At 63.5% G+C, this 54777-nt stretch carries 58 protein-coding genes and 1 tRNA gene (1 of these 59 only partly in view); 33 read left to right on the forward strand and 26 right to left on the reverse strand.

Features of this window, described 5'->3' with window-relative positions:
- Window positions 1-437: 437 nt before the first annotated feature.
- The gene (msrQ, locus tag B6V73_RS09925) at window positions 438-1043 is read right to left on the reverse strand and encodes a protein-methionine-sulfoxide reductase heme-binding subunit MsrQ (RefSeq protein WP_088725159.1); all 606 of its coding nucleotides are present in this window, start codon (window positions 1041-1043) and stop codon (window positions 438-440) included.
- A complete protein-coding gene (gene msrP, locus B6V73_RS09930) occupies window positions 1043-1972 on the reverse strand; it encodes a protein-methionine-sulfoxide reductase catalytic subunit MsrP (RefSeq protein WP_088725160.1) in 930 nt (309 codons plus the stop codon). Before msrP ends, msrQ begins: the two co-directional genes overlap by 1 nt.
- A 166-nt stretch (window positions 1973-2138) precedes the next feature.
- Here msrP and B6V73_RS09935 point away from each other — a divergent pair, with 166 nt between their 5' ends.
- Window positions 2139-2591: a DUF302 domain-containing protein gene (locus B6V73_RS09935; protein ID WP_088725161.1), complete on the forward strand. Its 453-nt coding sequence runs from the start codon at window positions 2139-2141 to the stop codon at window positions 2589-2591.
- Window positions 2592-2636: 45 nt separating this feature from the next.
- On the opposite strand, the gene B6V73_RS09940 is transcribed toward B6V73_RS09935, so the two are convergent.
- Complete coding sequence (locus B6V73_RS09940) at window positions 2637-3086, reverse strand: ion channel (RefSeq protein WP_075775445.1); 450 nt, start codon at window positions 3084-3086, stop codon at window positions 2637-2639.
- A 104-nt stretch (window positions 3087-3190) separates the two neighbouring features.
- Between B6V73_RS09940 and smpB the strand changes: the two genes are divergently transcribed.
- The 6 genes from smpB (at window position 3191) to B6V73_RS09970 (ending at window position 9069) form a co-directional block, all read left to right on the forward strand.
- Window positions 3191-3664 carry an SsrA-binding protein SmpB gene (smpB, locus tag B6V73_RS09945; RefSeq protein WP_075775444.1) on the forward strand — a complete coding sequence of 158 codons (474 nt, stop codon included), beginning with the start codon at window positions 3191-3193 and terminating at the stop codon, window positions 3662-3664.
- An 83-nt stretch (window positions 3665-3747) separates the two neighbouring features.
- Window positions 3748-4605 carry a 3-mercaptopyruvate sulfurtransferase gene (sseA, locus tag B6V73_RS09950; RefSeq protein WP_088725162.1) on the forward strand — a complete coding sequence of 286 codons (858 nt, stop codon included), beginning with the start codon at window positions 3748-3750 and terminating at the stop codon, window positions 4603-4605.
- Window positions 4605-5786 carry an amino acid aminotransferase gene (locus tag B6V73_RS09955; protein ID WP_088725163.1) on the forward strand — a complete coding sequence of 394 codons (1182 nt, stop codon included), beginning with the start codon at window positions 4605-4607 and terminating at the stop codon, window positions 5784-5786. Before sseA ends, B6V73_RS09955 begins: the two co-directional genes overlap by 1 nt.
- Window positions 5787-5927: 141 nt before the next feature.
- Window positions 5928-6380: a MarR family transcriptional regulator gene (locus B6V73_RS09960; protein WP_075775442.1), complete on the forward strand. Its 453-nt coding sequence runs from the start codon at window positions 5928-5930 to the stop codon at window positions 6378-6380.
- Window positions 6373-7503 carry an HlyD family secretion protein gene (locus B6V73_RS09965; protein ID WP_075775441.1) on the forward strand — a complete coding sequence of 377 codons (1131 nt, stop codon included), beginning with the start codon at window positions 6373-6375 and terminating at the stop codon, window positions 7501-7503. Before B6V73_RS09960 ends, B6V73_RS09965 begins: the two co-directional genes overlap by 8 nt.
- 3 nt (window positions 7504-7506) lie before the next feature.
- On the forward strand, window positions 7507-9069 hold the full coding sequence (locus B6V73_RS09970; protein ID WP_088719785.1) for a DHA2 family efflux MFS transporter permease subunit: 1563 nt from the start codon (window positions 7507-7509) through the stop codon (window positions 9067-9069).
- 71 nt (window positions 9070-9140) lie between these two features.
- Here the strand turns inward: B6V73_RS09970 and B6V73_RS09975 are convergent, their stop codons facing one another.
- On the reverse strand, window positions 9141-10478 hold the full coding sequence (locus tag B6V73_RS09975; protein ID WP_088719786.1) for an ammonium transporter: 1338 nt from the start codon (window positions 10476-10478) through the stop codon (window positions 9141-9143).
- 24 nt (window positions 10479-10502) lie between these two features.
- A complete protein-coding gene (locus tag B6V73_RS09980) occupies window positions 10503-10841 on the reverse strand; it encodes a P-II family nitrogen regulator (RefSeq protein ID WP_075775438.1) in 339 nt (112 codons plus the stop codon).
- 270 nt (window positions 10842-11111) lie between these two features.
- On the opposite strand from B6V73_RS09980, the gene B6V73_RS09985 reads away from it, so the two are divergent.
- Window positions 11112-13316 (forward strand): transglycosylase domain-containing protein, encoded by a 2205-nt coding sequence (locus tag B6V73_RS09985; RefSeq protein ID WP_088725164.1) that lies wholly within the window; start codon window positions 11112-11114, stop codon window positions 13314-13316.
- A 92-nt stretch (window positions 13317-13408) separates the two neighbouring features.
- Here the strand turns inward: B6V73_RS09985 and B6V73_RS09990 are convergent, their stop codons facing one another.
- Together B6V73_RS09990 and B6V73_RS09995 are read right to left on the reverse strand one after the other, a co-directional pair.
- The gene (locus B6V73_RS09990) at window positions 13409-14032 is read right to left on the reverse strand and encodes an ABC transporter substrate-binding protein (protein WP_088725165.1); all 624 of its coding nucleotides are present in this window, start codon (window positions 14030-14032) and stop codon (window positions 13409-13411) included.
- The gene (locus B6V73_RS09995) at window positions 13995-14759 is read right to left on the reverse strand and encodes a VacJ family lipoprotein (protein WP_075775467.1); all 765 of its coding nucleotides are present in this window, start codon (window positions 14757-14759) and stop codon (window positions 13995-13997) included. The genes B6V73_RS09990 and B6V73_RS09995 overlap by 38 nt, the downstream gene beginning before the upstream one ends.
- 226 nt (window positions 14760-14985) lie before the next feature.
- On the opposite strand from B6V73_RS09995, the gene B6V73_RS10000 reads away from it, so the two are divergent.
- Together B6V73_RS10000 and B6V73_RS10005 are read left to right on the forward strand one after the other, a co-directional pair.
- Window positions 14986-16749, forward strand: coding sequence for a type I secretion system permease/ATPase (locus tag B6V73_RS10000; protein ID WP_240504123.1), 1764 nt, complete (start codon window positions 14986-14988; stop codon window positions 16747-16749).
- Complete coding sequence (locus tag B6V73_RS10005) at window positions 16746-18080, forward strand: HlyD family type I secretion periplasmic adaptor subunit (protein WP_168174885.1); 1335 nt, start codon at window positions 16746-16748, stop codon at window positions 18078-18080. The genes B6V73_RS10000 and B6V73_RS10005 overlap by 4 nt, the downstream gene beginning before the upstream one ends.
- Window positions 18081-18098: 18 nt before the next feature.
- Here B6V73_RS10005 and B6V73_RS10010 read toward each other — a convergent pair whose 3' ends face one another.
- Window positions 18099-19277, reverse strand: a complete 1179-nt coding sequence (locus B6V73_RS10010) for a lytic murein transglycosylase (RefSeq protein WP_088725167.1) — start codon at window positions 19275-19277, stop codon at window positions 18099-18101.
- Window positions 19278-19448: 171 nt separating this feature from the next.
- Here B6V73_RS10010 and B6V73_RS10015 point away from each other — a divergent pair, with 171 nt between their 5' ends.
- A complete protein-coding gene (locus B6V73_RS10015) occupies window positions 19449-19820 on the forward strand; it encodes a hypothetical protein (protein ID WP_075775432.1) in 372 nt (123 codons plus the stop codon).
- Between the two features lie 46 nt (window positions 19821-19866).
- Here the strand turns inward: B6V73_RS10015 and B6V73_RS10020 are convergent, their stop codons facing one another.
- Window positions 19867-21042 carry a MalY/PatB family protein gene (locus B6V73_RS10020; protein ID WP_088723086.1) on the reverse strand — a complete coding sequence of 392 codons (1176 nt, stop codon included), beginning with the start codon at window positions 21040-21042 and terminating at the stop codon, window positions 19867-19869.
- A 129-nt stretch (window positions 21043-21171) separates the two neighbouring features.
- Here B6V73_RS10020 and def (B6V73_RS10025) point away from each other — a divergent pair, with 129 nt between their 5' ends.
- The 8 genes from def (B6V73_RS10025) to B6V73_RS10055 all read left to right on the forward strand — a co-directional run bounded on the left by def (B6V73_RS10025) (window position 21172) and on the right by B6V73_RS10055 (window position 25386).
- Window positions 21172-21717, forward strand: a complete 546-nt coding sequence (gene def, locus B6V73_RS10025) for a peptide deformylase (RefSeq protein ID WP_075775430.1) — start codon at window positions 21172-21174, stop codon at window positions 21715-21717.
- Complete coding sequence (def, locus tag B6V73_RS10030) at window positions 21717-22217, forward strand: peptide deformylase (RefSeq protein ID WP_075775429.1); 501 nt, start codon at window positions 21717-21719, stop codon at window positions 22215-22217. Before def (B6V73_RS10025) ends, def (B6V73_RS10030) begins: the two co-directional genes overlap by 1 nt.
- Before the next feature lie 3 nt (window positions 22218-22220).
- Window positions 22221-23117 (forward strand): methionyl-tRNA formyltransferase, encoded by an 897-nt coding sequence (gene fmt / locus B6V73_RS10035; protein ID WP_088725168.1) that lies wholly within the window; start codon window positions 22221-22223, stop codon window positions 23115-23117.
- Window positions 23118-23212: 95 nt separating this feature from the next.
- Entirely contained in the window at window positions 23213-23371 is a 159-nt protein-coding gene (locus B6V73_RS20780) for a hypothetical protein (RefSeq protein WP_157771525.1), read from the forward strand.
- A gap of 21 nt (window positions 23372-23392) precedes the next feature.
- Complete coding sequence (locus B6V73_RS10040) at window positions 23393-24274, forward strand: SPFH domain-containing protein (protein ID WP_075775427.1); 882 nt, start codon at window positions 23393-23395, stop codon at window positions 24272-24274.
- Window positions 24271-24549, forward strand: coding sequence for a hypothetical protein (locus tag B6V73_RS10045; RefSeq protein WP_077701024.1), 279 nt, complete (start codon window positions 24271-24273; stop codon window positions 24547-24549). Before B6V73_RS10040 ends, B6V73_RS10045 begins: the two co-directional genes overlap by 4 nt.
- 116 nt (window positions 24550-24665) lie before the next feature.
- Window positions 24666-24989, forward strand: a complete 324-nt coding sequence (locus tag B6V73_RS10050) for a hypothetical protein (RefSeq protein WP_088725169.1) — start codon at window positions 24666-24668, stop codon at window positions 24987-24989.
- Between the two features lie 157 nt (window positions 24990-25146).
- On the forward strand, window positions 25147-25386 hold the full coding sequence (locus B6V73_RS10055; RefSeq protein ID WP_088725170.1) for a hypothetical protein: 240 nt from the start codon (window positions 25147-25149) through the stop codon (window positions 25384-25386).
- 12 nt (window positions 25387-25398) lie between these two features.
- On the opposite strand, the gene pyrF is transcribed toward B6V73_RS10055, so the two are convergent.
- Both pyrF and B6V73_RS10065 read right to left on the reverse strand, forming a co-directional pair.
- Window positions 25399-26100, reverse strand: coding sequence for an orotidine-5'-phosphate decarboxylase (gene pyrF / locus B6V73_RS10060; protein WP_075775466.1), 702 nt, complete (start codon window positions 26098-26100; stop codon window positions 25399-25401).
- 80 nt (window positions 26101-26180) lie between these two features.
- Entirely contained in the window at window positions 26181-26390 is a 210-nt protein-coding gene (locus B6V73_RS10065) for a hypothetical protein (RefSeq protein WP_075775423.1), read from the reverse strand.
- Between the two features lie 212 nt (window positions 26391-26602).
- On the opposite strand from B6V73_RS10065, the gene clpB reads away from it, so the two are divergent.
- Complete coding sequence (gene clpB / locus B6V73_RS10070; protein ID WP_075775422.1) at window positions 26603-29224, forward strand: ATP-dependent chaperone ClpB; 2622 nt, start codon at window positions 26603-26605, stop codon at window positions 29222-29224.
- A 159-nt stretch (window positions 29225-29383) separates the two neighbouring features.
- On the forward strand, window positions 29384-30646 hold the full coding sequence (locus B6V73_RS10075) for a DNA polymerase IV (RefSeq protein WP_075775421.1): 1263 nt from the start codon (window positions 29384-29386) through the stop codon (window positions 30644-30646).
- A gap of 1 nt (window position 30647) precedes the next feature.
- Here the strand turns inward: B6V73_RS10075 and B6V73_RS10080 are convergent, their stop codons facing one another.
- The gene (locus B6V73_RS10080; protein WP_088725171.1) at window positions 30648-31514 is read right to left on the reverse strand and encodes an N-formylglutamate amidohydrolase; all 867 of its coding nucleotides are present in this window, start codon (window positions 31512-31514) and stop codon (window positions 30648-30650) included.
- Window positions 31515-31694: 180 nt separating this feature from the next.
- Here B6V73_RS10080 and B6V73_RS10085 point away from each other — a divergent pair.
- Window positions 31695-31769: transfer RNA gene (locus B6V73_RS10085), tRNA-Val, on the forward strand.
- Between the two features lie 81 nt (window positions 31770-31850).
- Window positions 31851-31976, forward strand: coding sequence for a type B 50S ribosomal protein L36 (ykgO, locus tag B6V73_RS10090; RefSeq protein ID WP_038074920.1), 126 nt, complete (start codon window positions 31851-31853; stop codon window positions 31974-31976).
- A gap of 95 nt (window positions 31977-32071) precedes the next feature.
- Here the strand turns inward: ykgO and B6V73_RS10095 are convergent, their stop codons facing one another.
- The 9 genes from B6V73_RS10095 to B6V73_RS10135 form a co-directional block, all read right to left on the reverse strand.
- Window positions 32072-33721, reverse strand: a complete 1650-nt coding sequence (locus B6V73_RS10095) for a peptidoglycan-binding protein (RefSeq protein ID WP_075775419.1) — start codon at window positions 33719-33721, stop codon at window positions 32072-32074.
- A 54-nt stretch (window positions 33722-33775) separates the two neighbouring features.
- Window positions 33776-34996 (reverse strand): AMP-binding protein, encoded by a 1221-nt coding sequence (locus tag B6V73_RS10100; RefSeq protein ID WP_088723095.1) that lies wholly within the window; start codon window positions 34994-34996, stop codon window positions 33776-33778.
- An 89-nt stretch (window positions 34997-35085) separates the two neighbouring features.
- Window positions 35086-35910 (reverse strand): ABC transporter ATP-binding protein, encoded by an 825-nt coding sequence (locus B6V73_RS10105; protein ID WP_075775417.1) that lies wholly within the window; start codon window positions 35908-35910, stop codon window positions 35086-35088.
- Window positions 35911-35968: 58 nt separating this feature from the next.
- Complete coding sequence (locus B6V73_RS10110) at window positions 35969-37255, reverse strand: ABC transporter substrate-binding protein (protein ID WP_075775416.1); 1287 nt, start codon at window positions 37253-37255, stop codon at window positions 35969-35971.
- 73 nt (window positions 37256-37328) lie between these two features.
- A complete protein-coding gene (locus tag B6V73_RS10115; RefSeq protein ID WP_075775415.1) occupies window positions 37329-38405 on the reverse strand; it encodes a branched-chain amino acid ABC transporter permease in 1077 nt (358 codons plus the stop codon).
- A gap of 40 nt (window positions 38406-38445) precedes the next feature.
- Window positions 38446-38628, reverse strand: a complete 183-nt coding sequence (locus B6V73_RS10120) for a hypothetical protein (RefSeq protein ID WP_075775414.1) — start codon at window positions 38626-38628, stop codon at window positions 38446-38448.
- A 148-nt stretch (window positions 38629-38776) separates the two neighbouring features.
- On the reverse strand, window positions 38777-39766 hold the full coding sequence (locus tag B6V73_RS10125; protein ID WP_075775413.1) for a branched-chain amino acid ABC transporter permease: 990 nt from the start codon (window positions 39764-39766) through the stop codon (window positions 38777-38779).
- A gap of 38 nt (window positions 39767-39804) precedes the next feature.
- Window positions 39805-40626: an ABC transporter ATP-binding protein gene (locus B6V73_RS10130; protein WP_088719801.1), complete on the reverse strand. Its 822-nt coding sequence runs from the start codon at window positions 40624-40626 to the stop codon at window positions 39805-39807.
- The gene (locus B6V73_RS10135; RefSeq protein ID WP_088725172.1) at window positions 40623-42599 is read right to left on the reverse strand and encodes a long-chain fatty acid--CoA ligase; all 1977 of its coding nucleotides are present in this window, start codon (window positions 42597-42599) and stop codon (window positions 40623-40625) included. The genes B6V73_RS10130 and B6V73_RS10135 overlap by 4 nt, the downstream gene beginning before the upstream one ends.
- A gap of 211 nt (window positions 42600-42810) precedes the next feature.
- On the opposite strand from B6V73_RS10135, the gene B6V73_RS10140 reads away from it, so the two are divergent.
- From B6V73_RS10140 to B6V73_RS10150, 3 genes are all read left to right on the forward strand, one after another.
- Window positions 42811-44715 (forward strand): PAS-domain containing protein, encoded by a 1905-nt coding sequence (locus tag B6V73_RS10140; protein ID WP_088723097.1) that lies wholly within the window; start codon window positions 42811-42813, stop codon window positions 44713-44715.
- On the forward strand, window positions 44712-45422 hold the full coding sequence (locus B6V73_RS10145; protein WP_088725173.1) for a response regulator transcription factor: 711 nt from the start codon (window positions 44712-44714) through the stop codon (window positions 45420-45422). The genes B6V73_RS10140 and B6V73_RS10145 overlap by 4 nt, the downstream gene beginning before the upstream one ends.
- 104 nt (window positions 45423-45526) lie before the next feature.
- On the forward strand, window positions 45527-45772 hold the full coding sequence (locus tag B6V73_RS10150; RefSeq protein WP_075775408.1) for a WGR domain-containing protein: 246 nt from the start codon (window positions 45527-45529) through the stop codon (window positions 45770-45772).
- Between the two features lie 19 nt (window positions 45773-45791).
- On the opposite strand, the gene B6V73_RS10155 is transcribed toward B6V73_RS10150, so the two are convergent.
- The 4 genes from B6V73_RS10155 to folK all read right to left on the reverse strand — a co-directional run bounded on the left by B6V73_RS10155 (window position 45792) and on the right by folK (window position 49673).
- Entirely contained in the window at window positions 45792-46463 is a 672-nt protein-coding gene (locus B6V73_RS10155) for a DUF2062 domain-containing protein (protein WP_075775407.1), read from the reverse strand.
- A gap of 34 nt (window positions 46464-46497) precedes the next feature.
- Complete coding sequence (locus B6V73_RS10160) at window positions 46498-48630, reverse strand: bifunctional (p)ppGpp synthetase/guanosine-3',5'-bis(diphosphate) 3'-pyrophosphohydrolase (RefSeq protein ID WP_075775406.1); 2133 nt, start codon at window positions 48628-48630, stop codon at window positions 46498-46500.
- A gap of 27 nt (window positions 48631-48657) precedes the next feature.
- A complete protein-coding gene (rpoZ, locus tag B6V73_RS10165) occupies window positions 48658-49014 on the reverse strand; it encodes a DNA-directed RNA polymerase subunit omega (RefSeq protein ID WP_075775405.1) in 357 nt (118 codons plus the stop codon).
- A gap of 98 nt (window positions 49015-49112) precedes the next feature.
- Window positions 49113-49673, reverse strand: coding sequence for a 2-amino-4-hydroxy-6-hydroxymethyldihydropteridine diphosphokinase (gene folK / locus B6V73_RS10170; protein WP_088725174.1), 561 nt, complete (start codon window positions 49671-49673; stop codon window positions 49113-49115).
- Between the two features lie 150 nt (window positions 49674-49823).
- Here folK and B6V73_RS10175 point away from each other — a divergent pair, with 150 nt between their 5' ends.
- The 7 genes from B6V73_RS10175 (at window position 49824) to B6V73_RS10205 (ending at window position 54101) form a co-directional block, all read left to right on the forward strand.
- The gene (locus B6V73_RS10175) at window positions 49824-50387 is read left to right on the forward strand and encodes an NYN domain-containing protein (protein ID WP_075775403.1); all 564 of its coding nucleotides are present in this window, start codon (window positions 49824-49826) and stop codon (window positions 50385-50387) included.
- Window positions 50388-50498: 111 nt separating this feature from the next.
- The gene (locus B6V73_RS10180; RefSeq protein ID WP_088725175.1) at window positions 50499-50945 is read left to right on the forward strand and encodes a YqaA family protein; all 447 of its coding nucleotides are present in this window, start codon (window positions 50499-50501) and stop codon (window positions 50943-50945) included.
- 60 nt (window positions 50946-51005) lie between these two features.
- Complete coding sequence (gene ispH / locus B6V73_RS10185) at window positions 51006-51953, forward strand: 4-hydroxy-3-methylbut-2-enyl diphosphate reductase (RefSeq protein ID WP_075775401.1); 948 nt, start codon at window positions 51006-51008, stop codon at window positions 51951-51953.
- Window positions 51953-52381: a DUF3429 domain-containing protein gene (locus B6V73_RS10190; protein ID WP_077701026.1), complete on the forward strand. Its 429-nt coding sequence runs from the start codon at window positions 51953-51955 to the stop codon at window positions 52379-52381. Before ispH ends, B6V73_RS10190 begins: the two co-directional genes overlap by 1 nt.
- 4 nt (window positions 52382-52385) lie before the next feature.
- Entirely contained in the window at window positions 52386-52991 is a 606-nt protein-coding gene (locus B6V73_RS10195) for a glutathione S-transferase family protein (RefSeq protein ID WP_088725176.1), read from the forward strand.
- Complete coding sequence (gene rnhA / locus B6V73_RS10200; protein ID WP_075775464.1) at window positions 52984-53448, forward strand: ribonuclease HI; 465 nt, start codon at window positions 52984-52986, stop codon at window positions 53446-53448. The genes B6V73_RS10195 and rnhA overlap by 8 nt, the downstream gene beginning before the upstream one ends.
- Window positions 53445-54101, forward strand: a complete 657-nt coding sequence (locus B6V73_RS10205; protein ID WP_075775399.1) for a trimeric intracellular cation channel family protein — start codon at window positions 53445-53447, stop codon at window positions 54099-54101. Before rnhA ends, B6V73_RS10205 begins: the two co-directional genes overlap by 4 nt.
- A 10-nt stretch (window positions 54102-54111) precedes the next feature.
- On the opposite strand, the gene B6V73_RS10210 is transcribed toward B6V73_RS10205, so the two are convergent.
- A protein-coding gene (locus B6V73_RS10210) for an LrgB family protein (protein ID WP_088723101.1) crosses the window boundary here: on the reverse strand, window positions 54112-54777 show its 3' portion. The gene runs 51 nt beyond the window's last position; 666 of the gene's 717 nt are visible here — the last part of the coding sequence; the start codon falls outside the window, past its right edge — the gene reads right to left on this strand; its stop codon occupies window positions 54112-54114.

Genomic DNA, 54777 nt, shown 5'->3' on the forward strand with positions numbered 1-54777 from the left:
TATGCTCCGGTCCGCATCGATCATCGACCAAACCGCCCGCATATCTCTTCAGATATCTATCAATGTCAAAGAGCGCGGAGACAAAATCAACCGGCATCGCCTCAATCCCTTGGGGCGCTACCTGCCAACCGTATCTCCAAAATTTTCTTCGCCGTCAGTCCCTTGCGAGCCTTTCCGGCGCCCCGTTGCGGTGTGTTCCGCTTCGGTGAGGCGGTATTTACGGATCACACCGGGGAGTCGCAAGTGCCTTTTTCAAAAAACTTTCGCTTTTCTCCGACAAATCACTCAACACACTGAAATCGCTACGCTTTCTACACAACCGCAAATGCACCCAACTCACGCCAAAACAGCGCAGGGAAGAATCTTGCGCAAATCACCCACCCACGCGAAACCTCCTGCCAGGCATGCCCCAAGGGCACCCCGCAAACCAAACCGAGTCACCAGCGAAATGAACGAAATCGGACAGCCATGAGGACGGCGAACACCCCGAGCCAAAGCCAACCCTCATTCGAGATGACCTTCATCTGCCAGAGGTAGTGGATCACACCCAGCGCGACGGCCGGATAGACAAGCATGTGAATCCGCCGCCACGTCTTGCCCAGCTTCCGGACCGAAGCGTTGTTCGAAGTGATCGCCAGCGGGATCAGCAGCACGAAAGCGGAGATGCCGAAGAAGAGGTAGGGGCGCTTGATCAGATCGCGCGCCGCCTGCCCCCAGAGCATGCCCATATCCAGCACCGCCCAGGCGATCAGGTGCAGCGCCACGTAGAAGAAGGCCAGCAAGCCAATCGCACGGCGATACTTGATCAGGTTGAGACCGAGGAACCGGCGCGCGGGCGTGATCGCCAGCCCGCCGATCAGGAACCACAAGGCGATCTTGCCCAGACGATGCTCGATCCCTTTCACGGGATCGACACCGATGCCGCCGGTTAGTGTCAGCCAGACCACCCATGCCAGCGGGATCAGCCCGGCGAGATAGACCAACCAGCTGGGCACGCGACGCAGCGCGGTGTTGATCGGGGCGGAGAGCGTTGCGCTGATCATCAATAGTACTTCGCGAGGTCCATGCCCTTGTAGAGCTGCGCGACCTCTTCGCCGTAGCCGTTGAACATCAGCGTCTCCTGACGGCCTGCAAAGAGACCCGCGCCCACGCGCCGTTCGGTCGCCTGCGACCAACGCGGGTGATCCACCTTCGGGTTCACATTGGCATAGAAGCCGTATTCGCGCGGCTGCAACTTGTTCCAGGTCGTCGGCGGCTGCTTATCCGTGAGCGAAATCTTCACGATGCTCTTGATCGACTTGAACCCGTATTTCCACGGCACGATCAGACGGATCGGCGCGCCGTTCTGGTTTGGCATCTCTTCGTCATAGAGGCCGGTCGCCAGAATGGTCAGCGGGTTCATCGCCTCGTCGATGCGCAGCCCCTCGACGTAGGGCCAGTCGATGCCGCCCTGTTTCTGGCCCGGCATCTGCTCGGGACGGTAGAGCGTCTGGAAGGCTACGTATTTCGCGGACGGCTGCACGCCGACGCGGTTCAGCAGGTTCGAAAGCTCGAACCCGATCCAAGGCACGACCATCGACCATGCCTCGACGCAGCGGAAGCGGTAGATGCGCTGTTCGAGCGTCACGGGCTTGAGGATATCGTCGAGCGGATAGGAGCCGGGCTTGTCGACCATGCCGTCGATCTCGATCGACCACGGGTCTGTCACCAGCTGACCCGCATACTGCGCGGGGTCGGACTTGTCCCAGCCGAACTCGTAGAAATTGTTGTAGGAGGTGATCTCCTTGAGGGTGTTCGGCTTGGCGTCGGTCGAGAATTTCGACGGTTTCGCGTCGATGCTGGCAAAGCTCGGTCCGGCGATCGAACCAAGTGCCATTGCCCCGGCACCCGCCATGATCTGGCGGCGGTTCAGGAAGTCGGCCTTGGGAGTCACATCGGCCCAGCTCGGGTCGGTTGGTCTCGTCTTGCGCATGGAAATCTCCTCTCTGCCCCTACATATGGAGCGGTGCCCGTCGCTTACACTTCGGAACTTACAGCGACATTGTTACCTCTAGGCACGTATAAAAATACGCGCCACTATCGAGACTGGATCAACGGGCGCCGCCAAGGCGCCCGATCGGGAGACAAGGGAGAGAGAGATGAAACGCTTCATCGGCGCCGCACTCGCGGCGGTCATCACCGTGGGCGCGAGCGCGGCAACGGCTCAGGAAGCCCACACCTGGACCACCGAAGACACGTTCGACAACGTCACCTTCGCGGTGCAGAACGCGATCATCGGGGCGGGGCTCGTGGTCGATCACGTCAGCCATACCGGTGATATGCTGGAACGCACGAAAGACGCCGTGGGCGGCACCAAGACGCTGTTCACCGGCGCGGACGTCTTCTCCTTCTGCTCGGCGCAGACCTCGCGCGAGGTCATGGAGGCGGACATCACCAACTTTCAGTTCTGCCCCTACACGATCTTCGTCTACCAGACCCCCGAGGACACCGATCACGTGACCGTCGGCTTCCGCTCCTACGAGCAGGAATCAATGCAACCGGTGACCGATCTTCTGACCGGGATCGTCGAAGATGCGCTGATGCTCGACTGACCGATATATAGCCCGCGTGCGCCCTCGCGCGCGCGAGCGCTCCGCTCAACTCGCGCCTCGCTCGGCCCGCGCCTCCAGCTGGCTCTTGCGGACATGGCGGATCACCTCGACCAGCAGCGCGGTCAGAAGCCCCACGTTCAGCAGCCCGTTCGCCGCGGCCATCCCGCCAAGGATGCGCCATTGATGGGTCAGCAGAATGTCGCCATAGCCCAGCGTTGTGAAACTCACGAGCGAGAAATAGACCGACTGCTCCATCGTGTGGAACACGCCGAGGAGGCGGAAGCAGAAAGCCCAGAGCCAGACGCCGGCAGTGACCATCGCCAAGGCCCAGAGCGCGGCGACGACAACCATCAGCATCAGTTTCGGGCGGTGCGGCTCGCGCAGCATCCACCAGTGAAGCCGCGCGAATGTCGCCTCGATCGCCCAGGCGCTGAGCGCGGCGATGCACACGGTCAAGAGCATCATCACCGAACCGATCGCGATCTGAATGGTCATGGGCGTCTCCTCCTGCCCTAGCTATTTCGCGCCGCCGCACCCACGTCAAGCGCAGCGGTGCCGCACTGGACACAGCCGCTTGCCTGCCCTATCTCGATGCGACCATGGCAAAGCATTCAGACCCCAATTCCAAGCTGATCGCCGAGAACCGGCAGGCCCGTTATCACTACGCCGTCCAGGATACTCTGGAGGCGGGCATCGTGCTGCAAGGCTCAGAGGTGAAATCGATGCGCGTCGGGCAGACGAACATCGCGGAAAGCTATGCCTCCGTCGAGGATGGCGAATTGTGGCTGATCAACTCTTATATCGCGAGCCTGAACCAGGCCTCGCATTTCGGCCATGAGGAGCGCCGCAAGCGCAAACTGCTCGTGTCGAAGCGCGAACTTTCACGTCTTTGGAATGCGACCCAGCGCGAGGGAATGACCATCGTGCCGCTGAAGATGTACTTCAACGAGAAGGGCATCGCGAAGATCCTGATCGGTATCGCGAAGGGCAAGAAACAGGCCGATAAGCGCGAAACAGAGGCGAAACGCGACTGGAACCGCCAGAAACAGCGCCTTCTCAAGCAGAATTACTAGGGACACAGGGCGGATTTGCCCGCCCTGCCCTTGCGTCTTGCGCACCGCTGAGTCTAAGCAATCCCGACCGGCAAAAGAGGCGCATGACGATGGATGACCCGAAAACGCTCGTATCGACGGATTGGCTCGCAGCCCATCTGAAGGATCCCGACCTGCGCATTCTGGACGCGTCGTGGTTCCTGCCGCAGATGGAGCGAGATGCAAAGGCGACCTACGAGGCCAAGCATATCCCCGGCGCGCGTTTCTTCGACATCGACGAAATCTCCGACAACCGCTCGGACCTGCCGCATATGGCGCCGCCGCCCGAGAAATTCATCTCGCGGATGCGCGCGATGGGCGTGGGCGACGGCCATCAGGTCGTGATCTACGACCAGCACTCCGTCTTCTCCGCGCCGCGCGTCTGGTGGACCTTCCGCCTGATGGGCAAGACGGATGTGGCCGTGCTTGATGGCGGCCTGCCGAAATGGGAGGCCGAAGGCCGCCCGCTTGAAGACATGCCGCCGATGGTCCGCGACCGTCACATGACGGTGCAGCGCCAGTCCGGTCTGGTGAAGGACGTCACGCAGGTCGCTCATGCCAGCAAGCTTGGCGATCACGAGATCATCGACGCGCGTCCGAGCGATCGCTTCCTCGGCAACGGCACCGAGCCGCGCCCGGGACTGCGTTCGGGTCACATCCCCGGATCGCGCAACCTGCCCTTCGGCGAACTGCTGACCCCTGAGGGCACCTTCAAATCCCCCGACGAGATCAAGGCCCTGTTCGAGGCCGCCGGCGTCGACCTGTCGAAGCCCGCGATCACGACCTGCGGCTCCGGCGTAAGCGCCGCGATTCTCGCGCTCGCGCTCGAGATCATCGGCAAGTCGGACTGGTCGCTCTACGACGGGTCCTGGTCGGAATGGGGCATGTATAACGACCTCAAGGTCGCAACGGGAGAAGCATGATGCTGAACAATCTCAAGCCGCAGGCGCCGGACAAGATCCTCGCGCTGATGGAAGAATACCGCGCCGATGAGCGCGACCAGAAGGTCGATCTCGGCGTCGGCGTCTACAAGAACGCCGAAGGCGAAACCCCGATCATGCGCGCCATCCACAAGGCGGAAAAGCAGGTCTGGGAGAACGAGACTACCAAGAAATACGCGGGCCTCGCCGGCCAGCCGGAATTCCACGCGGCGATGGCCGAGATGGTTCTGGGCAAGGGCTACCCGACCGACCGTCTGGCCTGCCTGTCGACCGTGGGCGGCACCGGCGCCTGCCGCATGGGCTTCGAGCTCGCACGGATGGCGAATCCCGACACCAAGATCTGGGTCTCCGATCCGACCTGGCCGAACCACCTCTCTATCCTGAAATTCATGGATCAGGACTTCACCACCTATCGCTACTTCGATTCCGAGACCCGCTCGGTCGATTTCGACGCGATGATTGAAGACCTGAAGGGCGCCAAGGAAGGCGACATCGTGCTGCTGCACGGCTGCTGCCACAACCCGACCGGCGCGAACCTGACGCTCGAGCAATGGGGCAAGGTCGCCGATCTGCTTCAGGAAACCGGCGCCGTGCCGATGATTGACCTCGCCTATCAGGGCTTCGGGGACGGTCTGGAAGCGGATGCGGCAGGCACCCGCCTGATCGCCGAGCGTCTGCCGGAAGTGCTGATTGCGGCGTCGTGCTCGAAGAACTTCGGCATCTATCGCGAGCGCACCGGCTGCCTGATGGTTCTGGGCTCGGAAGAGATCAAGAAGACCGTGCAGGGCAACCTAGCCTATCTCAACCGTCAGACCTACTCCTTTCCGCCCTATCACGGGCAGGCGCTCGTCACCCGCGTGCTCACCGATCCCGAACTGCGCGCCGATTGGGAAGCCGAGCTGGAAGATGTCCGCACCGGCATGCTGGAACTGCGCCAGCAACTCGCGGACGAGCTGCGCAAGCTGTCGAACTCGGATCGCTTCGACTTCGTGGCAGAGCATCGCGGCATGTTCTCGCGCCTTGGCGCCACGCCCGAGCAGGTCGCCGCGATGAAGGAAGGCAACGCGATCTACATGGTCGGCGACTCGCGGATCAACATCGCGGGGCTGAACAAGAACAGCGTGCCGCTGCTGGCCCGCGCACTGATCGACGCAGGCGTCTAAGCACCTACCACAGAATAGAAATTCAAAACGGCGGCCCCTTCGGGTCGCCGTTTTTCGTAGCGGAATTTTCCGCCTTGCGCCCTTGAAATAATAAGCAGGCTCATAATATAGAGGCTTACTTTAATTTCAACGGAGCTCCGGATGCCCGATCAGAGCCTAGGTTTTCTCCTGCACGACGCGACGCGGTTGATCCGCCGTCGCTTCGAGGCACGCGCCAACGAATTCGGCCTGACCACCGCGCAGTGGCGGCTGCTCGTCTACCTCAAGAAGGAAGGCGCGCTGGCGCAGGCCCGGCTGGCCGAGCTGCTCGAGATCGAACCGATTTCGGTCTCGCGCCTCGTCGACCGCATGGAAGAAGCCGACTGGGTCTGCCGCAAAGCTGATCCGAATGATCGCCGCGTCAAGCTCGTGCACCCTTCGGTCAAGGCGCGCAACGCCTTTGAGGATGCGCGCTCGATCGCGGACGACATCTATGAACAGGCGCTGGCCGGGTTGAGCGATGACGAAATCGCGACCGCATTGAACACCCTGCGCCAGATCATCCGTAACCTCTCCGAAGACACCTCCTCCACGTCAGAGACACATCATGAGTGACCAGAACCCGACCGCCGAGAGCGCGGAAACCCAATCGAAACAGAAACAGAAGAAGGGGCCGAAATTCTGGCTCCTCATTCTCGTGCCCGCCCTGATCGTACTGGGTGGCGCGTGGTACTGGCTCAGCGCCGGTGGCTCGCAAAGCACCGCCAACGCCAATTATCAGATGGCGCGAATCCCGGTAGCCTCGCAGATCTCGGGCCGCGTGACCGAGGTGTTCGTGCATGACAACGAGCACGTCGAGAAAGGCGCGCCGCTGTTCCAGATCGACAAGAAACCCTACGAGCTGGCACTGGCCAAGGCGCAGGCCGCGCTCTCGCAAGCCCGCCTGCAGGTCGAGCAGCTGCGCGCCTCCTACAAGGCCGCGCTCGCCGACGAGAAACAGGCTGCCGACAACGCCGCCTATCAGGAGAAACAGCTCGCCCGTCAGGAGAAGCTGATCAAATCCGGCACCACCACGCAGCAGGCGCTCGACCAACAGCGCACGGCCACGCAAGCCGCGCAGAACACGCTGGCCGCCGCCAAGCAGAAGGTGGCCTCAGCCAAGGTCGCTCTCGACGGCAATCCCGAGATCCCGGTCGACGAACACCCCTCGGTGAAATCGGCGATCGTGGCGGTGAACGATGCCAAATACAATCTCTCGCAGACCGAGGTCGATGCGCCCACCGACGGCATCATCTATCAGGCCGCCTCCTTCAAGGCGGGCGAGATGGTCGGCGCGGGGACAAGCCTCTTCACGCTGGTCGACACCAGCGATGTCTGGGTGATCGCGAACTTCAAGGAAACCGCGCTGACCCACATGCAAGAAGGCCAGTCGGCCACCGTCGAATTCGACGCTTTCCCCGATCGCGAATATCACGCGACGGTCGAGGCCGTCGGCGCAGGCACCGGGGCGGAGTTCTCGATCCTTCCGGCGCAGAACGCGACCGGCAACTGGGTGAAAGTGACGCAACGCGTGCCGGTGCGCCTGCGGCTCGACGATGGCGCAAACCTCGATGGCCTGCGCGCGGGTCTCTCGGCCAGCGTCACCGTCGATACCGCCTCGCAACCGCGCTACAAGCGTATCCTCGACAAGGCCAACAGCTCGGCCGCCGTGGCGGGCACGACCGAACAGGGGCAGTAAGCCATGGCTGACGCCGCCGAAAAGGAACCCAAGGGAATCGACCCGCATAACGTCCCGCATCGCGCGCTGATCATGGCGTCGCTGATGCTGGCGGTGATCATGCAGGTGCTCGATACCACCATCGCGAACGTGGCCCTGCCCGACATGCGCGCCGATCTCGGCGCGTCGCGCGACACGATCAACTGGGTGCTGACCTCCTATATCGTGGCCGCGGCCATCGTGACGCCGCTGTCGGGCTGGCTCGCCAATCGCTTCGGGCGGCGCGAGATCTTCATGGTCGCGGTGATCGGCTTCGTGGTCTTCTCGATGCTCTGCGGGATCGCGTGGTCGCTCGACGTGATGGTGATCTTCCGCCTCATGCAGGGCGTGTTCGGTGCGGCCATCGTGCCGCTCGCGCAGAACTTCATGCTCGACATCAACCCGCGCGAGAAGCACGGGCAGGCGATGGCGATGTTCGGCGCGGGCATCATGCTCGGCCCGATCATCGGCCCGACGCTCGGCGGTTACCTGACCGAGGTGATCAACTGGCGCTGGGTATTCTACATCAACGTGCCGCTCGGCATGATCGCCATCGCGGGGTCGCTCTTCTTCCTGCCTGAAACGCCCAAGAAGAAGATCGGCTTCGACTTCTTCGGCTTCGCAGCGCTGGCGGTGGCGATCGGCGCGCTGCAGATGATGCTCGACCGGGGCTCCGATCTCGACTGGTTCGCCTCGCGCGAAATCTGGATCGAGGCGGCGCTAGCGATCAGCGGGTTCTGGGTCTTCATCGTCTGGATTCTCAGCGCGAAAAAGCCCTTCCTCGAACCGAAGATGTTCCTCGACCGCAACCTCTCGATGGGGCTGCTGTTCATCTTCGTGATCGGGATCATCCTGCTCGCCTCGCTGGCGCTACTGCCGCCGATGCTGTCGAATATCTTCGGCTATCCGACGCTGACGACGGGCTTGGTGATGTCCCCGCGCGGGGTCGGGGCGATGATCATGATGCTGCTGATCGGGCGGCTGGTGAAGGTCATCGACCTCCGCATCCTCGTGGTCGTCGGGCTGTCCTTCACTGCCTACTCGCTGCACATGATGTCGACCTTCTCGCCGCAGATGGGTCCGAAATGGATCATCGTCTCAGGCGTGATCCAGGGCTTCGGGCTGGGCTCGGTCTTCGTGCCGATCTCGACGCTGGCCTTTGCCACGCTCGACCCCAAGTACCGCGGCGACGGCACGGCGCTGTTCTCGCTGCTGCGCAATATCGGCTCGTCCATCGGGATTTCGATCGTGACCGCGCTGCTGACGCACAACATCGCGGTGAACCATGCCGAGATCGTCTCTGCGATCAATCCGCAGAACCTTTCGGGCGTGATGAACGGTGCAGGCAGCATCTCGAGAGAGGCCGCGCTCGAGGTACTCAACAACCTCGCGACGCAACAGGCGGCGATGATCTCTTACGTGGACGATTTCAAGTTCATGATGTGGGTCACGTTGGCGGCGATCCCGCTCGTCTTCTTCCTGCGCAAGCCGGATTACCAGAACAGAGGCGGACAGCAGACGCAACAAGGCGCTCCGGTCACCGAGTAAGCCGACATCAGACGCAATGGAAAAAGGCCCGGGATCGCTCCCGGGCCTTTCGCTTGTCTTGGATGCGGGTCTTAGTTGACGAACTCCGGATAGGCTTCCATGCCGAGTTCCGCCTTGTCGAGCCCCATCATCTCGTCCTCGGCCGGGGCGCGGATGCCCATGACGGCTTTGAGGATGAACCAGATGATTGCCGAGACCACGAAGACGAAGATGCCGACGATGATGATCGAGACGATCTGACCGTAGAAGGTGCCGTCGGGGTTGGTGATCGGAACCGCCAGCGTGCCCCAGATACCCGCGCCGAGGTGGACCGGGATGGCGCCCACGACGTCGTCGATCTTCAGCTTGTCGAGCATCGGAACCAGCAGGACCACGATGATACCGCCGATCGCGCCGATGATGGTCGCTGCACCGAGGCTCGGGGTCAGCGGCTCGGCCGTGATCGACACGAGGCCAGCCAGAGCGCCGTTGAGAACCATGGTCAGATCCGGCTTCTTGTAGAGGATCTGGGTCAGGATCAGCGCAGCGATCGCGCCACCGGCTGCTGCGGTGTTGGTATTGGCGAAGATGCGCGAGATATCGGCGACGTTGCCCACGGTGTTCATGTAGAGCTGCGAACCGCCGTTGAAGCCGAACCAGCCGAGCCACAGAATGAAGGTACCGAGCGTGGCGAGCGTCAGGTTCGAACCGGGCATCGCCTGGACCTTGCCGTCCTTGTACTTGCCGATGCGCGGGCCGAGGATCAGAGCACCAGCGAGAGCTGCCCAGCCACCGACCGAGTGCACGACGGTCGAGCCGGCGAAGTCGAGGAAGCCGAAATCGGCGTCAAGGAAGCCACCGCCCCATTTCCACGAAGCCTGGATCGGGTAGATGAAGCCCGTGAGGATCACGGTGAAGATCAGGAACGGCCACAGCTTGATGCGCTCGGCCAGCGTACCCGAAACGATCGACGCCGTGGTGGCGCAGAACATTAGCTGGAAGAAGAAGTCCGAACCGACCGAAGCGTAGGTCAGGTCGACCGAATCCGCGCCGACGCCGACAGGCTCGAGCGAGGTCGTCGAGAAAGCGCCGAGCACGCCGTTGATCGACCAGCCATCGCCCGGATACATCAGGTTGTAGCCGATCAGATAGTACATGATCGCCGCGATCGCGAAGAGCGCGATGTTCTTGAGCGACTGCATGGTCACGTTCTTCGAGCGCACGAGGCCAGCCTCGAGCATCGAGAAGCCCGCGCCCATCCACATCACCAGAAAACCGGTGACGAGGAACATGAAAGTGTTCAGGATGAAGCCGATCTCGTTGGCCGGCGGATCCATCGCCGCAGGCGCGGCGGCATCCTGGGCCAGCGCCGGCAGAGCCACCGCGGTCAGTGCGACCGCAAGGCCGGTGATTTTCGAAAGCTTGTTCATTTTCCTACTTTCCCCTGTCGCGTTTCAAAGCGCGTCGTCATTGGTTTCGCCGGTGCGCACGCGAACCGCCTGCCCGACATCGAGAACGAAGATCTTGCCGTCGCCGATCTTGTCGGTCTTCGCGGCTTTCATGATCGTGTCGACCACCTCGTCGGCGAGGCCGTCAGCGACCACGATCTCCAGTTTGACCTTCGGCACGAAGTTCACGGCGTATTCGGCGCCACGATAGATTTCCGTGTGACCCGACTGGGCACCGAAGCCTTTGATCTCGGTCACCATCATTCCGCGTACGCCGATGGTGGTGAGCGCCTCGCGCACCTCCTCCAGCTTGAACGGCTTGATTGCTGCAATGATGAGTTTCACCTGACATCCCTTCCTTGTTCAGCCCTTTCGATGCCCGCTTGGCGACATCGCACGGTGATAAGAGGCCCTCTGCGCCCCTTTCGCACAAGGAAACGAGGTTCCGTCCGACTGGCAGATTCAGCGGATTCAGGCCCTAATTTGCACAATTTGTGCGCGTTGCCTAATTTTTAGTCACATTGCAAATCTGAAACGTGATTTTTCGCGGGTCCACATCTCGGGTCGGCCCGTGTAGATTGCGCGAAATTAAAACGCAGGCAGCGGAACAGGCAGATGACTCAGAAAGGCGGAGGGCGCGGGCGCCTCGTGGCCGACAAGCGCTATTCCTCTTCGAAGCAGAAACCCAAGGCATCGAAACCCGCCAAGCCGCGCAAGACCGCGCGCCGTGGCGGCGGCGGCGGTGGCAAGCCTCCCCGGCGGCACGGACCGGTCACCGGCCTGATCATCGGCCTCGCGCGGCTGATCTGGCGCGTGATCTGGGGAATCGGCTGGCGACTCGCGATGATCGTCGCGCTCGTGGTGGGCGCGGCGACCCTGTATTTCTACTCGACCCTGCCAGACTACACGAAGCTGCTCGACGGCCGCACGCGCGGCTCGGTCACTATGCTCGACGATCAGGGCAAGGTCTTCGCCTGGCGCGGCGAAACCTTCGGCGGGCAGATCGACGCGAAGAACGTCTCCCCCTATCTGCGCGACGCCGTGGTCGCGACCGAGGACCGCCGCTTCTACCATCATTTCGGCATCTCGCCGCGCGGCATCGCCTCGGCGATGGCCATCAACATGCGCGAAGGGCGCGGCCCGTTTGACGGCAACGGTGGCTCGACCATCACGCAGCAGACCGCCAAGCTTCTCTGCCTCGGCGTGAAGTTCGACCCGAAGAAGTGGAAGAACGAAGCCGCCTACGAAAACGACTGCCGGTCGGGCGGTCTGCGCCGCAAGATCAAGGAAGTCCCTTACGCCTTCGCGCTGGAGCTGAAATACTCCAAGGACGAAATCCTCTCGATCTATCTCAACCGCGCCTATCTCGGGGCCGGCGCGCGTGGCTTCGAGGCCGCGTCCGAGCGCTATTTCGGCATCTCGGCAGCGAATGTCGATCCGCAGCAGGCTGCAATGTTGGCGGGCCTTCTGAAAGCGCCGAGCTACTACGCCCCGACCTCCAGCCTGAAGCGCTCGCAGGAGCGGGCCGCGACCGTGCTCAGCCTGATGCATGAGCAGGGCTACCTGACGGATCGTCAATATCTGGACGCGAAGAACAACCCCGCGACGCTGAGCCAAGCGGCGCAGAAACGCGCAGGCGGCTATTTCGCAGATTGGGTGATGGACACCATCCCCGACTTCCTGTCGCGCGACACGACCGAGGACGTGGTCATCAACACCACGCTCGATCAGCGCATCCAGTCCGCCGCCGAAGACGCGATGAAATCGGTCTACGAGAACAAGGTCTCGAAGGGGTCAAAAGCCGAGTCCGCGATCGTCGTGATGAGCGCGGATGGCGCCGTGCGGGGCATGGTTGGCGGTCGGGCCACGAAGGTCTCGGGAGCGTTCAACCACGCCACGATGGCGCAACGCCAGACCGGCTCGACATTCAAGCCCTTCGTCTACGCGACCGCGCTAGATCTGGGCTACACGCCGGATTCGATGGTCGATGACGCGCCGGTCACGGTGAAGATGCCCGGCTCGCCCGATTGGAGCCCGCGCAACTACGAGCGCAGCTACATGGGGCCGATCACGCTGACGACCGCACTGGAGCATTCGGTGAACGTCGCGACCGTGCGCGTCTCCGAGGCCGTTGGCCGTGAGAACGTCATCAAGGTCGCGGAAGGCTTCGGATTCGCGCAGGACCTGCCGAACCTGCCCTCGGTGGCGCTCGGCGTCGGGGAATCGGACTTGCTCGACATGACGGGGGCCTATGCTGGAATCCTCAATGGCGGCTCCTCGGTGCAACCCTATGGCCTGACCTCGCTGACACTGAAGGGCGACGACCAACCGCTCTTCGGCAAACCCGGCGGGATCGGTGAGCGGGTAATCTCGCAAAAAGCCGCACAGGAGCTGACCTACATGATGCGCCAGGTCGTGCTGCACGGCACCGGCCGCCGCGCCAATATCGACGGCTACGAGATCGCGGGCAAGACCGGCACCACGCAGAGCGCCCGCGATGCCTGGTTCATCGGGTTCACCTCCGACTACGTGGTCGGCGTCTGGATGGGCAATGACGACAACTCGCCGCTGAAAGGCACCACCGGAGGCGGCCTGCCCGCCGAGATCTTCCACGAGACGATGAAGCGCGTGCTCGACGGCGAAGATCCCAAGCCGCTGCCGATGGCCCATCCGGGCGACTGGCAGGTGCCGGATCAGCAATATCAGGGCCAAAACCAGAGTGCGGGGCAAGCCCCTGCCCAGCGACAGCCGCAACGGCAACGCCGCGACCCGTCTCAGTCGATTCTGAACGAGCTGCTCAACATCTTCGGCAGCAATTGAGCGAGCAGACCCGAAAAAGAAGAACGCCCGGACCGCTGGCCCGGGCGTTCTTCTTCTCGACAGGCGCTCACCCGGGCCGAAACCCGAACCGCTTACCCGGCCCGCTTCAAGTCCTCGATCATCGCGTCGATATTGCCGCGGCGCCGATCGAGCATCGCACCGATCTCCGCACGCTCGGAGGCGAGCATGTTCACCCCTTCGACGATCAGGTTGAAGAACTTGTCGCTGCCCGAGCGATCGGAGACCTGCCACAGAACCTCGAACGGCGCCTGCCCCGGCAAGCTCGCGAGCGTCTTGACCTCGTAGAAGGTCTTGACCGGACGCGCGCCCTGTATCTGGAACTTCGCCCCCTGAAACTCTCGGAAGCGCTTGCCGTATTTGCGCGAGAGATAGCCCTGGAACGCCTTGGTGAAGGCCGTGAGCTGCGCCGGGCTCGCCTGCCGCGCCGCGACACCCAACGCCGAGCGCGCGATGACGTTCACATCGGCATATCTCGCGAAAATCCGCTCGAACATCGCGTAGAGGGCGGAACCGGTGCGACCAGAAGCGATGGCCGCATTTACATCGTTCACCGCTTTCTGGATCAGCGACCGCGCCTGTGCATCCGTCAGCGCGAAAGCCGACCCCGGCAACAGGGCCGCCGCGACACCCGCCGCGCCGAGGCCCAGAACATGTCGCCTACTGCGGCAGTAAGTCTTCGTAGGGATCGTAGGCATTCGCATCGCTGGCCTCCTCGCCGTTGAGTTCGTAGCGCCGGTTCTGCAGATACAGAAGCCGACTCTGGGCATAGCTGTCGGCACTATCGTACAGGATCGAATCGACAGTCGTGCCATACATGTCGCGCTTCGCGATCTTGCCGCCGAAGCGCAGCGCGCCCGCGGCGATCCGCTCCTTGTCGGGCAGTGCGTTCAGCGGATCGATCACGAAATCGACCACCATCCCGACCGTATCGCGCGTCGTGGACGGGCCGAAGATCGGCAATTCCTGGTAATTTCCTTCGCCCACGCCCCAGACATGCAGCGTCTCGCCGAAATCGGTATCCGTCTCGGGCAGCGAAAAATCAGTCCCCGCCGGGTCGAAGATGCCGCCCAGCCCGATCGTCGAGTTGATGAAGAAGCGGAAAGTATTCTTCACGGCCGGCTCGGGGCGCCCTTGCAGGAGCGAGTTGAGCACTTTGCCCGGAAGGCTGAGATTGCTGCCGACGTTATAAAGCGTCTTCGTGAGCGGACCGGGCGGGCTCGTATCGGCTGGATCGCCCCGGAAGAACGCCGAATCAAGCTGCTTGTTGAACGCGTGGGTCTTGCGATTGGTGGCCTCGTAGGGGTCGTGAATACCCGTTGCGGGCGGTGCAGGCGCGCAGGCGGCCATCCCCAGCGCGAGCGCCGCAATCAAAGCCACCGCAGGCCGCAGCGCGCGCGGACGCGCCGAAGCTCTTTGTTCCATCCACTGCGCCAAAGTCGCTCCCCCTTCGTTGCGGCTTCAGTCCTGAAATAGATAGAGCGCATCCGGCCTTGTCGCAACGCGAGACACGCAGAACTCCGGAGTTCCGGACCCGTTCGATAGAATTGAACGAAAAAGATCGCGGGAATTAACGCCCTGTTCAGCGCGCGTGCGCCACTCTCGACATGCGCGGCGCTCCAAGCAGCGCCCCCATCTCGGGGAGGGCACGATGCCATATTCCAACACCGAAGAAGCCGTCATCAAACGCAACATCATCAAGGGCCGACGCGAAATGGCCCGCCTGCTGCGCGGGGTGCGTGGGCAATTTGCACTGGTCGCGATATTCGCCGCCTTCATCAATGTACTCGTTCTCGCCGGGCCCCTGTTCATGTTGCAGGTCTACGACCGCGTGCTGCCCGCACGGTCGCTGCCGACGCTGATCAACCTGTTCCTGCTGGTGGCCTTTCTGTTCATGATGATGGGCGTGCTCGATTGGGCACGGGGCCGCCTGCTCGCCCGGATCGGCGCGGATCATCAGCGCGGCCTCGAAAGGCGCGTGTTCGACGCCGCCATCGTCGACGCGACGGTCAACACGCAGGAGCGGTCGTCCAACAACGCCCTGCGCGATCTGGAAATTCTACAGCGTTACTATGCCTCCCCAGTCGCGGCAGCGGTTTTCGATCTGCCCTGGACGCCGCTCTATCTCGGGGTGCTGTTCGTCTTCCATCCCTGGCTCGGCGCATTGGCTTTCGCCGGGGGCGCCGCACTGATCCTGCTTTCATTCGCGACGCAATTCGTCACGCGCGCGCGGCTGGATGAGACGGCGCAGCTGGAGAACAAGGCCCGCTACCTGGGAAACGACTTTCTTCGACAGATCGAAACCATCGTTTCGCTTGGCATGCGCGAAAGCGGTTTCAAGCGCTGGCAGGCGGCGCGGCACGAATCCATGAACAACGCAATTCACACCACGGATGTCAGCGGCAGCTTCCACGCCGTGATGCGCGCCCTGCGGCTGCTCCTGCAAACCTCGATGCTCGCCCTCGGCGCCTACCTGGTACTGCAGGGCGAGGTGAGCGCCGGGGCGATGGTCGCAGCCTCGATCCTAATGGGCCGTGCGCTCGCGCCGGTCGAACTCGCCGTGGGCGGCTGGACGCAATGGCAGGGCGCCAGCCTTGCTCGCGACCGGCTGGCCGCCCTTCTCGGCGCCCACCCGCCGGAGCGAGAGGGCTCCGAATGGATCACGCCGAAGCCCCAGCTCACCGTGGAAGGCCTCACCATTCGCCCTGCGACGTCCGACCGCGCGACGCTCGACATGATCAGCTTCTCACTCGAACCCGGCGAAGCCCTCGGGGTGATCGGTCCGCTCGGTGCGGGCAAATCAGTTCTCGCGCGCAGCCTGTGCAACTTCCACCGTCCCAGCGCCGGCACGATCCGCCTCGACGATGTGCCGCTCGACCAATACGACCGCGACAACCTCGGGCGGCTGATCGGTTATCTGCCGCAATCGATCTCCTTTTTCCCCGGCACGGTAGCCGAGAATATCGCCCGGCTCGATCCAGCGCCGGACAAGGACCGGGTCATCGCCGCCGCAAAACGTGCTGGCGCGCACCAGATGATTCTCAAACTGCCCGCCGGATATGACACGCCGATCGAGTTCGAGGGAGCATCGCTTTCCGATCGTCAGCGCCAGCTCGTCGCGCTTTCGCGCGCGCTCTATCACGATCCGATACTCCTCGTTCTCGACGAGCCCAACCTGTTGCTGAACGGTGATGCCGGGCCGGGCCTGCATGCGATGCTGAGCGATCTGAAAGCGCATGGCGGCGCGGCGATCGTGATGACCAACAGCCCCGGGGCACTCGCTGAATGCGACCGTATCCTTGTGCTCGATCGAGGTGCGCAGCGCGCGCTCGGCGCGCGCGACGACGTTCTCAAGCGCATGATCGCCTCGGCCACCAAATCCCGTGTTGTGCCCGCCGCGGACAGTGCGGCGTGAGTGACGCGGACGTCCGTTCAGGGCAGGAGAGCCGTCGCCAGGCCTCTTCGCTCCATCGCGTTCCGATCGGCTGCGGTCTCGCAGCGATCGTCGCCTTGTTCATCGGATGCGCCATATGGCTGACCTTCACGCGGCTCGCCGGACTGATCCAAGCCTCGGGCCGCATCGAAGTCGATAGTTCCCGACACGTGATCGAGCATCCGACGGGTGGGATCATCGATAAAGTCTACGTCAAAAGCGGCGATCACGTCACCCGCGGCCAAGTGCTTATACGGCTCGATGCGGATGATATCCGCACCGAGCTGGCTATCGTGGAAGCCTCGGAGTTCGCGGTTCAGGCCCAGCGGGCGCGTCTGCAGGCCGAACGAGACGGGACCGAAAGGATCGCTTATCCGGCAAGCCTGTGGGAGGCGGCCAAGCACCGCGAAGATGTCGCGAAGCTGGTCGAGGGGCAGAAGGCTATTTTCGAGGCCCGCAAACAATCTTTCGCCCAGCAACGCGCGGATATGGCGCGGCAGATCCAGCAAATCAGCGCCCAGCGCGACGGAATCGACACTCAGGTCTCGGCCTTGGAACGCGAGGAGCGATTGATCGAAAAGGAACTGTCCCTCCGCGAACGGCTAAAGGATCGTGGACTTGCGACCTCGGCGCAAATCCTCGCCCTCACCCGCGAACAGGTTTCGCTGGAGCGACAACTCGGCGCGCTGCGCGCCCAGAAAACGCAACTTACGGTGCAGAGCGGCGGCGTGGTACTCACCGCGTCGCGGCTGCAGTCGCAACGTCGGGAGGAAATCGAATCGCAACTCGAGTCCCGCAACGCCCGTGCCATCGAACTCTCGGCGCGCGCGACCCATCTGCGCCGCGAACTGGCGCGGCGCACCCTGCGCGCCCCGGTCAACGGCACGGTGCACGACGTACGTCTGCGCGGCGCGCACGCGGTGCTGCGCCCGGCGGAAATGGCGATGGCGATCGTCGAAACCGGACGGCCGCTCGTTATCAATGCCAGGATCGATCCGATCAACGTCGATGGCGTCGCAGCGGGCCAGAGCGCGATCCTGCGCTTCCCCGGTTTGTCGCGGCGAATATCCAGCGATTTGATCGGAAAGCTCACCCGGATTTCCCCCGATACGCTGACCGACCCGGTGACGGGGGAGAGCTATTACCAAGTGCAGGTCACCTTCGACATTGGGCAGCTCGACACGGAGGAAAGCTCCCTCTTGGTTCCCGGGATGCCCACAGAGGTCTTCCTGCAAACCGAGCCGGTCTCGCCAATCCGCTACCTGCTCAGCCCCTTCCTCGATTTCTTCGCACTTGGGGGAGCGGCAGGATGAAGGTTCGGCCCGACACGGTCACAACCGATCGAGCAAGGCGCGCGTCGGCCAACCGTCCGCAGGCAGTCCAAGCTTCTCCTGCGCCGTCTGGACTGCGTTACGAGTGTTCGCGCCAAGGATGCCGTCCACCGCACCCACGTCATAGCCCTTCGCAACGAGTTTTTGCTGCAGCCGCTTCATCTGCGCCACGCTCAGTCCCGGTTCCGGCGCGCCGGGATCGAGGCGCGGCGCTCCTTCGAGGCGTGTGGCAAAATAGGCCGCGCTGGTGACGTAGACGAAGCTCTTGTTCCACTCGAACAGCACGCGGAAATTCGGATAGACGATAAAGGCGGGCCCCTTGCGCCCCATCGGCAAAAGGATCGATCCGCGCAGGCTGCTGGCAAGCTGCCCTTGCCGCGCACGCACCCCGCGTGCCTTCCAATCGGAGACCGGCAATTCAGTCGTCAGCCCGGTCTTGGACCAATCAAGATCGTCAGGCACCGTGACCTCTTGCATCCACGGCTCGTTCGGCCGCCAACCCATATCGCGCAGCATATTCGCTCCCGACATCAGCGCATCGGGGGCGGACGTCTTCAGGCGCACATGCCCATCGCCATCGCCGTCGACACCGTTGCGGAGGATGTCGTCCGGCAGCATCTGCACCTGCCCGATTTCTCCCGCCCAGGCACCGGTGGTTCGCTGGGGATCGAAATCGCCGCGCCGGAAAAGCTTGCCCGCAGCGATCACCTGTGGGCGGAACAGCGCGGGCCGACGGCAATCATGGGCCAGCGTCAGAAGCGCATTGCGGGTGTTGAAATCGCCCTGCACCGCGCCGTAATCCGTCTCGAGCGCCCAGAACGCCAGCAGCACCCCGCGCGAGACGCCGTAGGTCTGCTCCATCCTGTCGAAGGTCTTCGCATAGCGCTTGGCGTTCTTTGCCCCGTTAACCATCCGATTCTTGCTGATCACCGCGCTCGCAAATTCGAGGAATGTCTTGCGAAATACCCCTTGCGCCCGGTCCGCCCGCAGCACGGCCGGGCTCTGCCGCGCACCGGCGAGGAACGCATCAGCCTGTTGCGCGTTCAGTCCAGCCGACTGCAGATCGCTGCGAATTCCGGACAGGAAACCGGACCAGCTCCCGCCGCACTGCGCATGGGCCAAGCCGGGGGTGAGCATGGGCGAGAAAGCGAGGGGCAGAATGAGCAAAGCCTTACGCATGGGAGCCTCCGGGTTGCGCGGTTCCCCTCAACGCTATCTTGGGCGACCCAGAGCGACAACCCGATGTGCCAGCCGTGCAAGCCGTTGCAATTTCAGCACTCTTCGCAGACGCAGCATCGGATCATCTAAATGGTTAACTTGCTTTTTACATTGGTGTGATCAGCATGGAGCATGGGGAAGCTGTTGGAGGATGTCATGGAATTCCTGCCCAAGGAGGTCCTTGAAGGACTGCGCGCCGCGCAGAAGCGCGATGCGGCGAAAAAGGCGCGCCTGCGGGTTCTCGCGGGCGGCCAGATCTGGCCGGTGCTGCGCCGGGTTCCAGGCGGATTCGCGCTGGACGCGGACGAGGTCACGCATCTGCGCGGTCATGTCGATCTTTACGACGGCGAGACCCATGTCGCGACCTGCCTGATCGTGGCGTCGGAGATTCAGGGGCATGAGTTGATCTGCACCGTGAAGCGGGAAACCGCGGTCAGCGATCGCGCAGCGCTGGACTTCGTACAGGAAGCGCCGACTCTCTCGGGCTACCTGACGAAGCTCTGAGCGAGCTAGAGATTTCAAAGGAAAGGGCCGGAAAACCGGCCCTTTTTCATTGCAGATCAGCGAAGGCCGCCTGCAGTCGGTCGACCGCCTCGCGCACCCGCGCCCGCGGCGTGGCGAGGTTGAAGCGCAGGAACCTTTCGCCCCCGGCTCCGAAGGTCGCACCGAGATTCACCGCGATCTTCGCTTCTTTCAGAACGCGCGACTGGTATTCCTCGGGCTCCATTCCGGTGCCGGAGAAGTCGACCCAAGCAAGATAGGTCGCCTCGAGCGGCATCGAATGCAGCCCTGGAATCTCTGCGATCCCCTGATCGAAGATGCGCCGGTTCTCGTCGAGATAGGCGTTCAGCGCATCGACCCACGCGGCGCCCTCGGGGCTGTAGGCTGCCGTCGCCATAGCAATGCCGAAACTGTTGGGTGAAATCCCCAAGGCAGCCATCCGCTTTGCGAATCGGGCGCGCAGGTCCGGATCCGCAATGATCACGTTTCCGGTGTGGGTGCCCGCGATGTTGAAGGTCTTCGTGGTGGCCGTCATCATCACCAGCGGCAGATCGGGCGCGGCGTTCGCCATCGGGATATGCGTTTCGCCCGGCATCACGATGTCATGGTGAATCTCGTCCGAGACCAGCACCAGCCCGTGGCGCTTCGCGAACTCGGCCGTGGCTTCCAGTTCCGCGCGGGTCCAGACGCGGCCGCCGGGGTTGTGCGGCGAGCAGAGGACGAGCATCTTCTCGGAGCCGGTCATAAGCCCGTCCCAGGCGTCGAAATCCATCTCGTAGCGACCATCGACCAGCTTCAGCGGGCACTCGCGCACCTCGCGCCCGGCCGCACGGATGACCCGCGCGAAGGCGTGGTAGACCGGCGTCATCAGAACGACCGCATCGCCCGGATCGGTATAGGCGTCGACGCAGAGCGCCGTGCCGTTGACCAGCCCATGGGTCGTGAAGATCCAGTCCGGTTCGATCTCCCAGCCGTGCCGTTCGCGCATCCACCACTGGATCGCGGCACGGTACTCGTCCTCGCCGCCCCAATAGCCATAGATGCCCTGCCCGACCATCTCCTCGAGCGCGCGCTGAACGCAGACGGGCGGGCGGAAATCCATATCCGCGACCCACATCGCGATCCCGTCTTCGGGCGACACGCCGTAAACCTTTTCCATCGCGTCCCATTTCTGCGAATGGGTGCCTACGCGGTCGATGATTTCGTCGAAGTCGGGTTTGCTCATTTGCGCCTCTCTCTGGTCGGATTGGGCGCATCTGAGCAAAAGCGAAGCCGGGTTACAAACGGCGTTTTGTCACTGGCACAATCACCGCCGCCATTGCACAGAGGCATTGCTTCGCCTAAATCCCTGCCCATGACGCTACGACCGATCCTGATCCATCCCGATCCGCGCCTGAAAAAGGTCTGCGAGCCGGTGCCCGAAGTTAACGACGAGATCCGCAAGCTCGCCGATGACATGCTCGCGACCATGTATGACGCGCCCGGCATCGGCCTGGCCGGGCCGCAGGTCGGCGTGATGAAGCGGATCTTCGTGATGGATTGCGTGAAGGACAAGGAAGCGGCCCCCGAGCCGATGGTCCTGATCAATCCCGAGATCAGCTGGACTTCGGAAGAGACCAATGTCTACGAGGAAGGCTGCCTCTCGATCCCGGATCAATATGCCGAGGTGACGCGCCCCTCCGAGGTGCGGATGAAGTGGCTCGGCCTCGACGGGCAAAGCCATGAGGAACAGTTCGACGCGCTTTGGGCGACCTGCGCTCAGCACGAGTTCGACCATCTCAACGGCAAGCTGTTCATCGACTATCTCGGTCCGATGAAGCGCAAGATGATCACCCGCAAGATGGAGAAGCTCAAGCGCGAGCGCGCCCGTGCGGGCGCGGCCAAGGATCCGATCCTCTGATGGCTGCGCGCGCGTTCATCCCCTATGACGACCGCCGCCTGCATCGCCCGGCCGAGCCGGTCGAGACGATCACCGAAACCGTCCGGATGATCTGGGACGACATGGTCGAGACGATGGACGCGATGCCCGGCGTCGGCCTCGCCGCGCCGCAGATCGGCATCATGATGCGGCTTGCGGTCGTCGATGCGTCGGACAAGCGCGGTCAGGCCGTGCGGATGGCGAACCCCGAAGTGCTGCATGCGTCGGTGCAGATGCGCAAGCACGAGGAGGCCTCGCCCAACCTGCCCGGCGTTTTCGCCCCGATCGAGCGGCCTCGCGCTGTGACGGTGCGCTTCCTCAATGAAGACGGCGAGATGGAGGACCGCGATTTTGTGGGCCTCTGGGCGACGAGTGTCCAGCACCAGATCGACCACCTCAACGGCAAGATGTATGTCGATCATCTCTCGCCCCTGCGCCGCAAGATGCTGGTGCAGAAGTCGAAGAAACTCGCGAAAGGCTAAGCGATGCGCGTCATCTTCATGGGAACGCCGGAATTCTCCGTCCCCGTTCTGGAGGCGCTGGCCGGCGCGCATGAGGTTGTCGCCGTCTACAGCCAGCCGCCCCGCCCCGCCGGTCGCGGCAAGAAAGAGCGCCCCTCACCGGTCCATGCCAAGGCCGAGGAACTGGGGATCGAGGTGCGCACCCCGCGGAATTTCAAAGCACCCGAGGATCGTGAAGCCTTCGCCGCGCTGAATGCCGATATCGCGGTGGTCGTGGCCTACGGGCTGATCCTGCCGCAGGCCATTCTGGATGCGCCCGCGAAGGGCTGCCTGAATATCCACGCCTCGCTGCTCCCGCGCTGGCGCGGGGCCGCGCCGATCCACCGGGCGATCATGGCAGGCGACAGCCAGACCGGCATCTGCATCATGCAGATGGAAGCCGGGCTCGATACCGGGCCGGTTATGCTGCGCGAAGCGACCGAGATCGGCGCGACCGAGACCACCGGCGAGTTGCATGACCGGCTGAGCGCAATGGGCGCCCGGCTGATCCTCGATGCGCTGTCCGAGATCGACTCGCTGATCCTTCAGCCTCAGCCGGAGAATGGCGTCACCTATGCCGCGAAGATCGACAAGGCCGAAGCGCGGGTCGATTGGACGCGCCCGGCCGACGAGGTGATCCGTCATATCAACGGCCTCTCGCCCTTCCCTGGCGCCTGGACCGAGATCGCGGGTGAGCGGATCAAGCTGCTGCGCGCCGCCCCGGCAGAGGGCAGTGGCGCGCCGGGCGAAATCCTCGACGGGTTTACGATTGCCTGCGGCACTGGCGCGCTGGAAATCCTCGAGGCGCAACGCCCCGGCAAGCGTCCGATGTCGGGCGACGACGTCTTGCGCGGCCTGCGCCTGCCCGCTCGCCTCAGCTGAGCGCAACTACCTTCCCAAAACGCACAACTTGCGGCAGACTTGCGGGCAAACCACAAGGAGCAGTCGATGACCCCCCGCATGAGTGAGTTCGCCTGATGGGCGTTCTGTTCGGCTTTCTCGCGACGGCAGGCAGCCGCATCGTCGGGATTGGCTTCGCACTCGCCATCTGGCTGCTCGCGCGCCCGGGAGGCTGGGCCGTGCTCGTGGTGCTGACACTGCTCGCCTTGCGCGTGTTTCCCGGTCACCAAGTTTGAGTTCAGAAGGTCGAGGCCCAGATGTTATTCGTTAATTCCCTGAGCGGCAGCGATATCGTGATGATCGCCATCGCGATGCTGCTGATCCTGTCCGTCTTCCTCGGCGTCCGGATCGTGCCGCAATCCGAAAAACATGTCGTGGAGAGATTCGGCCGGCTGCGCGCGGTGCTCGGCCCCGGCATCAACTTCATCGTGCCCTTCCTCGACCGCGTGCCGCACAAGATCTCGATCCTCGAGCGCCAGCTGCCCAATGCGATGCAGGATGCGATCACCGCCGACAACGTGCTGGTAAAGGTCGAGACCTCGGTCTTCTACCGAATTACCGAGCCGGAGAAGACCGTCTATCGTATCCGCGATGTCGATGCGGCCATCGCGACGACGGTGGCGGGGATCGTGCGCTCCGAGATCGGGGTGATCGAACTCGACGAAGTGCAATCGAACCGTGCCCGTCTGATCGAGAAGGTCCGCGAGCAGGTTGCCGTGATGGTCGACGATTGGGGGATCGAGGTGACCCGTGCCGAGATTCTCGACGTCAATCTGGACGAGGCGACCCGAGCCGCGATGCTGCAGCAGCTCAACGCCGAACGCGCGCGTCGGGCGCAGGTGACCGAGGCCGAGGGCAAGAAGCGCGCGGTCGAGCTCGCCGCCGAAGCGCAACTGTTCCAGGCGCAGAAAGAGGCCGAAGCCCGCCGCATCTCGGCGGATGCCGAAGCTTATGCGACCGAGGTGGTTGCGCAGGCGATCGCCAAGAACGGGCTCGAGGCCGCGCAATATCAGGTCGCGTTGAAACAGGTCGATGCGCTGGCGCAGGTGGCCAAGGGCGAAGGCAAGCAGACCGTGATACTGCCCGCCGCAGCCCTCGAAGCCTTCACCGACGCTTTCCAACTGCTGAGGAAAGCATGATGGACCTGTGGCAACTCCCGTGGGTCTGGGTCGTCGCCGGTCTTGTGCTGGGCGTCGCAGAGATGATCATCCCCGGCTTCATCTTCCTCGGCTTCTCGATCGGGGCCGTCGTCACGGGCGCGCTCGTCTGGATCGGCATCGTCGGAAATTCGGTCCCGATCACGCTGATCACCTTCGCGATTCTGTCGATCATCGCATGGCTCGCGCTGCGCAAGCTGATGGGCGTGCGACGCGGTCAGGTGAAGCACTGGCATGACGATATCAACGAGAACTGACCCCGTGTGACGAAACCCCGCCCGGCGGGTTCTCGCGCACCCCGGGAACTGGAAGCGGCCTATCGATGTTCTCTCGCCAATACGCAGAGAGAGATGAAAATCGACAGGAGATCATCATGTCTGACACGCATAATCACGAACGCTCGGGTCTGGGCGGCATCTACTTCGTTCTGGGCGCGGTCGTCGTTGCGCTCGGTATCGTCCTTTGGCTGATGATGGCGCCCGGGGATGAAAGCGCCACCACCGCGCCCGCAGAAAGCGACGCAAGCTCCACTTCGGTCACGATCGAAAACAGCGACTCCGCTGCCCCGGCGGATTCGTCGGGCGCGACCGCATCGGGCGATGCTGCGGCGAGCGATACCGCGGCTAGCGACAGCGGCAGCACCGACACCAGCGGCGCTGCCGCCGAGGCCACCACGCAGAGCGGCGGATCGAACTGATTTCCGCCCTTCTGGATCACGCGCAAGTGAAGCGGCGTCCTGCGGGGCGCCGTTTCATTTTGCGCCGCGCTCCGCCTATCTGAGGACAGGAGGAGGAACGCAGGCCATTGCCTCGCGTTTCCTTTACCGAGGGACCAAAGCGAAGAGGCGAGCAGAAATGGCCAGGGATTCGAACCGACAAAGCAGTATCGGCGGCCTGATACTCACCCTTGTGGCGCTGGTCGCGGCGCTGGGTGTCGTGGTCTGGTTGGTTGCGGATACGCCGGTTGACGGCGGCGACGAGGCCGCCACCGATCCACCGAGCGAACAGCAGATGTCAGATCCGAATGCCGCGAAGGTCGAAGTCGCGCCGAACTCGAAGACGAGTGGCCCGGCTACCGGCGGCGATGGCCAGTGACCTAAGCGCCAGTCAGCCCCGAAGCTCTTGGAGGATCGCTTCCGCCGCGGCGCGCGGATCGGGCGCGCGGTGGATTGGGCGGCCAACGACGATATGGTCAGCGCCTGCGTCCACGGCGGCTGCCGGGGTCGCGATCCGCTTCTGGTCGCCGAGGTCGGCCCCGGTCGGGCGCACGCCCGGCGTCACGATCAGCTTGCCGGTTGCCTCGGGCAATGCCCGGATCATCGCCGCTTCCTGCGGCGAAGCGATCACGCCATCGGCACCCGCGTCGAATGCACGGCCCGCACGTTCGGCGACGAGATCGCTGATCGCACCCTCCTTGATGAGCGCGCCGTTCAGGTCTTCCCGGTCGAGCGAGGTCAGGATCGTCACGGCGAGGATTTTCAGGTCGGTGCCCGCGGCGCCTTCCTTCGCGGCCTTAACCACATAGGGGTCGCCATGCACGGTGAGGAAATCAAGGTCGAACTGCGCCAGACCGCGCACCGCGTTTTCCACCGTCGCACCGATATCGAACAGCTTCATGTCGAGGAAGATGCGCTTGCCCTGATCCTGCTTCAGCTCGCTCGCCAGCGCGAGGCCACCGCCGGTGAGCATCCCCAGACCGATCTTGTAGAAGGACACCGAGTCGCCCAACTGGTTTGCCAGCACGAGGCCTTCATAGGCGCTCGGCACGTCGAGGGCGACGATGAGACGGTCGTCGGCGGGCAGGGTCATGTCGGTCATCGCAGAGCGCTCCTTTTCAAGATCGCCCCCTGATGCGGATCAATCACCGCTACGTCAAGCCGTTCGCGGGTTCACAGCCCGCCGATACCACGGCGCTGCGCTTCGCGGGTCAGCGCGCGGGTAAGCTGTCGATGTGGGATGTTCTGGCTGGCTTCGATTCTGACGGGCACCCGCAGCGGCTGCGCGACCCCGGGGATGAAGAATTCTACGATCGCCTCGAAACGGCGTTGCGCGGCATTGTAGATCAGGCGCGCGATATGCGTGGCGTTGCCATGGTGCATGGACCCGGCCCCTCCTCTGTGGTCGTCCTCTATGCTTGTCTTCACGTAAACGCTAAACCTTGCGATCTGGTTTCCTCCTGCGGCGAAATGGTCCATCGAAAAGACTTGAAGCGGCGCATGCCACATCCCATTTTTCATAGCGAGACCCGGCCAGGACGGCGCCTAATACAGGGCCAGACACATCCCGGGGGCTTTAAAAAAGGAGAATGCCGATGAACATGGAGAAGTTCACGGAGCGGTCTCGCGGCTTCCTTCAGGCCGCGCAGACGATCGCGATGCGCGAGGGTCATCAACGTGTGGTGCCCGAGCATCTTCTGAAGGCATTGATGGATGACGATCAGGGGCTGTCGGCCAATCTGATCAAGCGCGCCGGTGGCGAGCCTGCCCGCGTGCTCGAGGCCGTCGATCTGGCGGTGTCGAAACTGCCGAAAGTGTCGGGCGGCGACGGGCAGGTCTATGTCGAGCAAAGCCTCGTGCGCGTGCTCGACGAGGCCGAGAAGATCGCCAAGAAAGCGGGCGACAGCTTCGTGCCGGTCGAACGTGTTCTGATGGCTCTGGCCATGGTGAACACGCGCGCCAAGGACGCGCTCGATGCGGGCGCTGTAACGGCGCAGAAGCTCAACGCCGCGATCAACGACCTGCGCAAGGGACGCACGGCGGATTCGGCCTCGGCCGAAGAGGGCTATGAGGCGCTCAAGAAATATGCGCGCGATCTGACCGAGGCTGCCGAGCAAGGCAAGATCGACCCGATCATCGGTCGTGATGACGAGATTCGGCGCACCATGCAGGTGCTCAGCCGTCGGACCAAGAACAACCCGGTTCTGATCGGTGAACCCGGCGTGGGTAAGACCGCGATCGCGGAAGGCCTCGCGCTGCGCATCATCGACGGCGACGTACCGGAATCGCTACGCGACAAACGGCTCCTCGCGCTCGACATGGGCGCGCTGATCGCCGGTGCGAAATATCGCGGTGAATTCGAAGAGCGCCTGAAAGCGATCCTCAAGGAAATCGAGGCCGCTGCGGGTGAAATCATCCTGTTCATCGACGAGATGCACACGCTCGTCGGCGCTGGGAAATCCGACGGCGCGATGGACGCGGCGAACCTGATCAAGCCGGCGCTGGCCCGTGGTGAGCTGCACTGCGTGGGCGCCACGACGCTTGATGAGTATCGCAAATATGTCGAGAAGGACGCGGCACTGGCTCGGCGCTTCCAGCCCGTGATGGTGGAAGAGCCGACGGTCGAGGACACGATCTCGATCCTGCGCGGTATCAAGGAGAAATACGAACTCCACCACGGGGTGAAGATCTCCGACTCGGCGCTGGTCTCGGCTGCGACACTCTCGCATCGCTACATCACCGACCGCTTCCTGCCCGACAAGGCGATCGACCTCGTGGACGAGGCCGCCTCGCGTCTGCGCATGGAAGTGGACAGCAAGCCCGAGGAGCTCGATGCACTCGACCGTCAGATCCTACAGATGCAGATCGAAGCGGAAGCGCTGAAGAAAGAGGACGATACCGCTTCGAAGGACCGTCTCGAGAAGCTCGAGAAGGAACTGGCGGATCTGCAGGATCGCGCCTCGGAAATGACTGCCAAGTGGCAGGCCGAGCGTGACAAGCTGGAATCGGGCCGCAACCTCAAGGAGCAACTCGACAAGGCCCGGGCCGAACTGGATCAGGCCAAGCGCGAAGGCAATCTCGCCCGCGCCGGTGAGCTGAGCTACGGCATCATTCCGAGCCTCGAGAAGCAGCTCGCCGCGGCCGATGAGGCCGAAGGCGAAGAGCTGATGGTCGAGGAATCGGTGCGCCCCGAGCAGATCGCCGAAGTGGTCGAACGCTGGACCGGCATCCCGACCTCCAAAATGCTGGAGGGCGAGCGCGAGAAGCTGCTGAAGATGGAAGACGAGCTACACAAGCGCGTCGTCGGTCAGAATGCAGCGATCACCGCCGTGTCGAACGCCGTGCGCCGTGCACGTGCGGGGCTCAACGACGAGAACCGCCCGCTGGGCTCGTTCCTCTTCCTCGGCCCGACCGGTGTGGGTAAGACCGAACTGACCAAGGCGGTCGCCAATTACCTGTTCGACGACGATCAGGCGATGGTGCGGATCGACATGTCCGAGTTCATGGAGAAGCACTCCGTGGCCCGGCTGATCGGTGCCCCGCCCGGGTATGTCGGCTATGACGAGGGTGGCGTTCTGACCGAGGCGGTCCGGCGGCGTCCCTATCAGGTCGTGCTGTTCGACGAGGTCGAGAAGGCGCATCCGGACGTGTTCAACGTGCTGCTGCAGGTGCTCGACGATGGTGTGCTGACCGATGGTCAGGGCCGCACGGTCGACTTCAAGCAGACGCTGATCGTGCTGACGTCGAACCTCGGCTCGCAAGCGCTCAGCCAGCTGCCGGATGGTTCGGATGCAGGCGAGGCCAAGCGTCAGGTGATGGATGCGGTGCGGGCGCATTTCCGCCCCGAATTCCTGAACCGTCTCGACGAGATGGTGATCTTCGATCGCCTGAACCGCAAGGACATGGACGGGATCGTGGAAATCCAGCTCAAGCGGCTTGAGAAACGTCTGGCACAGCGCAAGATCACGCTGGATCTGGACGAGTCGGCTCACAAGTGGCTCGCCGATGCAGGCTACGACCCGGTCTATGGCGCGCGCCCCCTGAAGCGGGTGATCCAGCGCTCGCTGCAGGATCCGCTGGCCGAGGCGATCCTTGGCGGCGAAGTTATGGACGGCGCGACGGTCGAAGTCACGGCTGGCCCGAACGGGCTGATCGTCGGCGGTCACGTGGCCCCCTTGGGTGGCACGAAACCCGCCGATGGCGTGCCGCTGCACTAAGAGCCACCTGAAGACGGATTGAGAGGGGCGGAGCGATCCGCCCCTTTTTCGTTGACATCAAGGGGCGCTGCCCCTCTTGGCTGCGCCAATTCAGCCCGGGATATTTCCGCCAAGGCGAAGAGAGAGTATCTAAGGGATACACCCCCGGATCGAGAGCCCATGCCTGCCCTTTGTCGCCATTGCCTGAAGAGTTTTGACGAGGCACCGAAGCGTTGCCCCGCCTGCGGCAAGGCGCGCATCGTGGCGCATCCGGAGCTGTTCGACCTGCCCATCGCACATATCGATTGCGACAGTTTCTATGCTTCGGTCGAGAAGCGCGACAATCCGGAGCTGTCTTCGCAAGCGGTGATCGTGGGCGGCGGCACGCGCGGGGTGGTGACGACCTGCTGCTACATCGCGCGAATCTCAGGGGTGCGCTCGGCGATGCCGATGTTTCAGGCGCGCAAGCTTTGCCCCGATGCGGTGATCATCAAGCCGCGGATGGAGCACTACGCCAGCGTCTCGCGCGAGATCAGAGCGAAAATGGTGGAGCTGACGCCGCTGATCGAGCCGCTCTCGCTCGACGAGGCGTTCCTCGATCTGGGCGGCACGGAGCGGCTGCACCATGCGCCCCCTGCCCTCCTGATGGCGCGGCTTGCGCGCGAGATCGAGACGGAGATCGGGGTCACCGCCTCGGTCGGTCTTTCGCATAACAAGTTCCTCGCCAAGATCGCCTCGGATCTCGACAAGCCGCGCGGGTTTTCGGTGATCGGGCGCGGCGATACGGAAGAGTTCCTCCGCGACAAGCCGGTGTCGATCCTCTGGGGCGTGGGGGCGGCAACGCGCTCGGCCCTGGGGCGTGCGGGCATCCGCACGCTTGCCGATATTCGCCGCGCGGGGCTGTCGCGGATGGGGGATCGCTTCGGCGCGTCTGGGCGGCGCCTGTTCGAACTGGCGAACGGCCATGATGCCCGCCGGGTCTCTCCCGACTCGCCGATGAAATCCGTGTCGAACGAGACCACCTTCAACACTGACATCGCCGATCGCGAGGCACTGATGGGCAAGCTGTGGCATCTGGCCGAGAAAGTCTCGGCCCGGATGAAGGCGCGCGATCTGGCGGGGCGGACCGTGACGCTGAAGCTGAAAAAGGCGGATTTCGCGACGGTGACCCGGCAGACCCGGCTGGAAGAGCCGAGCCAGCTGGCCGACACGCTCTATCGGGCGGGGGAGACGCTGTTCGACAAGCTGCCGAAGGGGCAGGCCTACCGACTGATCGGGATCGGGTTCTCGGACCTCATGGCGGCGGATGGGCGCGATCCGGCAGGCGACCTGCTCGACCCTTATGCGGGGAAGCGCGCAAGCGCGGAGCGGGCCAAAGATGCGATCCGGGCGCGATTCGGGGCGGATGCGATCCGCAACGGGCGCGGCTGGGACGGGGAGTGACTTACTCCGCGGCGTGACGCAGTCGATGGGACCCGAGATCGGCGATCTGACGCGCCACCCGGCTCATCAGCGCAGCGAACGCATTGAAATTCTCGTTCGGCGCGATTCGGTGCTGGTCCATGTAGAGGGCGCGGTCGATCTCGATCTGGATCGCGTGATAGCCCTCGCGCGGATGCCCGTATCGCTGGGTGATATAGGCTCCGGCAAAGGGGCTGTTGCGCGCGACGTTCAGCCCCTCGCCTTCGAAGATCAGTTCGATCTCGCGCACGATCTCCCGGTCGGCACTGGTGCCGTAGCGATCGCCAAGCACGATCTCCGCGCGGCGCGGGCCGGTCGTGGCCAGAGCCTCGGAGGGCATCGAATGCATGTCGAGCAGAATTGCCTGCCCGAAAGCGCCATGCGCCTCGGCCATCAGCGCCTCGAGTTGCGCGTGATAGGGCCGCCAGACATGGTTGATCCGCGCCTCGGCCTCGATCAACGGAATCTTGCCGCGATAGATCGCCCGCGCACCGGACACCACGCGGGGAATCACCCCGAGACCAGCCGCGACGCGCGGTCCGGGATGCGCCCTGTCCAGCCCGGCGATCAGCGCCGAATCAAGCTCGTCCTCCGCCCGGTTGAGATCGACCCACGCCCTCGGATACTGCGCGCAGAGAAGCGGCGCGCCAAATCGCGGAACGTCCGCCAGCAACTCATCGACGAAGGCGTCTTCGGAAGACCGCAGGCGCAGCATGTCCAGAACGGCGCGTTCCTGCAGGCTATGCGGGTAGTGTGCACCGGAATGGGGCGAGGCGAAGACCGCAGCGGTCCGCAACGCCTTGGGGCGATCCAGCCGGAACGGCGGCAAAAGGGCTGGGATGTCGGACATGAAACCTCTTATGATCGCTTAATATCCTACACCGGAACGCTTTCGCGCCAAAACCCTCTTGAAAGCCGTTTCGACTCTTTATATAGACCCCCAGACCGACGCGACACCGCGCCTTTCGGTTCCCTTCGCGGCCTAGCCGCAAGCGCGAATCAAAGGCATCAAACGGGATCGCACGGGTGTGGGCGGTTAGCTCAGCGGTAGAGCACTACGTTGACATCGTAGTGGCCACTGGTTCGATCCCAGTACCGCCCACCATCTATTCACCGCCCCCGGCTTGCAAGCCCGGGGCATTCGTTTTTCAAGGCGCACCGCGCGCCGCGATACAGGAGAAGGCCGATGAAGGTCCGCAACTCGCTCCGCTCGCTCAAGCAGCGTCATCGCGATTGCCAGGTCGTGCGCCGCAAAGGCCGCGTCTACGTGATCAACAAGACGCAAAAGCGCTTCAAAGCCCGTCAGGGCTGAGGCAGCCGAGCCGAAACGAATAAAGGCCGCGCCAGGGATTTCCCGGCGCGGCCTTTTCCTTTTTTCAGCGCTTCGAGGGTGAACGGGATCGGCGCTTATTGCACGCCGATCGCCCCGGCCAGAAGCTGCGCCACGGTGGCCTGATCGAGATAGCCTGTAGCTTCCAGCCCGCCCGCGGTCTGATAGCGGCGAATCGCGCGGCGCGTATCCTTGTCGAACACACCGTCGACCTTGCCGGGCTTCAGGCCCATCTGGGCAAGGCGTTGCTCCACCAGCGATTTCGCGACACCGGGCAGGTTGAGGGCGGCCTCTTTCGCAGCGGCCGCATCCATCGCGTCGCTTTGCTGATTCTGTTGCTGCAGCTCGGCAATGCGTGCCTCGGCCTCGGCTTTGAAGGCCGGGTCAGAGCGGCTTGCGAGATAATCCCGGTAGCTGGCGATGGTGTCGGCTTTGCGCGCGGCGTCCCAGTCTGCGCGATCCGCAGCCTGAGCCTCGGAGCGGCGATCCGCTTCGATCTTGTCGAGACGCTCCTGCGCGAGTTCCGCGAACAGACCGTCGGGATATTTCTTGAGATAGGCGCGCAGCCCGGCCTCATCACCCGCCTTGCCGGTCTGCTCCCAATAGGCACGGTCCTGCTGGTCGATCTTGGCCTGACGCGCCTCTGCCTCTGCCTTCAGCTCGGCGGCGCGCTTCTCGCCCTGCGCCGTGAGCGCGGTGAGCTGTGCGCGGGTCAGGTAGCTCGTATCGTCGAAGCCGTTGGCCTTCTGCCAGCGCGCGATCGCCCCGCGCGAGCCCGGCCCGAAGATGCCGTCGACGCCTTTCGGGTCGAATTTCAGGATCGTCAGGTACTGCTGCACCTCGCGGCGCTGGTCGCGGCTAAGGTTCAGCGCCTCCTCCGCGGCCTTCGCTTTCTGCTGCGGTTCGTCACGCAGTTGCTGGATGCGCTGTTTCGCCTGAGCGGCATTCGCGCCATTCGGGTAGCGGTCGAGATAGAGCTGATAGGCGGTGATCGAATCCTCGGAGCGCGCCATGTCCCAATACGGGGCAGACGGGTCTGCTTCGGGGGTCTTCACCGGGGCGGGTTTCTTCCCCGTCGGCTCCGTGACCAGGGTGAGATCTTGCGTCATGTAGCCACTGGCGGTCAGGTCTGCAGATTGCGCCGACCGCATCAGCGAGGCGCCAGGCTCGGTCAGATTGCCCGACATCAGGCTCGCGACGTTTTTCGGGCTGCCGCGCAGCACCGTCACACCTTGCGGAATGTCGAGCGTGCCGATCCCGGGTTGGGTCAGCCCGTTGCCGTTGCCCGCGTCATCCGCCGCGCCAAGCAGCAGCACCGCGCGGCCCGGGTGCGCGGCCAGAACCGTCATCACGGCGGACAGCGGCAACGCCTCGCTCACCGCTTCGGGCAGCGAGGTGTCGCGGACATCGACAGGCAGATACCACGTCTCGCCGTCGGAATGGGCGAAGCGGCCCGAGAGCGCCACGACCAGCCGGTCGGCCTCGGGCGCGCGGGTCACGAAATCGCGGAAGCGGGAGCGGATCTCGGCGGCGTCGGCGTCATCCTCGATCAGCACCGAGAAACCTGCCGTCTGCAGCTTCGCTTCGCTATCGGTCAGCGCGGTGCCCGAGCGAAGATCGTCGATCCGCTGGTAATTGGAATTGCCCAGAAGCAACGCCAGATCGGCGGCATGGGCGGGAAGGCCTAGCGCCGCGATCGCGGCACCTGTCAGAAGAAGTTTACGCATGGGGTCCTCCATCTCTCTTACGCGAGGAAACCCCTGAGATCGCGGCTGGGTTCCTCAGTCGTAGCTGCGCTGGTCGTCGATGACCTTACCATCATTCGGAAGCGACCCCGGCGCCACCAGTTCGATCACGCCTTTCATCTTGAGCGCCGCGCGCACGCCGCCGTCGAAACGCGTCGGGTCGTCGGCCTCGGTTTCGATCTGCACGGTCATCACGTCCATCTCGCCGTCGCGCGTGGCGATGACGCGGGCCTTCTGCACCTCTGCATGGGCGGAGACGAAGCTCGCCACCTGTTCGGGGCGTACGAACATGCCCTTGATCTTGGTGGTCTGATCGGCGCGGCCCATCCAGCCCTTGATGCGCATGTTGGTGCGCCCACAGGGGCTGACGCCTTCCATCACCGCCGAGAGATCGCCGGTGGCGAAGCGGATCAGCGGGTAGTCGGGATTGAGCGTGGTCACGACGACCTCGCCGACCTCGCCGGGGGCCACCGGATCGCCGGTGCCGGGGCGGACGATCTCGACGATCACGCCTTCGTCCACGATCATCCCCTCCATCGCGGCGCTCTCATAGGCGATGTTGCCCAGATCGGCGGTGGCGTAACATTGCAGGCAGGAGATCCCGCGGTCGGCATAGCTCTGGCGCAGGCTCGGGAAGAGTGCGCCGCCCGACACGGTGGCCTTGGTGATTTTCAGAGCCTCGCCCATCTCTTCGGCTTTCTCGAGGATGATGCGAAGGTAATCGGGCGTGCCCGCGTAAACCGTCGAGCCGATATCGGCGGCGGCGCGGACCTGCAGCTCCGTCTGGCCGGTGCCTGCGGGCAGGACGGCGGCGCCGACCGTGCGCGCGGCATTTTCGAACATCATCCCCGCCGGGGTGAGGTGGTAACCAAAGCAGTTCTGCACGATATCGCCCGGACCGACGCCTGCGGCATGGACGAAGCGCCCCAGCCGCCACCAATTGTAACTGACATCGCCGGGCTCGTAGATCGGACCGGGCGACTGGAAGATATGGGCGAAGGCATGTGCGGGTTTCATGACCAGCCCGCCGAAGGGTGGCGCGCCTTTCTGCGCAGAGCCGAGGTCGGACTTGCGTAGCACCGGCAGCCTCGCGAGCGCCTCGCGCGATGTGACAGCTCTCGGGTCGACGCCTTGCAGATGCGCCGCGATCCCCGGAGCCGTCATCGCCGCGCCGATCAGAGCCGGCAGGCACTCCGCCAGAGAGGCCTCACGCGCGTCGGCGCTGCGGGTTTCCAATTCGTCGAAATGTTCGCGCATCTCTCGACCCTTTCCGTTCAGCGGACAGACCGCCCCTGTGCCGCGCCGAAAATGCTGCGCAGCAATTTAATTGAATCAGTAGGTTAGCGTCACGCCAGCCAGCGTTTCCGGCGGCGATAGCTGCGCACGTCGCGGAAGCTCTTGCGGCCTTCGTCGGACATGCCGAGGTAGAATTCCTTCACGTCCGGGTTCTCGCGCAATTCCTTCGCGGGACCGTCCATCACGATGCGGCCGCTCTCCAGAATGTAGCCGTAATGCGCATAGCGGAGCGCGACGTTGGTGTTCTGCTCGGCCAGAAGGAATGTGACGCCTTCGTTCTCGTTGACCGATTTCACGATCTCGAAGATCTGCTCCACCAGCTGCGGCGCGAGACCCATCGAAGGTTCGTCCAGCAGGATCGTCTCGGGGCGGCTCATCAGCGCGCGGCCCATCGCGACCATCTGCTGCTCCCCGCCCGAGGTATAGCCCGCCTGCGATTTGCGGCGCTCCTTGAGGCGCGGGAAATAGGTGTAGACCATTTCCAGATCGTCCTGGATCGCGGCGCGCCCGTCCTTGCGGGTATAGGCACCGGTCAGCAGGTTTTCCTCGACGGTCAGGTGTTCGAAACAGTGACGTCCCTCCATCACCTGGATCACGCCCTTGCGGACCAGATCGGCGGGGGAGCCGTCCTGCACCCGTTCACCGCGATAGGTGATCGAGCCTTTCGTCACCTCGCCGCGTTCGGATTTGAGCAGGTTGGAGATCGCCTTGAGCGTCGTCGTCTTGCCCGCGCCGTTACCGCCAAGAAGCGCGGTGATCCCGCCCTTAGGCACGCTCAGGCTGACCCCTTTGAGCACGAGGATGACGTGATTGTAGATCACCTCGATATTGTTGACCTCGAGCAGGGTCGTGTCGGATTTCGAAGCGTCGAGCATGGTTCTCTCCGGGACATTGGGGTGGCCCCCGGCGGCGCGCGCCGGAGGCCGTTTTCGATCAGTTACACTGGTTGGTGATGCCGTTTTCCGAAGCGAAGGCTGCGGAATCTTCTTCGATCAGCGGGTTGAGCACGTCCTTGTCGGATTCGATCCAGTCGGAGGCTTCGTTCCACTTCTTCGCAGCGGCATCCCACTGGAAGACCTTGGCGGAGCCGGGGCCCCCGTGGTTCTCGCAGCTCGCCTTGATCGGCTGGGCGAAGTTCGGCAGGCCGAGCTCTTCCAGACGGGCTTCGGTCAGGTCGAGGTTCTCGAAACCGTCGCGCACTTCGGCGGCGTTGACGTTCGACTTGCCGGTCATTTCCTGCGCCTTGCGGATCGCTTCCGAAATGATCATCGCCGCGTACATGCCGCGCGAGTAGAGCATCGTGCCGACCTCGTCGCCCGCACCCGAGGCCTTGCCGGCATCGACGACATATTTCTTCAGGTCGTCATAGACCGGGTAGTCCATGCCGGTACCGTGGAACGAGAGCGCCTTGTAGCCCGAGGCCTTGTCGCCTGCCGGAGCCACGTCGTTCTCCGAACCCGACCACCAGACGCCGATGAAGTGATCCATCGGGAAGCGGATGTTGACGGCTTCCTGGATGGCGACCTGGTTCATGACGCCCCAGCCCCACATCAGGACATAGTCGGGCTTGTCACGACGGATCTGCAGCCACTGCGACTTCTGCTCCTGACCGGGATGGTCCACGGGCAGGGTCGACAGCTCGAAACCGTGCTTCTTGGACAGCTCTTCGAGCGTGCGGATCGGCTCCTTGCCGTAGGCAGAGTTGTGGTAGACCAGCGCGATTTTCTTGCCTTTGATGTCGCCACCTTCCTGATCAATGATGTGTTTGATCGCGACCGAGGCGCCATCCCAGTAGTTGGCCGGGAAGTTGAAGACCCACTTGAACACCTTGCCGTTCGCGGCCGAAGTGCGGCCGTAGCCCGGGGTGTAGAGCGTGATGCCGTCAGCGGTGACCTTCGGGATCAGCTGATAGGTGATGCCGGTCGAGAGCGGGTTATAGGCCAGCGCGCCTTCGCCCTTGGTCGACTCGTAGCATTCCACGCCCTTCTCGGTGTTGTAGGCGGTTTCGCATTCGGGCGTCTTGACCATCTCACCGCCAATGCCGCCGTCACGCTCGTTGAGCAGGGTGAAATAGTCGTTGAAGCCGTCGGCGTAGGGGATGCCGTTCGCGGCATACGGCCCGGTGCGATAGCTGAGGTTCGGCACCACCAGTTCGGCGAAAGCCGGGGCCGTGGTCAGCGTCATCGCCGCCGCGACCAATGCGGTTAGGGTCTTCTTCATTCGGTTCTCCTCCCAGAATGTTCGAGTTTTGCGCCGGGCGTTTCCCGGTTCTTTGTGTTGGGCGGCCCGGCCCTCAGTGCGGGAAGGGCCAAAGCCGGAGTTTCTCTTTCGCGACGCGCCAGAGCTGTGCGAGGCCATGCGGTTCCGCGATCAGGAAGGCCACGATCAGCCCGCCCACGATCATCAGCTCGATATGCGCGGCGAGATCCGTGGGCCAACCAAAGGTGCCGACGAGCACGTTCTTGAGGAAGACCGGCAGCAGCACGAGGAAGGCAGCACCCGCAAACGAGCCGAAGATCGAGCCCAGACCGCCGATGATCACCATGAAAAGGATCAGGAAGGACTTCTGGATGCCGAAGGCTTCGCCCACTTCCGCCGCGCCAAGGTAGACCGCGAAGAACAGAGCACCCGCGATGCCGATGAAGAAGGAGCTGACCGCGAAGGCCGACAGTTTCGTCGTCAGCGGGTTCACCCCGATGATCTCGGCGGCGATATCCATGTCGCGGATCGCCATCCATTTTCGCCCCACGGTGCCACGCGTCAGGTTGCGCGCGACCAGCGCCACCAGCGTCAGCATCACGAGGCAGAACATGTATTTCGCCATCGCCGAGGTCTGCGCGCCAGTCACGAAGACGCCGAACACGGTGCGCTCGGGCGCGTTGATCTGACCCGAGGCCGAGTAATTGTAGAACCACGGCACCTTGTTGAAGAGCCAGACGAGGAAGAACTGCGCCGCCAGCGTCGCCACCGCGAGGTAGAAACCCTTGATGCGTAGGCTCGGCAGGCCAAAAATCACGCCGACTGCTGCCGTGATGAACCCCGCGATGATCACGTGGAAGAAGATGTTGATATCCGGGAAGGCCGTCATCAGTTTGTAGACGGAATAGGCGCCCACCGCCATGAAGCCGCCGGTGCCAAGGCTGACCTGCCCGGCATAGCCCACGAGGATGTTCAGCCCGATCGCCGCGATGGCGTAGATCAGGAAGGGCACCGCGACCGCGTTCGCCCAGTAGTCGTTGATGAACAGCGGCACGATCCCGAAAGCGACCACCAGCACCGCGTAATAGCGCAGCCGGTCGAACTTGATCGGGAAGGTCTGGCTGTCCTCCCGGTAGGATGTCTTGAAATCACCTGCTTCGCGGTAAAACATCAGCCTCTCCCTTTCGCCAGGGAGAGCGCGTCGTCCCCCGTCAGCAGTCGCCGCGCCGAATCCTCACCCAGGCCCAGAGCCCGGCACCCGCCCCCAGGGCGGCCAGCACGATATTCAGTGTTTGCAAGGTGGTCGGTTCTTCCGGCGGCGCGGCCAGCGCGATCCATCCGAACGCGAGCGCAGCTCCCCAGCCAATCGTGAACACGGTTGCGCAGGTCTTCATCGGTAACGGTCCTCCCAATGATCGTCACATCAGCGCGACGACACTGGGCTCCCCTCCCGTTGACGCCACGATATGCGGCAGCTTGTCGCACCCCTGCGATGCGATCAAGATTTTTCTCACCTTGCCGTGACAGCATCGTGATCATCGGTCAGACCCTCTCGATGATCTTCTCGCCGAACAGACCCTGCGGCCGGAACACGAGGAAGACGAGCGCGAGGACATAGGCGAACCAGTTCTCGGTCGCGCCGCCAAGGAAGGGCGCCCCGATCAGCAGTTCGAACAGTTTCTCGCCCACACCGATGATCAGACCGCCGACGATAGCGCCGGGGATCGAGGTGAAGCCGCCCAGCATCAGCACCGGCAGCGCCTTGAGCGCAATCAGCGAAAGCGAAAACTGCACGCCCGATTTCGAGCCCCACATGATGCCCGCGACCAGCGCGACGAAGCCTGCGATGGACCAGACGAGGATCCAGATGAAGCGCAGCGAGATCCCGACCGAAAGCGCGGCCTGGTGATCGTCTGCCACGGCACGCAACGCCCGGCCCTGCTTGGAGTATTGCGAGAACACGGTCAGCGCGGCCACCAGCAGCACCGCGACGATGGCCGCGACGATATCGAGATTGTCGATGAAGAAGCCGTAGCCGAACATGTTGTAGGTGACGGTGTCGATGGTCTCGTTGATGCCCTGCGGCAGCCCCACATCGAGCGTCTTGATGTCCGAGCCCCACATCACGTCCCCGAAGCCTTCGAGGAAATAGGCCATCCCGATTGTCGCCATGAAGAGGATGATCGGCGCCTGGTTGACCAGATGCTTGAGCACCAGCTTTTCGATGATGATCGCGAGGATCACCATCACGCCCGCCGCAAGCAGTATCGCGACGATCGCCGGAATCTCCCACGGGAAGTTCGTGTAGTGATTGCCCGTCATCGCGTTGATGAGATGAGCGAAGGGCACCTGACCCTTCTGGATGCCGACCAGCGTCAGCGCCGCGAAGAGTGCGAGCACGCCCTGCGCATAGTTGAAGATGCCGGAAGCTTTGAAGATCAGCACGAAGCCCAGAGCCACGAGCGCGTAGAGCACCCCGGCCATCAGGCCGTTCAGCGTCACCTCGGCGGCGTAGAGAACGATATCAGGCATGACGCGCCTCCGATGTCTGAATTGCGAAGCGGATGGTCTCAGTCATGGGCCACCCCCAGATAGGCGTCGATCACGTCTTGATTGTTGCGCACCTCGTCGGGCGAGCCGTCACCGATCTTCTTGCCGTAATCCATCACGACCACGCGGTCGGAGAGATCCATCACGACGCCCATATCGTGTTCGATCAGGACGATGGTGGTGCCGAATTCGTCGTTCACGTCGAGGATGAAGCGGCTCATGTCCTCTTTCTCTTCGACGTTCATCCCGGCCATCGGCTCGTCGAGCAGCAGGATCTTCGGCTCCGCGGCAAGCGCGCGCGCCAGTTCCACCCGCTTCTTCAGGCCGTAAGGCAGACGCCCCACCGGCGTTTTTCGGATATTCTGGATCTCGAGGAAGTCGATGATCTTCTCGACCTTCTCGCGGTTCTCGTGTTCCTCGGCGGCGGCACCGGTCCACCACCAACCCGCCTGCGACACGAGACCCTTCTTCATATGGGTCAGCCGGCCGGTCATGATGTTGTCGAGCACCGACATGCCGTCGAACAGCGCGATGTTCTGGAAGGTGCGTGCGATACCGAGACGCGCGACCTGATAGGGTTTCATCGGCCCGCGCTTGATGCCCTTGTAGAACACCTCGCCCTCGGTCGGGATATAGAAGCCCGAGATGACGTTCAGCATCGAGGATTTCCCCGCGCCGTTCGGACCGATGATCGCGCGGATTTCGCCCTCGCGGATGTCGAAGGAGATATCCTTGATCGCCACCACCCCGCCGAAGCGCAGCGTGATGTTCTTCATCTCCATGATGACCCCGCCGATCTGGCGGCCGTCGGCAGTGACGTATCCGTCTTGCATGTCTTTCATTCCGCCGCCTCCGCCATCTGTTTCGGGGCCACGACCTTCGCGTCGGCGATCTTCAGCGTCGCCTTGATCGAGCCCTTGCGCCCGTCCTCGTAGGTCACTTCCGTTTCGGTGTAGATCTCGTCGCGCCCGTCATAGAGCGCCGCGATCAGGTCGGCGAATTTCTCGCCGATCACGTTGCGGCGCACCTTGCGGGTCCGGGTCATCTCGCCGTCATCGGCGTCGAGTTCCTTGTGCAGGATCAGGAAGCGATGGACCTGACAGCCCGAGAGCATCGGGTCTTCGGCGATGCTTTCATTCACCTCTTCGACGTGTTCGCGGATCATCTCGTAGACGCGCGGGTGGCCCGCAAGCTCCTGGTAGGAGGCGTAGGAGATGTTGTTGCGTTCGGCCCAGTTGCCGACCGCCGTGAGGTCGATATTGATGAAGGCCGTGCAGCGATCGCGCCCTGCGCCGAACACCACCGCCTCGAGGATCGAGGGGTAGAACTTCAGCTTGTTCTCGACATATTTCGGCGCGAACAGGCGACCGTCGGCCATCTTGCCCACATCCTTGGCGCGGTCGATGATCCGCAGATGCCCGGTATCTTCCTCGAAGAAGCCCGCATCGCCCGTTGCGACCCAGCCTTCCGGATCCTTGGTCGAGGCCGTACTTTCCGGGTTCTTGTAATACTCCACGAAGGTGCCGGGACTGCGATAGAAAACCTCGCCATTGTCGGCGATCTTCACCTCGACGCCCGGCGACGGCACGCCCACCGTATCGGCGCGGACTTCGCCATCGGGCTGCTGGGTGATGAAGACCGACGCCTCGGTCTGGCCGTAGAGCTGCTTCAGGTTGATCCCGAGCGAGCGGTAGAAGGAGAAGATCTCCGGCCCGATCGCCTCGCCCGCCGTGTAGCCCACGCGGATGCGCGAGAAGCCCAGCGTGTTCTTCAGCGGGCCATAGACGAAGAGATTGCCCAGCGCATAGGACATCCTCTTGCCGAAGCTGACGGGCTTGCCATCGAGAATGTCGGGGCCGACATCGCGCGCGACCTTCATGTAATGGTCGAACAGCTTCTTCTTCAGCTTGCCCGCATCTTCCATGCGGATCATCACCGAGGTCAGCTGGTTCTCGAAGACCCGCGGCGGCGCGAAGAAATAGGTCGGCCCGATCTCACGCAGGTCGATCATCATCGTCTCGGGGCTTTCCGGGCAGTTCACGGTGAAGCCCGACCAATAGGCCTGCCCGATCGAGAAGATGAAATCGCCCACCCATGCCATCGGCAGGTAGGCCAGAACCTCGTCATTATGGTTCAGGTGGTCGAATTCCGAGGACGCCTTCGCAGTCTCGATGATGTTGCGGTTCGACAGGACCACGCCCTTCGGCTTGCCCGTCGTGCCCGAGGTGTAGAGCATCACGCAGGTGCTGTCATAGGTCAGCTCGGCGATGCGCTTGTCGAGCTCGGCCTCGTAGCGCGAATGGCCCGCGCGGCCTTCGGCCTGCACGTCCTCCAGCGCGTTCATCCGCGAGTGGTCGTATTTCCGCATGCCGCGCTTGTCGGTGTAGGTGACATGGGTGATTGCATGGATGCGGTCCTCGATCTCGACGATCTTGTCGACCTGCTCCTGATCGCCGCAGACGACGAAGCGCGCGCCGCAATGCTCCATCACATAGGCCATCTCTTCGGCCGCCGCGTCCTGATAGAGCGGCACCGGAATCGCGCCGCACATCTGCGCCGCGACCATCGACCAGTAATGCATGGGGCGGTTGCGCCCGATGATGGCGACATGATCGCCCCGCTCCACGCCGAGGCTCAGGAAACCCAGCGCCATGGCGCGGATTTCCTCGGCCGCTTCGGCCCAGCTCCAGCTCTGCCAGATCCCGAATTCCTTTTCGCGATAGGCGGGGTAGCCACCGTATCGGGCCACGTTCCGCGCCAATAGCGCAGGAATCGATTGGGCAGAGTCCTGCCCCTTCGCGACTGCGTCAGCCAAATTTTCCTCCCTCGCGCCGGTATGTCCGGCGTCCCTCGACCGCTCTGGGCGCTCCTCCGCGCACAGTTCGGCATGGCTCGACAGTCTCTGTCAAAGTTTTCGTGATCTTTTCGTGATTGTAACGAATTCTTACGACTTCGCTGCGCAGCGAAACGCGCTTTGCCGCGCCGTCCGCCGGTGGTAGCAAAAGCCAAGGAGCGGGAGGGGCAAGGTGAGCGAAACAAGCCGCGAGCGGCTGACACAGGCGGGGCTGAACCTCATCGGACAGGCGCTGTCGATCTTCGACAGCGATCTGCGGCTGGCCGTGTCGAACCGGCAATACCAGCTCATGTTCGACCTGCCCGATGCGCTGACCCGACCCGGCACCACCTTCGAGGATACGATTCGCTTCCTCGTGACGCGGGGCGAATACGGCGAGGTGGACGATATCGAGGCCGCCGTCCGCGAACGGGTCGAGACCGCGCGCGCCTTCGAGGCCCATTACATGGAGCGGCAACGCGCGAATGGGCGCACGATCTCGGTCGAGGGCGCGCCTCTGCCCGAAGGCGGCTGGGTCACGGTCTATACCGATATCACGCCGGTGAAGCGGCAGGAGGCACTGTTGCGCGCGCGATCCGAAGAGTTGTCGGGTCAGCTCCTCGACCATGCCGAGGCGCTCGCGGCGGCGAACCGCGAACTCGCCGCGACCAACATGGCGCTGGAGGAAACCTCGCGCCAACTGGCCATCACCGAGGCCCGCACCCGGCAGGTGACCGAGATGATGCCTGCCCATATCGCGCGGGTCGATCGCGACCTGATCTACACCTATTCCAACCGGCGTCTGTCAACCGTGATGCCCGGCTCGCTCGCCAATGCGGTCGGCCACCATGCGAGCGAGGCGCTCGGCCCAGAGACCTATCGCAAGATCACCCCCTGCTTTCGCCGCGCGCTTGCCGGCGAGGCGAGCGTGGTCGAGATCACCCATGACCCGTCGGGCCGCCGCATCCGCGTGGCGCTGACCCCCGATCTCGCGGGCGAAGACAAGGTAACCGGGATCTATATCCTCTCCACCGATGTCACGCACGAAGCGCAGGTCCGCGCGGCGCTGGCGCAAACGGCGAAGCGCGAATTGGCCGCGCAGCTGTCCTCGGGGCTGGCGCATGATTTCGCCAATCTGCTGACGATCATCCTCGGGTTGCAGGGGCGGCTCGAACGGATGGAGGGGCTGCCTGCGGAGGCGCAGGAGGCGATCCGCGCGACCCTTGGCGCGGCGCGGCGCGGCGGCACGCTTCTCGACCGGATCGCCGCGATCTCGGGCCCGCGCGAGCTGCGCCCGCAGGCGGTGGTGCTGGACGATCTCTTCGACGATCTCGCCGCGATGGCGGGGCCGACGCTGCACGATCCGGTGACGCTCGACTTCGCCAATAACGGTCTGAGCGACCCGATCCTGCTCGATCCCGGGCCGCTGCAGGACAGCCTTCTGAACCTGATCCTGAACGCCAATCACGCAATGCGGGCGAAGGGCGGCACGATCAGTATCGAGGCCCGCGCAGTGCGCGACACCTGGGTCGAGATCACCGTCACCGATCAGGGCGGAGGCTTCTCGGACGAGGCGCTCGAACACGCGCTCGACCCGTTCTTCACGACGAAGGGCAAGGAGGGCTCCGGGCTCGGCCTGTCGATGGTCTATGACCAGACCAAGCTCGCGGGCGGCACGCTGCGGCTGGAGAACACCGAGGACGGAGCGCGCGTAACGATGCGGCTACCGCTGAAAGCCGCCGCCCGGCAAGCCGACCCGATGATGGTTCTGCTGGTCGAGGATGACGAGGACATCCGCGCCAGCACCCGAGACATGCTCCGCGCCCTCGACCATACGGTCGTAGAGGCGGGTACGATCGCCGAGGCCGAGGCGCTTCTGAACCTGCCCGACATTGAACTGGTCCTGTCGGATATCCAGCTGCCCGGACCGCGCAGCGGGGTGGATCTTGCCCGCAGTATCGGCGATCAGGTTCCAATGATCCTGATGACCTCGCTGCCACCGGGCGATGCGCTGCGCGCGCAGGCCCCCTGCCCGGTCCTTCAGAAACCCTTTACCGCCGCGCAGCTTGCGGCGTTGCTTGCGGGAGTGCCTCGATGAGTGCCGACCACCCCCTTGTCGCGATCCTCGACGACGAGCCCGAAATTCGCCGGATGCTCTCCGATGCGCTCGAAGAGGCCGGGTTTCGCACGACCTGCTATGCCCGCGCGACCGAGTTCGAAGTTGGGCTGAAGCGCTCTTCGCCGGATGTCTGCCTCGTCGATCTGGGGCTACCTGATCGCGACGGGCTGGCGCTGGTGCATCGGCTGGCGCTGGAATCCGGCGCTGCGATCATCATCATCTCGGGCCGCGCGCAGGTGCAGGACCGGGTGACTGGGCTGGAGCTTGGTGCGGATGATTACATCATCAAGCCCTTCGATCCCGCCGAGGTCGTGGCGCGCATCCGCGCCCGCCTGCGCAAGGGGCGGAGCGAAAGTCCCGCGCACGCGCAAACCGCCCGTTTCGCAGGCTGGACCGCGCATTTCGACCGCTACCTCCTCGTCGCGGAAGATGGGGCCGAAACCTCATTCTCCCATGCCGAGGGGGAAGTGCTGCGGCTGTTTCTCGAAAGCCCGAACCGGCTTATCACCCGTGCGCAGATGCAGGAAAGCTTGGGCGGCGCGGCGGGCGAGAGCTTCGACCGGGCGATGGATGTGCGGATCTCTCGGCTGCGCACGAAGCTTCGCGAAGATCCGAAAAACCCACGCCTTATCAAAACGATATACGGCGCGGGGTACATCTTCCTGGGCGAAGTCCGCTGGAGCTGAGGACATAGCCCGCGCTGCGGGCAGCAAGGCATTAACCTCTTTTTGCTGGCCAAAACCGCTCCGCTCTGATTCACTTCACGAAATCGGGATACAGGGGCACTGCCATGCTCAATCTCCTTCTACACACGCCGACATCGCGACGGTTCTATCGCGTGGAAGTCTCCGACAACCTGTTCGGGGAATATACCGTGCTGCGCGAATGGGGGCTGCAAGGTCAGACCGGCGCCTCCTGCCTGCGCTGGTTCTCCAACCTGCGCGAAGCGGTCCATGCCGCCGAGCGGTTTCGCCGCCGGGCGCAACGGCGCGGCTACGCGCTGAGCGCGGCGGACGCAGGCGGCACGCAAAGCTGACGCGGCGAGCCGGATCGGTTCAATCCTCGGACTTCTCGGCCTTCGCCGCCGCCCTTTCCTCGCGCTTGATCTTCGCCCGCATCTTCTCGAGCCGCGCCTTGAGCCGACTACGCCGCCGGTTCTGATAGGCGGTGATGATCGGCAAGGACACGTAGTAGCAGATGGTCGCCGAGATCACGCCGGGAACGATTCCGCCGATCAAGTAGGGTAGCCAGACGTCGGTGAAGAACCGCTCCAAACCGCTCCATTCGGCATGTTCGGGGGTGAACATCGCCCAGAAGTTATGCAGCAGATCGTGGCTCGCCGCCTGAAAGGTCTGCAGCAGGCTTTCGGGCTCTCCGCCGTGATCGAGCCGGTCGCCCAGGATCTTGTGCCCAAGCTTCGTCGAGAAGACAGCGATGATCGGGAAGGTGACCGGATTGCCGAAGAAGGTGGCGAGGATCGCCGCGAGGATATTGCCGCGCATGATCCAGGCCACGGCCGCCGCGCTGACGAAGTGAAATCCGAAGAGCGGCGTGAACGAGACCAAGACCCCGGCCCAGACGCCGCGGGCGATGCGATGCGGGCGGTCGGGCAGTCGGTTGACGCGGTGCTTGACGTATTGGAAAGCCCGGGACCAGCCCGAACGCGGCCAGATCGCCTCGCGCAGGTTGGCCAGAAGCCCCCTTTTTTCGCGCCGCCTGAAGACCACGCCGCCGTCCTTTCTCCCCCCTGCGCCGTGTGCGTCAGGGTTTGCGCGACAGGTTCCTGATCCGCTCCACCTGCGCCACGTCGCTCTCCGCCTCAAGGGCGGTAAGCAGGCGATGCATATGTTCCGCATCGCACAGTTCGACCTCTACGAGCACCGAATAGAAATCCGGCTTGCGCTCCACGAAGTTGAGGTCCGAAATATTTGCCTTCTGCTGGCCGATCAAGGTGCAGATATGTCCCAGCACGCCCGCGTCGTTCGAGATCGTGACCTTGAGCGTCGCGGTATAGGCAGGCGGGTGTTGCCCGGTTTTCCAATGCAGATCGACCCACCGTTCGGGCTGATCCTCGAACTCTTCGAGAGCGGGGCAATCGATGGCGTGGATCACCACGCCCTTACCGCGATAGGTGATGCCGACGATCCGCTCTCCCGGGAGCGGCTGGCAGCAATCGGCACGGCGGAAGCTCTGATCGGCGGCGAGCCCCAGAACGGCGCGGGTCGGCTCGATCTCGGCGCCTTCGCGGCGTTGCGCGAGTTCCGGGTAAAGCGCGTCCAACACGTCCGAGGCCGCCAGTTCTGCAGATCCGAGCCGTGCGAGAACCTCGTCCTGATCGCCGATCCCCAGCGCCTTGCCGGCGGTGCGCAGCGCCTTGTCGGTCACGCGGCGGCCGACATGCTCAAACGCCACCCGTGCCAATTCCTGACCCAGCTTGATGAAGCGGTCGCGATCTTCCTCGCGCAGCGATTTGCGGATCGCCGCCTTGGCGCGCCCGGTCGCCACTATATCGAGCCAGGTCAACTGCGGACGCTGGCCCGAGGCGGTGATCACCTCGACCGACTGGCCGTTTTTCAAGCGCGTCCAGAGCGGAACGCGAATGCCGTCGACCTTGGCGCCGACGCAGCTATTACCGATACGCGTGTGGATCGCATAGGCGAAATCGATCGGAGTGGCGCCTTTCGGCAGCTTCACCACATCGCCTTTCGGCGTGAAGCAGAAGACCTGATCGGAATACATCTCGAGTTTGACGTTCTCGAGAAACTCGTCGTGATCGCCATCGCCATCGGGGTCCGAGAACCGCTCGCTCAGCGAGGCCAACCATTTCGCCGGATCGACCGCGAAGGGGTTCTGCGCGCGCTCGCCATCGCGATAGGACCAATGCGCCGCGACGCCTGCCTCGGCGACTTCGTGCATCTGGCGGGTGCGGATCTGCACCTCGACGCGCTTGCCGTCGCGCCCCGACACCGTGGTGTGAATCGAGCGATAGCCGTTGGTCTTCGGCTGGCTGATATAATCCTTGAAGCGGGTCGGCACCGCGCGCCAACGGTGGTGGATCAGCCCGAGAACCCGGTAGCAGTCCATCTCGGTGCGGGTGATGACGCGGAAGCCGTAGATATCCGACAGGCGCGAGAAGGTGAGCTGCTTCTCCTCCATCTTGCGCCAAATCGAATAGGGCCGCTTCGCGCGACCGAACACGTCGGCGTCGATATCCTCGTCTTCGAGCAGCGCGCGGATGTCGGCGGTGATCTTCGGGATCACATCGCCGGTTTCCTTTTGCAGGCTGACGAAGCGCCGAATGATCGAGGTGCGCGCCTCGGGGTTGAGTACCTTGAAGGCGAGGTCTTCGAGTTCCTCGCGCATCCACTGCATACCCATCCGGCCTGCGAGCGGCGCGTAGATCTCCATCGTCTCGCGCGCTTTCTGGGCCTGCTTTTCCGGCCGCATCGAGCGGATCGTGCGCATGTTGTGCAGGCGGTCGGCGAGCTTCACGAGGATCACCCGCAGGTCTTTCGACATCGCCATGAACAGCTTGCGGAAGTTTTCCGCCTGCTTCGAGGCCGCGTTCGAGAGTTGCAGGTTGGTCAGCTTGGTGACGCCGTCGACCAGCTCGGCGATCTGCTCGCCGAACATCCCGGCGACCTCGCCATAGGTCGAGCGCGTGTCTTCGATCGTGTCGTGCAGAAGGGCGGTGACGATGGTCGCATCATCCAGACGCTGTTCGGTCAGGATCGCCGCCACCGCGACGGGATGCGAAAAATAGGGCTCGCCCGAATGCCGGAACTGCCCTTCATGCATGTCCTTACCGTAGGCATAGGCCTTCCGGATCAGATCCGCATCGGTCTTGGGATTATAATTGCGGACGAGCGCGATCAGGTCTTCGACGTCGATCATTCGCGCTCGTTCCGGCCAATCAGTGGATTACTCGCGCCCTTGCGCGTCCATCAGCGCGCGCAACATGCGCTCTTCGCTCATGTCGTCCTCGACGGCACGATCGGGGGATTCGCCACCCATGAGCATCGCCATCGAGTCCTCTTCGGGCTCGTCGACCTCGATCTGGGTCTGGTTGCTCTCGATGAGACGCTCACGCAGATCCTCGGCCGATTGGGTCTCCTCGGCGATTTCGCGCAGAGCGACGACGGGGTTTTTATCGTTGTCGCGCTCGACCGTGATGGGAGCGCCAGCAGCGATTTCGCGGGCACGATGCGAAGCGAGCATTACCAGCTCGAAGCGGTTCGGAACCTTGTCAACGCAATCTTCAACCGTCACGCGGGCCATGAATCTCTCCAGAAGAACTCGGATTGAGGGCCCTACTTAGGCTTTGCAGTGCGGAAACACAAGCGCCCATCCACCCCGCCCGCAGGGTTTTGCCCCCCTCATAGCGGAGAAATCGACGATTTTTCCGCTTCCGGAAGCGCTGCAAGCATCTCCATCACGCTTTGCCCCGTCACCGGATGGGGCCAGAGCGGCGCGATTTCGGCAAGGGGAATCAGCACGAAAGCCCTGTCCTGCAAGCGCGGATGCGGCAGGATCAGCTCGCTCGGGGCCTCGCGCTGCTGCGCGTCCTGCGGGAGATTCTGCCAGCGCAAGAAGGCGTCGCGATCCGGCAGAACCTGCTCCTCTGATGCAATCAGGTCAACATCGATGACCCGCGCGCTCCAGCGGCCTTCCCGCACGCGGCCAAATTCCTCTTCCAAGACATGGAGTTGCGCGAGGACATCGCGAGGTTGCAAATTGCATCGCATTTTGCAACAAGCGTTCACGAAGTCGGGACCGGCCCCAGCGGGAACGGCGGGCGTCGACCAGAAGCGGCTAATTGCCACCATGGAAAAACCCAGTTGCTCCAAGCGCTCCAAAGCGGCGCAGAGCGTTTCGCGAGGAGACCCATATTGGCTCGGTAAATTCGCCCCTAAAGCGACCAAATAGTTAGTGTCCATAAAGACAGATTCCGTTTCCCTCGCGAAATGCGATATGTCCTAGTTAAATCTGGTCGGCCCTCCCCGCCTGTGCAAGACTGAGATACGGTTAATCCTTTCCGTATCGGCACATGAGCGATCTGGTCCACCCCACCTGTGCAAGAGGACTGTATGTTCTACAAGGACGAACGACTCGCCCTGTTCATAGACGGATCTAATCTTTATGCGGCCGCCAAGGCGCTTGGCTTTGATATTGATTACAAGCTGTTGAGACAAGAATTCGAGCGCCGCGGCAAACTCGTGCGCGCGTTTTATTACACAGCCCTCCTGGAGAGCGAAGAATATTCGCCGATCCGTCCGCTGGTGGATTGGCTGAATTACAACGGCTTTGCGATGGTTACCAAGCCCGCGAAGGAATATACGGATTCCATGGGCCGCCGAAAGGTGAAGGGCAATATGGATATCGAGCTCGCCGTCGACGCGATGGAGCTCGCACCGCGCCTCGATCATATCGTGCTGTTCTCTGGCGATGGCGATTTCCGGCCGCTGGTCGAAAGCCTTCAGCGTCAGGGCTGCCGTGTCTCGGTCGTCTCGACGATCCGCTCGCAGCCGCCGATGATCGCCGACGAACTGCGTCGTCAGGCCGATAATTTCATCGAACTCGACGCGCTGCGCGAAGTTATCGGGCGCCCGCCGCGCGAGCCGCGCGAAGGCGAAGACGGCAGCGAGAGCTGATCCGGGGCCTGACGCGGGCCGTAATTCGTGATTGAAGGGGCGTGCGGATCACCTGCGCGCCCTTCGTCTTTTCCGGGATCGTTCTCCCGGCTGCTTTTCACGAAAGCCCTGATGCTCGAAAACGTCTCCCTGCTCGGCCTCTTCGTCTCGGCCCTTCTGGCCGCCACGCCGATCCCCTTCCAGTCGGAAGTGGTTTTCGTGGCGCTGCAGACCCTCGGCACCCAGAATATCTGGCTGATGATCCTCGTCGCCGCCTTGGGTAATACGATCGGCTCGCTCGTCACTTATGCGATCGGTCTCGGCGTGACCCGCTGGAAAGATCGCAAATGGTTTCCCGCGAACGAGACGCAGCTCGCGCGCGGCCACCGTTGGTTCGAGCGCTGGGGGATCGGGCTATTGCTGCTGAGCTGGGCGCCCGGAGGCGACCTGATCTGCCTCGTCGCGGGCATCCTGCGGATGTCGATGTGGCTGTTCCTGCCGCTGGTCTTCCTCGCGAAGGCGGGACGCTACGCGGTGCTGGCATGGCTGACGGCACAGGCCATCGGGCTTGCAAGCTGATCGCCTCTGGACGCGAGGCTGGTGGAGCTTTACGTCTGAACCCGAACAAAGGAGCGCGCGATGAAACCCTCCCTGACACTCTATCTCGCAGCCCCGCGCGGCTTTTGCGCGGGCGTCGACCGGGCGATCAAGATCGTCGAGATGGCCCTCGAGAAATGGGGCGCCCCGGTCTATGTGCGCCACGAGATCGTGCATAACAAATACGTCGTCGACAGCCTGCGCGACCAAGGCGCCGTCTTTGTCGAAGAGCTCGACGAATGCCCCGACGACCGACCGGTGATCTTCTCGGCCCACGGCGTGCCGAAATCGGTGCCCGCCGAGGCTTCGCGGCGCGAGATGATCTATGTTGACGCGACCTGCCCGCTGGTGAGCAAGGTCCATAAGGAAGCCGAGCGGCACTCGAAAGAGGGGCTGCAGATGGTCATGATCGGCCATGCCGGCCACCCGGAAGTTCTCGGCACGATGGGGCAACTGCCTGAAGGCGAGGTGCTACTGGTCGAAACGGTCGAAGACGTGGCCAAGATCACACCGCGCGATCCCGACCAACTGGCTTTCATCACCCAGACCACGCTTTCGGTCGATGACACGGCAGCAATCGTCGAGGCCCTGCAGGACCGCTTCCCGAAGATCGTCGGCCCCGCCAAGGAAGACATCTGCTATGCCACCACGAACCGTCAGGCGGCAGTGAAGGCGATGGCCGATCAGATCGACGCGCTGCTGGTGATCGGCGCGCCGAACTCGTCCAACTCGCGGCGTCTCGTCGAGGTCGGCAAGGCTTCGGGCTGCGCCTATTCGCAACTCGTGCAACGCGCCGAGGATATCGACTGGCGCGCGCTGGAAGGCGTGAAGACGGTCGGCGTGACCGCAGGCGCGTCAGCACCGGAAGTGCTGATCGACGAGGTGATCGACGCTTTCCGCCAACGCTTTGACCTGACGGTCGACCAGATCGAAACCGCCCGCGAGGACATCGAGTTCAAGGTGCCGCGCGTATTGCGGGAAGCCTCGTGATGCGCGGTATGGGTCCGAAAATCCCCGGCGGCGCGCTGATCCTCGGCCTTGCCGGGCTGATCCCGTTCCTTTGGGGCGTGCTGGTGGTGCAGACCGGGCAATTCGCCTTCGTCGCCGATCCGCGTGTAGCCGTGCTCGCCTATGGCCTGATGATCTTCTGCTTCATGGCGGGCAGCCTCTGGGGCTTCGCGGCGCGGGCGGAATGGGAGACGGGCTATTTCCTCGCCGTGGCCCCGGTCCTCTTCTTCATCGCTTTCGTGGCGCTCGGGATGCCGGTGAATTTCGTGCTGCTTCTCGGCTTCCTCGCCCTGCTGCCGCTCGACTGGCTGTTCCAGAAGTTCGGTCATACGCCGCTCTGGTGGCTGAAACTGCGCATCGGCCTGACGGCAGTCGTCGTCGCCTGCCTGATCGCGATCGTAAGGACGTAACGAGATGAAGCTTTATTCGATGCCCTCCTCAGGCAACAGCTACAAGGTGCGCCTGCTGATGGCGCTGCTGGGCGAGAGCTATGACCGGGTCGATGTGGAATATGACAGCGACGCATTGGCTCAGGCGCATGAAAGCGGGGCCCTTCCCTTCGGCAAAGCACCCACGCTCCAACTCGATGACGGGCGGGTGCTGGGCGAATCCAACGCGATCCTGACCTATCTCGGCGAAGGCTCGCGCTTCGTGCCGGAGGATCGTTTCGCCCGAGCGCAGATGCTGTCCTGGATGTTCTGGGAGCAGAACCAGCACGAGGGCGTCATCGCCGTGCGCGCCGCGATCCTCTGCTATCCGCATCGCGCCCATGAGCGAACGCAGGAGACGCTCGACGCGCTGGAAGTGCGCGGCCACGTCCTTTTGGGCATCATGGAGCAGCGGCTGGAGCAGGCGGATTGGCTCGCAGGCGACAAGATGAGCCTCGCCGATATCTGCCTCTACGCCTATACCCACACCGCTGAATCCCGCGGCGGCTATGATCTCGAGCCCTTCCCGGCGCTGCGCCGCTGGCTCGACCGGATCGCTAAGCTCGACGGCTATGTGGGTCTCGATGGCTAAGCTTTACGCATGGACGGATGGCGCGTGCAGCGGCAATCCCGGCCCCGGCGGCTGGGGCGTCTTGATGCGCGCGATGGACGGCGAAGCGGTCGTCAAGGAGCGCGAGCTCAAGGGGGGCGAGGCCGAGACCACCAATAACCGGATGGAGCTTCTGGCCGCGATCAACGCGCTGGAGGCCCTGACCCGCGACACCGCGATCACGATCACCACAGACTCCGCCTACGTGAAGAACGGCGTGACCGGCTGGATCCACGGCTGGAAGCGCAACGGCTGGAAGACTGCGGCGAAGAAACCGGTGAAGAACGTCGATCTCTGGCAGCGGCTCGACGAGGCGCAGCGCCGCCATCGCGTGACCTGGGAATGGATCAAGGGCCATGCGGGCCACCCGGAGAACGAGCGCGCCGATGAATTGGCCCGCGCCGGGATGGAGCCCTTCAAACCGGCCAAGCAAAAATGACCGCCCTGCCCGCATGGCTGGGAGATTTTCCCGTGGGTGCGGCGCTGGATTACGCTTCGGTGCTGGTCTTCGCACTGACCGGGGCGCTGGTCGCCTCGCGCCAGCAGCTCGACCTCGTGGGCTTCATCTTCGTTGCCGCGCTGACTGCTATCGGCGGCGGCACCCTGCGCGACCTGCTTCTCGGCCGTGACCCGGTCTTCTGGGTCGGCGATCCCACCTATGTGCTGATCGCGGCGGGGGCAGCGGTAGTCGTGTTCTTCACCGCGCATCTTCTGGAGAGCCGCTATCGTGCACTGCTGTGGCTGGATGCCTGCGCATTGGCGGTGGCGGTACCGGCGGGCGTGGCGATCACGATGCGGCTGGAGCATGGCCCGGTCATCGTGCTGATCATGGGCATCGCCACCGGCACCTTCGGGGGCCTGATGCGCGACGTGGTTTGCAACGAGGTGCCGCTGGTCCTCAAACAGGGCGAGCTTTACCTGTCCTGCGCCTTCGCAGGGGCAGCGAGCGCGCTGGTCGCGACGGCGCTCGGAGCGGATACGCTGCTGGCGCTGCTGATCTGCGGCGGCGTGACTTTCGCGCTGCGCGCCGGATCGCTGCGCTTCGGCTGGAAGCTCCCGGTCTACAAGGCCCGCCCGCCGCGCCAATATTGACGGAAGTCGATTAACCGAAGTAACTCAGCACGACCGGCGCGAGGAAGGCGGTCAGCACCGCGTTCAGCCCCATTCCGATGGACGCAAACGCCCCCGCGGTCTCATGTACCTGAAAGGCACGCGCCGTGCCGATCCCGTGGGCCGCGACGCCCACCGCGAAGCCCCGCGCCCGCCAGTCGCGAAAGCCCATTAGGTTGAGCATCGGCGTCACCGTAATCGCCCCGATCATCCCGGTCAGGATCACCAACGCCGCCGTCAGCGACGGCTCCCCGCCCAAGCTTTGCGAAATCCCGATAGCCACCGGGGCCGTCACCGATTTCGGCGCGAGCGAGGCGAGCAACTCAGGCCCCGCCCCCATCGCCTTCGCAATCGCCAGAACCGAGACGATGGCCGTGACCGACCCCGCCACCAGCCCCGCTGCGATCGGCAGCAGGGCGCGCTTCACCTTGGGCAGGTTCGCATGCAGCGGCACCGCCAGGCAGACCGTCGCCGGGCCCAGCATGAAATGCACGAATTGCGCCCCGTCGAAATAGCGCTGATAGGGCGTGCCGGTCATCAGGAGCACCGCGCCGAGGATCACCACCGCGATCATCACCGGATTGGCGAAGGGGTTGCGGTTCACGCTTTTGAAGATCGCATCCCCGATCCAATAGGCGATCAGCGTCGCCCAGAGCCA

The sequence above is a fragment of the Thioclava sp. JM3 genome (assembly GCF_002213185.1).
Lineage (GTDB): Bacteria > Pseudomonadota > Alphaproteobacteria > Rhodobacterales > Rhodobacteraceae > Thioclava > Thioclava nitratireducens.

Excerpts from the sequence above, each read along its gene's own strand:
- msrQ (WP_088725159.1), bottom strand. The coding sequence starts at position 1,043 with ATGATCAGCGCAACGCTCTCCGCCCCGATCAACACCGCGCTGCGTCGC.
- msrP (WP_088725160.1), bottom strand. The coding sequence starts at position 1,972 with ATGCGCAAGACGAGACCAACCGACCCGAGCTGGGCCGATGTGACTCCC.
- B6V73_RS09935 (WP_088725161.1), top strand. The coding sequence starts at position 2,139 with ATGAAACGCTTCATCGGCGCCGCACTCGCGGCGGTCATCACCGTGGGC.
- B6V73_RS09940 (WP_075775445.1), bottom strand. The coding sequence starts at position 3,086 with ATGACCATTCAGATCGCGATCGGTTCGGTGATGATGCTCTTGACCGTG.
- smpB (WP_075775444.1), top strand. The coding sequence starts at position 3,191 with ATGGCAAAGCATTCAGACCCCAATTCCAAGCTGATCGCCGAGAACCGG.
- sseA (WP_088725162.1), top strand. The coding sequence starts at position 3,748 with ATGACGATGGATGACCCGAAAACGCTCGTATCGACGGATTGGCTCGCA.
- B6V73_RS09955 (WP_088725163.1), top strand. The coding sequence starts at position 4,605 with ATGCTGAACAATCTCAAGCCGCAGGCGCCGGACAAGATCCTCGCGCTG.
- B6V73_RS09960 (WP_075775442.1), top strand. The coding sequence starts at position 5,928 with ATGCCCGATCAGAGCCTAGGTTTTCTCCTGCACGACGCGACGCGGTTG.
- B6V73_RS09965 (WP_075775441.1), top strand. The coding sequence starts at position 6,373 with ATGAGTGACCAGAACCCGACCGCCGAGAGCGCGGAAACCCAATCGAAA.
- B6V73_RS09970 (WP_088719785.1), top strand. The coding sequence starts at position 7,507 with ATGGCTGACGCCGCCGAAAAGGAACCCAAGGGAATCGACCCGCATAAC.
- B6V73_RS09975 (WP_088719786.1), bottom strand. The coding sequence starts at position 10,478 with ATGAACAAGCTTTCGAAAATCACCGGCCTTGCGGTCGCACTGACCGCG.
- B6V73_RS09985 (WP_088725164.1), top strand. The coding sequence starts at position 11,112 with ATGACTCAGAAAGGCGGAGGGCGCGGGCGCCTCGTGGCCGACAAGCGC.
- B6V73_RS09990 (WP_088725165.1), bottom strand. The coding sequence starts at position 14,032 with ATGCCTACGATCCCTACGAAGACTTACTGCCGCAGTAGGCGACATGTT.
- B6V73_RS09995 (WP_075775467.1), bottom strand. The coding sequence starts at position 14,759 with ATGGAACAAAGAGCTTCGGCGCGTCCGCGCGCGCTGCGGCCTGCGGTG.
- B6V73_RS10000 (WP_240504123.1), top strand. The coding sequence starts at position 14,986 with ATGCCATATTCCAACACCGAAGAAGCCGTCATCAAACGCAACATCATC.
- B6V73_RS10010 (WP_088725167.1), bottom strand. The coding sequence starts at position 19,277 with ATGCGTAAGGCTTTGCTCATTCTGCCCCTCGCTTTCTCGCCCATGCTC.
- B6V73_RS10015 (WP_075775432.1), top strand. The coding sequence starts at position 19,449 with ATGGGGAAGCTGTTGGAGGATGTCATGGAATTCCTGCCCAAGGAGGTC.
- B6V73_RS10020 (WP_088723086.1), bottom strand. The coding sequence starts at position 21,042 with ATGAGCAAACCCGACTTCGACGAAATCATCGACCGCGTAGGCACCCAT.
- def (WP_075775430.1), top strand. The coding sequence starts at position 21,172 with ATGACGCTACGACCGATCCTGATCCATCCCGATCCGCGCCTGAAAAAG.
- def (WP_075775429.1), top strand. The coding sequence starts at position 21,717 with ATGGCTGCGCGCGCGTTCATCCCCTATGACGACCGCCGCCTGCATCGC.
- fmt (WP_088725168.1), top strand. The coding sequence starts at position 22,221 with ATGCGCGTCATCTTCATGGGAACGCCGGAATTCTCCGTCCCCGTTCTG.
- B6V73_RS20780 (WP_157771525.1), top strand. The coding sequence starts at position 23,213 with ATGGGCGTTCTGTTCGGCTTTCTCGCGACGGCAGGCAGCCGCATCGTC.
- B6V73_RS10040 (WP_075775427.1), top strand. The coding sequence starts at position 23,393 with ATGTTATTCGTTAATTCCCTGAGCGGCAGCGATATCGTGATGATCGCC.
- B6V73_RS10045 (WP_077701024.1), top strand. The coding sequence starts at position 24,271 with ATGATGGACCTGTGGCAACTCCCGTGGGTCTGGGTCGTCGCCGGTCTT.
- B6V73_RS10050 (WP_088725169.1), top strand. The coding sequence starts at position 24,666 with ATGTCTGACACGCATAATCACGAACGCTCGGGTCTGGGCGGCATCTAC.
- B6V73_RS10055 (WP_088725170.1), top strand. The coding sequence starts at position 25,147 with ATGGCCAGGGATTCGAACCGACAAAGCAGTATCGGCGGCCTGATACTC.
- pyrF (WP_075775466.1), bottom strand. The coding sequence starts at position 26,100 with ATGACCCTGCCCGCCGACGACCGTCTCATCGTCGCCCTCGACGTGCCG.
- B6V73_RS10065 (WP_075775423.1), bottom strand. The coding sequence starts at position 26,390 with ATGCACCATGGCAACGCCACGCATATCGCGCGCCTGATCTACAATGCC.
- clpB (WP_075775422.1), top strand. The coding sequence starts at position 26,603 with ATGAACATGGAGAAGTTCACGGAGCGGTCTCGCGGCTTCCTTCAGGCC.
- B6V73_RS10075 (WP_075775421.1), top strand. The coding sequence starts at position 29,384 with ATGCCTGCCCTTTGTCGCCATTGCCTGAAGAGTTTTGACGAGGCACCG.
- B6V73_RS10080 (WP_088725171.1), bottom strand. The coding sequence starts at position 31,514 with ATGTCCGACATCCCAGCCCTTTTGCCGCCGTTCCGGCTGGATCGCCCC.
- ykgO (WP_038074920.1), top strand. The coding sequence starts at position 31,851 with ATGAAGGTCCGCAACTCGCTCCGCTCGCTCAAGCAGCGTCATCGCGAT.
- B6V73_RS10095 (WP_075775419.1), bottom strand. The coding sequence starts at position 33,721 with ATGCGTAAACTTCTTCTGACAGGTGCCGCGATCGCGGCGCTAGGCCTT.
- B6V73_RS10100 (WP_088723095.1), bottom strand. The coding sequence starts at position 34,996 with ATGCGCGAACATTTCGACGAATTGGAAACCCGCAGCGCCGACGCGCGT.
- B6V73_RS10105 (WP_075775417.1), bottom strand. The coding sequence starts at position 35,910 with ATGCTCGACGCTTCGAAATCCGACACGACCCTGCTCGAGGTCAACAAT.
- B6V73_RS10110 (WP_075775416.1), bottom strand. The coding sequence starts at position 37,255 with ATGAAGAAGACCCTAACCGCATTGGTCGCGGCGGCGATGACGCTGACC.
- B6V73_RS10115 (WP_075775415.1), bottom strand. The coding sequence starts at position 38,405 with ATGTTTTACCGCGAAGCAGGTGATTTCAAGACATCCTACCGGGAGGAC.
- B6V73_RS10120 (WP_075775414.1), bottom strand. The coding sequence starts at position 38,628 with ATGAAGACCTGCGCAACCGTGTTCACGATTGGCTGGGGAGCTGCGCTC.
- B6V73_RS10125 (WP_075775413.1), bottom strand. The coding sequence starts at position 39,766 with ATGCCTGATATCGTTCTCTACGCCGCCGAGGTGACGCTGAACGGCCTG.
- B6V73_RS10130 (WP_088719801.1), bottom strand. The coding sequence starts at position 40,626 with ATGAAAGACATGCAAGACGGATACGTCACTGCCGACGGCCGCCAGATC.
- B6V73_RS10145 (WP_088725173.1), top strand. The coding sequence starts at position 44,712 with ATGAGTGCCGACCACCCCCTTGTCGCGATCCTCGACGACGAGCCCGAA.
- B6V73_RS10150 (WP_075775408.1), top strand. The coding sequence starts at position 45,527 with ATGCTCAATCTCCTTCTACACACGCCGACATCGCGACGGTTCTATCGC.
- B6V73_RS10160 (WP_075775406.1), bottom strand. The coding sequence starts at position 48,630 with ATGATCGACGTCGAAGACCTGATCGCGCTCGTCCGCAATTATAATCCC.
- rpoZ (WP_075775405.1), bottom strand. The coding sequence starts at position 49,014 with ATGGCCCGCGTGACGGTTGAAGATTGCGTTGACAAGGTTCCGAACCGC.
- folK (WP_088725174.1), bottom strand. The coding sequence starts at position 49,673 with ATGGACACTAACTATTTGGTCGCTTTAGGGGCGAATTTACCGAGCCAA.
- B6V73_RS10175 (WP_075775403.1), top strand. The coding sequence starts at position 49,824 with ATGTTCTACAAGGACGAACGACTCGCCCTGTTCATAGACGGATCTAAT.
- B6V73_RS10180 (WP_088725175.1), top strand. The coding sequence starts at position 50,499 with ATGCTCGAAAACGTCTCCCTGCTCGGCCTCTTCGTCTCGGCCCTTCTG.
- ispH (WP_075775401.1), top strand. The coding sequence starts at position 51,006 with ATGAAACCCTCCCTGACACTCTATCTCGCAGCCCCGCGCGGCTTTTGC.
- B6V73_RS10190 (WP_077701026.1), top strand. The coding sequence starts at position 51,953 with ATGCGCGGTATGGGTCCGAAAATCCCCGGCGGCGCGCTGATCCTCGGC.
- B6V73_RS10195 (WP_088725176.1), top strand. The coding sequence starts at position 52,386 with ATGAAGCTTTATTCGATGCCCTCCTCAGGCAACAGCTACAAGGTGCGC.
- rnhA (WP_075775464.1), top strand. The coding sequence starts at position 52,984 with ATGGCTAAGCTTTACGCATGGACGGATGGCGCGTGCAGCGGCAATCCC.
- B6V73_RS10205 (WP_075775399.1), top strand. The coding sequence starts at position 53,445 with ATGACCGCCCTGCCCGCATGGCTGGGAGATTTTCCCGTGGGTGCGGCG.